This is a genomic window from Citrobacter sp. Cpo221 (genome assembly GCF_030332345.1).
Lineage (GTDB): Bacteria > Pseudomonadota > Gammaproteobacteria > Enterobacterales > Enterobacteriaceae > Citrobacter > Citrobacter portucalensis.
Map to the genome: position 1 here is coordinate 230,101 of NZ_JAOWIA010000058.1, position 57,158 is coordinate 287,258.

Genomic DNA, 57,158 nt, shown 5'->3' on the forward strand with positions numbered 1-57,158 from the left:
CCAGCCAATAGGTCAGATATTCTTAAACCTGTTATTTATGATTATTGTGCCGCTGGTGGGGATCAGCGTTATGTCTTCGATCGCCAGTATGACCGACCTGAAAAGGCTGGGGCGCATTATGGCGATTATCTTTATTGTTTCGATCGCCATGGCCTTTATTCCAGCCGCCGGGATCGTCGCGCTGGCGCTCTGGTATAACCCGGCGCAGGGCGTCACTATCGATCTCTCACAGTCGGTACAGGCGGGCAGCGGTAAGATGGATTTTGTCAGTATGATCACCACCAGCGACTTTATCGGACTGTTTTCTAAGTCCAATATTCTGGCGCTGATCGTAATGGCGATCATCGCCGGTGTCGCAATTGGCCAGTCGGATCAGGCCGGTAAACGCATTGCGTCGCTGCTGGAAGACGCCAATACCGTGATCATGAAGATCGTGTCGATCATTATGAAGGTCGCGCCGATTGGTCTGGGCTGCTACTTCGCCGCCACCATGGCCAGTCAGGACTCTGCACTACTGTTAACCTTTGCCCGCGCCATCGGCCTGTTTATGATTGCCACGCTGGTCTACTTTGTCTTTGGCTCGATTCTCTATTCGTATATTGGCGGCGGTATTCCGGCGGTCAAAGCCTTTTGGCGTAACGCGATTGAGCCGTCTGCTACTGCGCTGGGGACCTGCTCTTCACTGGGGACGCTGCCGGTGACGCTGCGTGCCGGTAAGGCGATGGGGATTAACCCGGAAATCGTTGATGTCTCCATTCCGCTGCTGGTTAACCTCAACAAGGGCGGCGTGGCGATGATTGCCGCGCTAAAAATTGTCTTTATCTATTCCGTGCTGGGCATGGAATTCACCACCGAAACCTTCTTCCTGACGATGCTGATTGCGGTGCTCTCCGCCATTATCGTTGGTGGCGTGCCGGGCGGGGCGTTCCTCGGTGAAATCTTTATCGTCACCACGCTGGGCCTGCCGATGGAAGCAATCCCTATGCTGGTGGTGCTGGGCACCATTACCGATGCGCCGGCCACACTGATTAACGTTATCCATGATTTGAATGCGGCGCAGATTGTTGAACGGTTCGCTGGAAAAAAGCAGACCAACACTGAAATAAACTCTACTGCTGCGGTGGTATAGGTCTCACACGGATTAAGAACAGGAGATGTTATGAAAGACGCAATGAAGCTTGAAACGCACCTGGTTGTTGCTGGTCGTGACAAACGCTACACCCAGGGAGCGGTGAATCCGGTTATCCAACGCGCCTCTTCACTGGTATTTGATACCGTGAAGGACAAGAAATTTGCCACCGCCAATCGCGCTAACGGCGAGCTGTTTTACGGTCGTCGCGGAACCTACACCCACTTTGCCTTTCAGAAGGCAATGAGCGAGCTGGAAGGCGGCGTTGGCTGCGCGCTGTACCCTTGCGGCGCTGCGGCGGTGACTAACGCGATTCTGGCGTTTGTTCAGGGTGGTGATCATATTCTGATGACGGGTGCGGCCTATGAACCAACCCAGGATTTTTGCAATAAGATCCTGAGTAAATTCAACGTGGAAACAACGTATTACGATCCGCTGATTGGTGCAGGTATCGTCGATCTTCTGCGGCCGGAAACGAAGGTGGTATTCCTTGAGTCACCAAGTTCTATCACCATGGAAGTCCAGGACGTGCCGGGGATGGTGAAGGCTATCCGCGCGATGAATCCGGAGATTGTTATTATGATCGACAACACCTGGGCGGCGGGCGTGCTGTTCAAAGCGCTGGATTATGGCGTGGATATTTCCATTCAGGCGGGAACGAAGTACACCATCGGTCATTCGGACGGCATGCTGGGCACGGCGGTGTCGAACGCCCGTTGTTGGGATCGTCTGCGCGAGAACTCCTATCTGATGGGGCAAACGCTGGACGCCGATACGGCCTACAACGGCAGCCGCGGATTGCGCACCCTGGCGGTACGCCTTAAGCAGCATCAGGAGAGCAGCATCCATATTGCCCGCTGGCTGTCGGCAAGGCCGGAAGTGGCACGGGTGAATCATCCGGCATTACCGGAATGTCCGGGCCATGAGTATTTTCAGCGTGATTTTATCGGAAGCTCAGGCCTGTTCTCGTTTGTGCTGAAAAAGAGACTGACCGACGAACAGATGGCGAATTTCCTCGATAACTTCTCGCTGTTCCATATGGCCTATTCGTGGGGCGGATTTGAGTCGCTCATTCTGGCGAACCAGCCGGAAGAGCTGAACAGCATTCGTCCGGCTGGAGAGGTAGATTTCAGCGGCACGCTGGTCAGGGTGCATATTGGCCTTGAGGATATCGACGACCTGATTGTCGATCTGGAAGCGGGATTTGCACGCATTGCGTAAGGTGAGGTGAGCGTAGCCGGATGCGGCGCAAGCGCTTATCCGGCCTACATAGTTGTCGTAGGCCGGATAAGCGGGCAGGTTAGTTTTCAGTGGCTAACGTCGTTGCCTCATGCTGGCGTACCCGTTTGAGTAAACCTGCCAGCGTGAACACGACAGCGAGCCCTGCCGCAACCGCCAGCAGATGAAACGAAATCCTGCCGCCGTTAAACCATAGCCAGCGCCCAATTTCGACAGAAACCGCCATCACCGTCAGGATCACCATATTCAACGATGCGGAAACCGTACCCTTCGGTAAGTTGTTGGAAAACAGTGTAAAGCGGAACAGCGTCGGGAAGATCATCCCAATACCAAACGCATACAGGCTGGTCCCCAGCACCGACCACAGCCAGACGTGCGGCCACAGTAAATTGCCGACAATCAGCACTGCCAGCCCGCTCAGCTGTATAGGTGCGGCCCGCCAGATGAAGCGTGGTTGGGTCGGATCTTTCACGAAACGAACCACCACCATATTGGCGACGATCACTGCGCCGAACACCGGGGCCTGTGCCCAGGCAAACTCCGATGTGGTCATGCCGCCAGCATCGATCAGAATAACCGGTGAGACCGCCACCCAGCTCATCATCGGGATATAGCTTAACGACAGCGTGGCTGCGCCAAACAGGAACACCCGGTTGCGGAAAACGTCGCGGAAATCACGCACTACGCCGCGGGCACTGAACGGCACCGCGCCGCGCTGGACGGTTTCCGGCATGGCTAACATTAACCCAATCAGGGCGATAAGCCCCATGACGGCAATGATGGCAAACAGGATCTTCCAGTGTACAAAGTGCATCAGCGCGGCCCCGGAGAGCGGGCCGATAACCGGTGCAACCAACACAATGGAAGTGATTATCGCCATTAACTTAATGGCCTTCGTTTGCCCAAACGCCTCCTGCACCGTGACATAGCCAACGGTCGCGATAAAGCAGATGCTGGTGCCCTGCACAAATCGGGCTACCAGAAATTGCGTCATTGAGGTGGTGAACAGCGTGGCAGCGCAGGCGAGGGTAAAGATTAACGCCCCCGCAATCAGCACGGGTCGACGGCCAATTCGGTCGGAAAGCGGCCCCAGCAGCCATTGCAGCGCCATGCCGCCCGCCAGATAGAGGCTCACCGCGGCGGGTGCCAGGCTAACATCGGCGTTGAAATCACGTACCACATTGATGATGCCAGGCTGGATCAGGTCCGTCGACAGATAGGCGGCGAAGTCATATAAAATCAACGCGACAGGAAAAAATAGCGTTGTGGCGCGTTGGGAGAAAAACGCGAGAATCCGTTGCATAAAACAGCTCCTTGTCGGGAGAAAACCCTCAACGGGAATAGCGAAATTCAATACCGTCTTTGAGACGTCAGACCGATGACAGAAAAAAGCAGACTGCAAATGTACTGAATTTCATGTAATCAAAAACGCTGTCTGCGCGAAGCGCAAACAGAAGATACGCTCACTGACGCGGGGTCAGAAAACGTAACGATTACAGGTAACAATCAGCACATCGCACCTCAGGAAGAGTAAGTTGAACGGGTAATAACCATCCGCAGTGTAATGCGGATTGGATATTAATTAAACGAGTTTATCCGGTTTATGTGCAGAAAATCGCCCTGGAAATCAGACTACGATGCTCGGCAAAAATCGCAGCGCGATGGCACAACCGAAGATAATCAATACACCCCCAGCGATACGTTCCACCCATAATATCCCTCTGGATAACCGTCGCTGGATCTGCGGTAAACCGATGAACATCACGATCAGCAGATCCCAGCACAGCACTACGCTGGTCATCCAGATCCCGCTCATGGTTTGCTGCAGCAGCGTCACCGACGGGCCGAGCAGGGCGGTCATTAGCGCCAGATAGAACAGCGCATTTTTTGGGTTGAGCAGTGACGAACCCAATCCCAGCAGTAGCTGTTTGCCAAATCCTGGACAGGTAGACTGGGTGTCTGTTCCGGTCAGCGTTTGCGGGCGGCTGCGTACCAGCAGGCTGCCAATCCACAATAAATAAAGCGCGCCCAGCAGCTCAATAACCGTAAACAACAGGGGAAGCTGGCGCAGGATCCCCCAACCGATAATTGCCAGCAGAACATACAGCCCGTTGCCGAAAGCGATCCCCACGCACAACCCGGCGCTGCCGCGCATCCGGTATCGTGCGGCGTAACCGACCAGTGAAAAGAAGTCCGGCCCGGGGCTAAGCAATGCGACGAAATGCGCCAGCGCCAGCGCGGGAAAAGCAGAAGGAAAAAGTACAGAAAGCAGCGACATAGCGACCTCAGAGAATGAATCTGAGAGCACCGTACGCCTGACGCAGCGCTAATTATTGTCTGATATTGATCGTCCCAACGCGTACTGGCGCGGTGTGGCGGCGGTGTAGCGAACAAAGGTGCGATGGAAATGGCTCTGGTCGGCAAACCCGCTCTGGTATCCGACATCGGCAATTTCGTCTCCGGCCCGCAGCCGCTGGCGAGCATAGTCAATCCGTATGATGTTCAGATAACTTCCTGGCGTCAGCCCGGTGTCTTGCTTAAAGGTACGGATCAGCGTCTCTTTACGCATGTGACACTCATGTGCCAGCTCATCGAGTGAGGGCGGCGCGAGCAGGCTGGACTGCAACCGTTCGCGCAGATACTGGCTGGTGGCGCTTGAGTTTTCTGGTGCGACCGACTGCAACGGCAGCGAGTGAAGCAATGCTTGCGCGGCATCCGTTATTTGCGCGGTTTGGCGTTGCGGCATGAGCGTCACAAGGTGCATATAACGCTGGAATAATTGCGCATCGCGGATAACGCGAGCAGGCGTGCAAAGCCGCTGATTGGTGTTCTGTGCAGGGAGGTTAGCAAGACACCACTGGGCATCAAGATAAAGCATGTGATAGCTGCGAAACTGTCCGTTAACAGGATTACAGCTGTGAGGTGCCAGCGGCGGTATCACAATCAGGTCGCCCACCTGCAGATGGTATTCCTCGCCATCGCACTGACAGCACGTTTCCCCCTCGAGAATTGCCCCAATCGAGAGCTGAGAGTGGTGATGCCGCTTATAGGCCTGCTGGCTCTGCCAGGTGCTGCGCAGCTCCAGCCACGGCAACTGCTCATCACGCCAGAACGATTGTGGAATATCTCGGGTATGCGTCACATCGTGTCCTCCCTGAAAGTGATGGTTTGTTATAGCACAGGCCGGGAGGTGAAAAAGTGGGAATGCGCATTGAGATGGCGATTCTGCGTGACGTGTTCCAGACAAATGTAGACGTTACATAAGGGCGTTGTTATCCCGGAAATCGCCTCGCAAAGAGAGAAAGTTGCAGGTGAGGATGTGGTTTTCCGGCGCTACAGTCATGGCATCTTATTTTCAGGTGAAGGATCGCCATGAACAAAGCTTCCGCTTCAACACCGCATGATGCGGTTTTTAAAACATTTTTACGTCACCCTGAGACTGCACGGGATTTCCTACAAATACATCTTCCCGCTTCGCTGCGCGAGCTTTGCGATCTTCGGACGCTTAAACTCGAGTCAGACAGTTTTATCGAAGAGAATTTACGTGCGTACTATTCCGATGTGCTGTGGTCGGTGAAAACGACGGATGGGGATGGATATATTTATGTAGTGATTGAACACCAAAGCACACCGGATGCGCATATGGCATTCAGACTGATGCGCTATGCGGTAGCGGCCATGCAGAAACATTTAGATGCCGGGCATCAGCAGTTGCCGCTGGTGGTGCCGATGCTGTTTTATCACGGCGCTAAAAGCCCGTACCCTTATTCGCTGTGCTGGCTGGATGAGTTTGCCAACCCGAAGCTGGCTCGTCAGCTGTATGCTGCGGCGTTTCCGCTGGTGGATATTACGGTTATTCCGGATGACGAAATTGTGCAGCATCGACGTATGGCGCTGCTGGAGTTAATCCAAAAACATATCCGTCAACGCGATCTTATGGGGTTGGTCGAGCAAATTGTTTCCCTGCTACTTACCGGACTGACTAATGACACTCAGATAAAGACGCTGTTTAATTATATTTTACGAACTGGCGATGCACCTCGATTCAGTGAGTTTATTCGCGGGGTTGCCGAACGTTCACCGCAGCACAAGGAGCAATTGATGACGATCGCGGACAGATTACATGAGGCAGGACTACAAAAAGGCAGGCTGGAAGGGCTTCGAGAGGGGCGACGTGATGAGGCACTGCGTATTGCCCGCACCATGCTGGCAGATGGCATCGATATCAGCACGGTACAAAAAATCACCCGACTTTCCGCTGAAGATATTCAGGGTTTAAGACATTAGATATAGCTTAAACTGCCTAATTGCCTGCCCGGAAGCGCCGGGCAGCTCGATCTACTCTATTGCCGTTTTTACCGCCTCGCCGAGCTTCTGCATTACTTCCCGATGCTTCTCGTTTGGCGGCAACGCGCAGTTGATGCGCACACAGTTGCGATACTTCCCCGATGCGGAGAACAGCGAACCCGGCGCAACCTGGATTTTCAGGCGACAAAGCTGCTTAGCGACACAGACCATATCGACCTGGAGCGGTAGCTCGACCCACAGCATAAAGCCGCCTTTTGGTCGGGTGATGCAGATCCCGCAGGGAAAGTATTCCCGTACCCAGCAGGTGTAGATTTCCATATTGCGCTGATAAATCTGGCGCATACGCCGGATATGCCGATGATAATGACCTTCGCGCACAAAGGAAGCCGCTGCCAGTTGCGTAGCGGGAACGTTAGTTCCAATGACGGCGTACTTCATGTGCAGCAGTTTGTTGTAATAGCGACCGGGCACCACCCAACCCACACGCAGACCGGGGGCGACGGATTTGGTAAACGAACTGCAGAGTATTACCCGACCGTCGCTGTCCCAGGAGTGGATCGTGCGCGGGCGGGGATACTCTGTGGCCAGTTCGCCATACACATCGTCTTCAAAAATCACAATATCGTGCCGTTGGGCGAGGGCGAGCACCGCCCGTTTACGCGCATCCGGCATAATAAATCCGAGCGGATTGTTGCAGTTTGGAACCAGCAGCATACCTTTGATCGGCCACTGATCCAGCGCCAGCTCCAGCGCTTCAATGCTGATCCCGGTATCCGGATCGGTTGGGATCTCAATCACCTTGATCCCTAAGCCGCGCAGTAGCTGCATCGTGCCGTAGTAGGCCGGTGATTCAACGGCGACAATATCTCCGGGCTGGCAGACCGTCAGCAGCGCCAGCGACATTCCGCTCTGACTACCGCTGGTGATCACAATATCATCTGCATTAACCACCGAACCGCCGTCCAGCATCAGCCGCGCAATCTGCTGACGCAGTTCACGGCATCCGGAGATTTCATCGTAGCCCAGTATCGCGCGCAGATTATGCTGCGCCACGCGGCTGAGCTCGCGCCACAACGGCTTCAGGCTCGGTTGATCAATGTCGGGCACGCCGCTGCTAAACGGAATTATCGATTTGTCCGCGTTGCCCTTTAGCATATCCAGCACCTGATCCCACTGGGTGATTTCGACCGGACGCTGTACCGGACGCGACATCGGTGGCACGGGTGGCTGCGCTTTTTGTGGTGCGACAAAATAACCGGAACGTGGCTGGGGCGTGATCAGCTGGCGCTGTTCCAGCGTCTGATACGCCTGCTGGACGGTGCTGATGCTGACCCCATGCTCCTGGCTCAGGCTGCGAACCGAGGGCAGTTTTTCGCCATGGCGATACAGCCCCTGCTCAATGCGTTCGGCCAGCAGATTGGCCAGATGTTGGTAACGCGTCATGCTGTATCCCTCATGGGTACCATACAGATTAAAAAATCAGTACAGATTGGCGTGAAAAAAGCGATGCAGAACTCTTTTTAACCAATCTGTATGTTAAATAAAAGTACTTTGTGAGTCTGTATTGTTTTAGGCCAGATCCGTGAAGATAAAGCCTCTGGCAAGGCGGGGAGGCAAGGTATGGAATTTCACGAGAATAAAGCAAAACAGCCGTTTATTGGGTTTGTACTGATCTGGCGGGCATACAAGGCGTGGCGGCTTCGAGCGCAAACGCGGCGCGTATTGCAACAGATGAGCGATGAGCGGCTGCGGGACGTCGGGCTGCGACGCGATCAGGTGGAGTGATTTTCTTTCATCGACAGAGGCTGGGGGGTTATCGTCCCGGCCTCTTTTATATTCACGATATTTATCAATTCATGCTTCTGGATAGCCTGTTCCTTGATACTTATCCTGATAAGTATTATTTTCTTTTCAGCGATGAGGGGAAAATAAGATGACTGAAGATGAACTGTTTGCCCGCCGACCAATGGGGATGCGCATGGCAATGGTGGTGCGCCAGTGGCGGGCCATTATTGATGCTGCCATCACCGATACAGGCCTGACGCAGTCCAGCTGGACGGTACTGATGCAACTGTATCAACTGGGAGACAACGTCTCAGTCAGTGAACTGGCACAAATGCAGGGCATCGAACTGCCGCCGCTGATGCGCACCCTCTCGCAGCTGGAAAAGCAGGGCTATCTGCTGCGTTCCACATCGCCTTATGACAAACGCATCCGCCTGCTGGCGCTGACCGCGCAAGGCCGCGCAAGGCTGGACGAACTCAACCGGGTGATAGAGACATACCAACATCGCGTCACCTGCACCATCCCTGAGGCGGAACTCGCTTCCTTCAGCGCCACGCTCAATCAAATCGCCTGCAATCTGCGGACAATCCGCGAAGAAGACAATCAACACTAAAAAATATGATGACCCCAGAACAAAAATTTGCCCGTTGGGTAAGGGTGAGTATTGCCGCTTTCCTGGTAATATTCGCCTGGTTTATCGTTGCCGATATCTGGATCCCGCTGACGCCGGACTCCACGGTGATGCGCGTGGTAACGCCCGTTTCCTCACGCGTTTCCGGCTACGTCTCGCAGGTGCATGTACACAATAATAGCCAGGTGAAGAAGGGCGATTTGCTGTACGAACTGGATCCGACGCCATTTATCAATAAGGTCGAGGCTGCGCAAATTGCCCTTGAGCAGGCGAAGCTGAGTAACCAACAGCTGGATGCGCAGATCGTCTCTGCCCGCGCCAACCTGCGCACCGCGCAATTCAACGCCCGCAACGATAAGACCACCTTAGACCGCTATCAGCGCCTGAGCGCCATGCAGAATGTGTCGCAATCCGATCTCGACAAGGTGCGTACCGCCTGGCAAACCAGCGAGCAGTCGGTGGCGGCGCTGAATGCCAGTATTCAGAACCTGCTGATCCAGCGCGGCGAGCGCGATGACAAACGTAACGTAACGCTGCAAAAATACCGTAACACGCTGGAAGAGGCGCAGCTGAACCTCGGCTGGAGCAAAGTATATGCCCAGACCGACGGTACGGTGAGCAATCTCCAGCTTAGCCCCGGACTTTACGCCACCGCCGCCACGCCGCTACTGGCGCTGGTCAGCCATCAGACCGATATCGTGGCTGACTTTCGCGAGAAAAGCCTGCGCCACACTCGGGTAAATACCGATGCCGCCGTGGTGTTCGATGCCATGCCGGGCAAGGTTTTCTCTGCTCGCGTTACCAGCAGCGATGCCGGTATTCTGGCGGGTCAGGAGCAGGTTAACGGCCAGCTGTCGCAGCCGGAACAGTCCACCCGCTGGGTGCGCGATGCCCAGCGTATGCGTATTCACGTCGCGCTAAACGAACCGCTCGACACGCCGTTACCGACCGGGGCGCGCGCCACGGTACAGCTGTATAACAGCGAGGGGATGTTCGCCCGCACCTTTGCCGGGGCGCAGATCCATCTCGTTAGCTGGCTGCATTATGTCTATTAACACGCTGGCCCACGTCTTTACGCCGCACGGGAACATTGTCTACACCGCCAATGATTTTCGCCAGACCCTGCGTATCTCCGTTGCCGGGACAATCGCGCTGAGTATTTCGACCTTCTACAACGTGCAGTACGGCGTGTTCTTTGTGGTTTATCCGCTGATGCTGCTGTCGCTGGTACCGGTATTCAACCGCCATGTGGCAACACAGTTTGTGTTCAGCGCGGCGGTAAATTGCGTTGAAATGGTGCTGATTGTCGGTTATCTCTCGCAGTGGCCGCTGATCATGACGCTGGTGGTGTTCGGCCTGTACGTGATGCGCTTTCGTTTTATGAGCAAAGGCCCACTGTTTCTGCTCGGTTCGATGGGCGTGGTGTGCCAGAGCACGATGCTCAACTTTATGAGTTATCCCACCACCAACTGGCATACGCTGATGTTCTCCAATATGGAAGCCTGCGTCATGGCGGTGGCGCTGAGCGCGCTGCTGCATTATCTGATCCCGGACGTGGAACCTCGCCTACCGCCGCCGCGCATTGAAAAAGATGCCGCCCGGGTTCGCCACGAGTCGCTGCTTTCCGGCACGGTGGCGACGATGATTTTTGTGGTCTTCCAGATCTGCGATTTGAGTGATTCGCTGTCGGCGCTGATGGCAGGCATTTTGATCCTGTTTCCGATGCACTACCGCGGTGCGGTGATTAGCTCGATCTGGCGCGTGGTCGGCGTGGTGCTGGCCTGTCTGTACATTCTGCTGGTGCAGCTGCTTATCTATGATTTCAGCAACCATATGCTGTTGATGATGCCGCTGATTGGCCTCGGGCTGGCGTTCAGCGCCCGCCTGCACGTAATGGAAAAAGTCGGGGCGGGCGTGGGTTTTGCCAGTATCACTACTATCGGCATTATGTTTGGTCAGAACCTGCACCCGGATCAGGACCTGGTATTCAGCGATTTGTACCGCATCACCTCCGTCACCGTCGCGCTGGTGGCAACGTTAACCATGGTATTTCTGGTGCACCGGGTGTTGAACTGCTTTGCCGCGACGCGGTTTGTGATTACCGAATGAGTGGGGGCAAGTGCCGGATGGCGGCGTAAACGCTTGATCCGGCCTACGGGAAAGTGCCATTTGTAGGCCCGGTAAGCGTTGGTGCCACCTGGCATCAGAACAATATTGCCTGTGTCCGAGGCTTGGCCTATCTGGTGAAAACGGGCGTTCAATGTGGCGATGTATTGGGTAAAGTCGCTTAATTTTCCTGATATGCTTTCTCAACCAAAAGCTTAGCTTTATCAAGATCGTATTCATTACGAATGATGAGTTCCACATCACCAGTTCCCCAATGACCAATATTGGTCACATCCCGACTAAATCCCTCTTCAAACTGGACATGTTGCGGGCTTATCTTCAGCCACAGGCGAAGGTGGGGATCGGTTATTGGGTAAACCGCAACGCACAGGAAGTTACGGATACGACGGAAGGCATCGTAGAGTTTTAACTCTTTATATTGGACTTCATCGCCAAGCGACAGCACATAGCTTTTTAGGTGCTCGTGGAGTGAAAGTAGTGCTGGAGAAGCAGAAGATAGCTGTTCGCGCTGTGTGCGAGTATGACGCTTCCCATTGCTGCTGGCTGGGATGTCCTGCACGTTATGCTGAGGGCTATTTTCTACCACGGCATTCACCAGTTCCAGCATCAACAGGTCGCTGGAAAATAGCTTGTAGCGAATCAGACTGATATTACGGTTAATTTGCTGAACAGCATGTTCATCGTATTTATTGAAATCAGCAGCAATACAGATTAATCGCGTGCCTGACCAATCGATGGCTTCGGCCGTAGTTTTACCCATTTTCTCCATCACCTGCCAGCGAAACTCCGCTTTGTGGTCGAGTAGCCAGTCGAGATAAAATAGGCCCTGATTGATCACGTTTTCATTGCTATGTCGTTTATATTCGATAATAACCGGACAGCTATTTTCATCGAGACCTAATGTATCAATCCGGCCACGATGTGTTTTACCCGTACTGTATTCAGTGTCGAGAAACCGAACGCCAAGAAAGGTTTCCATATGTGATTCAATCAGCCTTTGCAGATCTTTTTCGACAGCCGCGGCCTTGCCCGGTAGTTCTTGTACTCTTCCAGCGCAGTGGCGGAACAGTTGTATATCGCTCATGGATCCTTCCTGTTATTTTCCTGCATATGCTATCGCTTACTCGCGAACGGCTTGCACATTATAAACACCTTATGCAGGCAACGCGAAATGACCCGTCGCCATATCAAACATCAGGCGGGCAAAGCCCTTAGCGCACTGCGGGTTTGATAAATACTGCAGCATAAATTCTTGTCGCGCTTCGTCGCTGTCCATCACCGCATCGTCCACCGCTTTGAAAAAACCGCCTAATATTGCCTGCTCAGGGCTGTTATTTTTTATTTGTTTCATCACGGTTTCATTCTCAGTGATTTTATTAAACACGGTCATTGCGCTGCTGAGCATATCTTTATCCGTCAGATGATCGGTGATAAACAGCTCATTCATGCGCGACAAAATATGCGACAGAAATTCCTCTTTCTTGTCTTTGGGTTTTGCCGTACCCACGTCGTTACTGGGATCGAGCGTATATTCCGCAGCATCTTCCTGTAATTTCAGATGCTGTTCGTGGATCTTCGATAAGCGATAGTGGCTCATCTCCACGTTGCTGAGATCGATCTCATCTTCCTCCAGTCGCTGTTCGTGCAGCAAAGGTCTTAAATGGCGGGCGAACAGGCTGAGCTTTTCCAGATCTTTGTCATCGTACTCGACGATCTGCGACATAAACTCGTAGAAGCGCACAAAGCTGCCGAGATCCTTCTTGAAAATCTCCAGCCGATCTTTTTCCTGCTTGCAGGCTTTGAAGCTGTTTTCGGCATTGGTGATTAGCACCACATCACCGGTTTTTTTGGTTCTTTCAAACATCTCTTTGGCGGTCAGATAAGCGTCGACGGCGAGGGCATAACGCTTCTGCCAGCGCTCGACGGCCGGGCGGCAGATATTACTGATGGTGGCGTTGGATTTGTTTTTCGTAAAAAACGCGTCACAGAACTGGTCCACCTCGTTCCACTGGAAAATCTGGCTGGCACGCAGTTTCTCAAACAGATCAAATACCTGCTGGGGATCGCTGACGTCGGTCAGCTCGGCGGTCTGATAATAGGGCTGGAAGGCATCCAGAATATCCTGCGGCTCGTTATAAAAATCGAGCACAAAAGTGCCGGACTCCGCTTTGCCCGGATAGGTACGATTCAGCCGCGAAAGCGTCTGGACGCACTCAACGCCGCCGAGGGCTTTATCGACATACATGGCGCATAGCTTAGGCTGGTCAAAACCGGTCTGGAATTTATTGGCGACCAGCATCACCTGATAATCATCGCTATCGAACGCTTTGCGCATATCCCGGCCTTTCAGCCCCGGATTCATGTTGGTTTCGGTGAATTTCTGGTTCAGTAATGCGTCGCTGTTAGGGTCGCTCTCCTGAAACTCGACTTCGCCGGAAAACGCCACCATGGCGCTGATTTTTGCATAGCGGTTTTCGGTGATGTACTTATCAAATGCCTGTTTGTAACGTACCGCCGCCTTGCGTGAACTGGTGACCACCATCGCTTTTGCCTGCCCGCCGAGCAGGTTCATCACATGCTTACGAAAGTGCTCGACGATCACTTTCACCTTCTGCGAGACGTTGTAATCGTGCAGCGTCACCCACTGGTTCAGCCTGACCTTGGCTCGATTGCTGTCCACTTCGCGGTCTTTATCTTCCAGCTTTTGCAGCAGCTGATACGCCACTTTATAGCTGGTGTAGTTTTTCAGTACATCGAGAATAAAGCCTTCCTCGATGGCCTGACGCATGGTGTATACGTGGAATGCCGCTGGTTTGTTGGTGGCCGATGCCGGTTCGCCTGGGTGCGGGAGGCGACCAAAAAGCTCCAGAGTTTTGGCTTTCGGCGTGGCGGTGAACGCATAATAGTTCAGATTGCCGCTGTTGCGACGCGCGGCAATGGTGGCGTTGAGGCTGTCTTCTGACGACAGTAGCGTGTCGTCATCCCGCTCTTCGCTCATCAGCACTTCTTTTAGCTGCCGCGCCGTGGATCCACTTTGCGACGAGTGGGCTTCATCGGCAATCACCGCGTATTTACGCTGCTTCAGGCTGACGCTGTTTTCAATCGCTTTCAGCACGAACGGGAAGGTCTGGATGGTGACGATAATAATCGGCTGCGAGTGTTCCAGCGCGCTGGCCAGCTTTTCCGACTTGGAGCCATCACCCTCTTTATTATTGATGCGCCCGACCACGCCGTCGGCATGTTCAAACTGGTAGATGGTGTCCTGCAGCTGATCGTCGAGCACCGTGCGATCGGTAACCACAATGACCGAGTGAAACAGCTTCTCGCCGCTGTCATCATACAGGCGAGAAAGCTGGTGCGCAGTCCAGGCAATGGAGTTCGATTTGCCGGAACCGGCGCTGTGCTGGATCAGATATTTGTTGCCGGTTCCCTCGAGCGCCGCGGCCTGTAGCAGTTTGTTGACCACATCCCACTGGTGATAGCGCGGGAAGATCAGACTCTCTTTTTTGTACTTCTGCCCGTTCCAGTCCTCTTTCTCTTCGATTTGCAGATGTACGAAGTTGGCAAGGATTTTCAGCAGGTTATCCGGCTGCAGCACTTCGTTCCACAGATAGTCGGTCGCATAGCGGCCCGCGTCTTCCGGGATGTCATTGCCCGCGCCGCCTACTTTTGTGCCTTTGTTGAACGGCAGGAAGAAGGTGTCGTCGCCCGCGAGTTTGGTCGCCATATAGACGTCGAACTGGCTGATGGCGAAGTGCACCAGCGCCCCGCGCTTAAAGGTCAGCAGCGGCTCGGGCTTGTTGGTGGCTGGGTCTTTCGGCAGCCGAGTTTTATTATACTGGGTAATGGCGTTCTGTACCGCCTGCTTAAACTCGGATTTCAGCTCCAGCGTGGCAATCGGCAGACCGTTGATAAACAGCACCAGATCGATACGCCAGCGTTTCGCTTTCAGATCGTTTTCTTGGGCTATGCTGGCATAAGGGCTGTAGACCAGCTCCGGCACGATCCGACAGAGATTCTGCCGATAGCACGCGAGGGTGTCCGGGTTGAGCGTGTGCTCCGGCTTAAACTGACAGAGAAAAAAGCGGGTGTTGCGGATCTTCAGACCATGACGCAGTACGCCGAGCGTGCCCCAGCTGCGCGACAGCATATCGGTGGCGTTGATGTCGGCTTTTTGCAGTTGAGTGACCAGGTTATCGAGAAAATGACGTTCGGTGTCGTTGGGGTAAACCTTCGCAAACTTTTCCCACTCCTGCGGCTGGGTGGTTTGCACGAATTGCAGCGTGTCCTGTACGTAGAGCGCACGTTCGCGATCGTAGCCGTCGCTTTTGCCGACAATCCAGCCGTTGGCGGACATCTGGTTGATGATGTCGTTTTGCAGGTTGATCTCGCGAGTGATGTCGGGGGTCATACGGCGACCTCCGCTTCGGCTGTGGTTTGCTCGTTGGGGGCGCGCCAGTGGCGCACGTCGATTTTGCCGGTAACGGCGGCGGAGATCAGGGCTGTGCGGCGTTCTTTGAGGAGGGCGATTTGCTGGAGTTGTTTTTCGATTAGGATGTCGATTTTGATGATTTTTTTATCAATGAAAGTGACGATACTCTCTTGTTCTATTTTCGATGGTATTAGCAGTGGTAATCTACGAAAATCTTCAAATTTCATTGATTGTCTCAGGCCTCCGCCCATGCCATAAAACACTTTAAAAATATCATAGGTATGAAGTAGGTAATATGAAAATGATGGTGTTATAGCGTGTTTTACGCTAAGCTTTAAATAAGCCGGTGTTATAATTCCACTCTGGGTCACTAGTCCAACCCGTAAACTATTTTTATCATTTTGTAAGTCAGTTAGCCTTAGTATTATATCTCCATCTTTTACTATCTGATAAGTGTTAAATGAGTCAGGTAATAATCCGAAATTTGTATCAGTTTTTCTTTTTATAATATTGCCATAACTTAATGAAAGTACATTATTTTCTAAACCATCAGTGTTTTTTTCGGTAGAAGCTGAACATATGGCATACGTTGGTTTAACTTCCCATGACGAGGGGATAGAATCCAACCACTCAATACCTGAATCTTTCATCGGCACATCAGGATTTAGCCCTTTGGTCACGGCATGGCTAATCACTGCCTGACGTTTTTCTTTTAGTAGTTCAATGAGTTGTTGTTGTTTCTCGATAAGGTTATCTATCTTTGCAGTTTCGTGATCTAAAAATAATATAATGAACCTTTGTTCTTTTAGTGAAGGGATCGCTACTTTATAGGGTGATATTTGTTGCGTCGATAATTGTCCAATAGCAGAACTTTCAACTTTAAAGTTAATCACTGAATTAATAAAATATGCGAAGTATTTGCATTCTAACTTTTTAATGGGGACTAATACTAATAACCTAATTATTGCATCGTATGCGTGATTTCTATATACAGCAAAGCCAACTTCACCACGACCGCTTACGGTTATAGTGTTATTGGGATAATTGGCTTTTTTTGTATAACCATATATAGCATATTCATTATTTGCGTTAGTATAAATAGGGTAAGGGAATTCTTCAGAATGAAATTCGTTAAAAATATTTTGCTGCAGGTCTCCCCCTGCCTTAATGCTAAAAAGTTTAGATAAAGATGCTAATCTCCAGTAAGTAGGAATGTTATCAATTCCCTTAACCCCAGAATCCCTATACTCCGGATACGTCTTATACTTAGCCATCAGGAGTGTACCTCCCGCAGCAACTGCATAATCTCCGCACTCACTGCATCTAAATCAGCATCAATCTCTTCCAGCGATCGTGGCGGCGTGTACACATAAAAATGACGGTTAAATGGGATCTCATAGCCGACAATGCCGATCTCGCCATCAATTGCATCGCGCTTATCGGCGTTGATCCACGCGTCCGCCACGTGCGGCAACACTTCCGCCTTGAAGTAGCTCTCGATCAAATCGCTGGTGGATACGGCGGGATTGAGCGGTACGTTTTCGTTATCGCGCAGATCGCCGTCCTGCTCAAACTCCACCACCTGACCGCAATAGGCAAACGCGCCGTACAGCGGCTGGGCGTCTTCTTTTAATATCTTCTTCACCACCGGCGCGGCGTCCGGGTTTTTGCGGGTCACGGCGTCAATAAACTGCTTATTCTCTTTGGCATCCAGCTTCACACCGGCGGTTTTTAGCGCGCTTTTTAAGTCAATCTGGAACTGATTAAAGTCATCGCTGACGCCGAAAATACCGCCAGGCTTATCGCCAAACGCCGCCTGAATATGCCGGGCTTTTTCCATCAACTCGCGCTGGGCCAGCCACAGCCTGCTGTCGAGCAGGTCTTTGATTTGTTTCTCTTTCAGCTCGGCAAACTCGGCTTTGATTATGGCGCGGGCTTCGGCTTCTAACGCAGAGAAATTACCGTAACTATCTGTCTGCCACTGGGCGGCAAACGCGTCAAATAGGCATTCCATCGGCGCGTTAAACGGTTTTGGCGCGAAACGTAAAGTGGCGATGGCCTCATCGGTAAGCTGTGCCGACAGGCGCAGCGGGCGCTCAATGGTCAGGCGACGATAGCCAAAATCGGTACTGCTGAAGAGTTTGCTGGCGAAGGTTTTCGGCGCTTCGCTTTTCGCGGTTGCAGGCTGACGGCCACGGCTGGATTTTTGCTCCGGCGCTTTTTCCAGGCCCAATGCTTCCAGCGTGGTGGTCTCTATTGCCGCAAAATCGCCGAAGGTTTGGGTGATGAGCCGGATATCGTCTTCGCCCATCAGATTACGCTTTGAACCCAGCGACTTGCGCATTTTGCCGCACAGGTTGCTGCCATCAATGAGCTGGACTTTGCCTTTGCGTTCCGGTGCTTTCTTGTTGGAGAGGATCCACACGTAGGTGGCGATACCGGTGTTGTAGAACATATCGGTTGGTAGGGCGATGATGCTTTCCAGCAGGTCAGCTTCGAGGATGTAACGGCGGATCTCGCTTTCGCCGCTGCCCGCGCCGCCGGTAAACAGCGGGGAGCCGTTAAGGATGATGCCGATGCGCCCGCCGCCGCTGTGGGCGTCGCGCATTTTACTGATCAAATGTAGCAGGAACAGCAACGATCCATCGGAGACGCGCGGCAGGCCGGGGCCAAAGCGCCCGTCAAAACCTTTCTGTGCGTGCTCGTCGCCGATTTCCCCTTCGATCTTTTTCCAGTCCACGCCGAACGGTGGGTTGGAGAGCATGTAATCGAATTTCTCGGCGGGCAACTGATCGTTTGAAAGTGTATTGCCGAGTTTGATGCGGCTGACATCCTGGCCTTTAATCAGCATGTCGGCTTTACAGATGGCGTATGACTCCGGGTTTAGCTCCTGGCCAAAAGCGCGCATCACCGCATTGGGGTTCAGCTCGTGCAGATATTCCATCCCAGAGGAGAGAAAGCCGCCAGTTCCCGCCGTTGGGTCGTAGATGGTGCGGATAATACCGTCTTTGGTGAGCGCGTCGTCGTCGCCGATGAAAACCAGTGAAGTGGTCAGGCGTACGATATCGCGCGGAGTGAAGTGCTCGCCGGCGGTTTCGTTAGACCCTTCGGCAAAGCGGCGGATTAACTCTTCAAACACCAGACCCATTTCATGGTTGGAAATGGCGTTCGGGCTTAAATCCGCCGTCGCAAACTTCTGCACCACCTTATACAGCAGATTGGCTTCTTCCAGTTGACTGACAAACTCGCTGAACTTGAAGTGATCGAAAATCTCACGGGCATCGGTGGAGAAGGACTGAACATATTTTTCCAGATTGGCCTTGATGCCGTTTTGCCCCATTTTACTGAGATCCATCGGCGAGGTGTTAAAGAACGTCAAACCATCTGCGGCGCGCAGGAGCATCTTCTCTTGCGCCTCTTCCGGTAAATTGAGCGCTTTAATTTTTTCAGCCTGGGCAAGTACGGCCTCTATGCTGTCTTCGAGCACACACTCCAGTCGGCGCAGCAGGGTGAAGGGGAGAATAATGCGGCCATACTGTGATTGTTTAAAATCGCCGCGCAGCAGGTCGGCGACCGACCAAAGAAAAGCGGCCGTCTGGGTGAAATTTCCTGATGTCATAAATACTGTCCTGGCCTCTGTGAAGAGGCTTATTTTTTCTTCGGGTAGATAGTCTCCTTTTTACCAGAAATTTGTAAGTTGATTATTTATAACGAGTTTTTATAATTTATAGTGATCATTTACCGCTAAAGATCATTTTAATGAATGTTTTTTGGAGAGAGGAAAAACAGCATTCTCGCTCTGCAAGAATGCGATAAACGGTTGGGGAGATATGCCGGATGGCGGCTGTGCCTGATCCGGCCTACAAAATTCAATTCCTGATCGTCAAATTGTGAAGCTATTTCCAACAACCGAGGTATAATTGCAAGATAATTGTATATACGTTTTTGTATATACAATTAGGGATGAAATACATGCCAATGGAGTTTGAATGGGATGCAAACAAAGCACAAAGTAACCACCGTAAACATGGTGTTCGCTTTGAGGACGCAGTATTGGTTTTCGACGATCCCCGGCATTTGTCCAGACAGGATCGTTATGAGAACGGTGAGTATCGGTGGCAGACCATCGGTCTCGTTCATGGCATTGTGGTTATTCTGATTGCCCATAGCGTTAGGTTTGAAAGTGGCTTTGAAGTCATTCGTATCATCAGTGCCAGAAAGGCAGACAGTAAAGAGAGGAATCGTTATGAGCATGGTTAAACATAAACGCGGCAGCGTATCCGCGCTGAGTGCTCAGCATGAGGCTGAACTGAAGGCGCTGGCGAATAAACCGGATGATGATATTGATTACAGCGACGTTCCCGTGACCGAAGATGAGCAGTGGTCAGAGGCTCATCGCGGTAAGTTTTTCCGTCCGTTGAAAACGCAGGCATCGGTGCGCATTGATGCCGATGTGATGGAGTGGCTAAAGCGCCCCGGGAAGGGTTACCAGACACGGCTGAATGCTATTTTGCGCGAGGCTATGCTGAGAGAGCAAAACAAGAAATAGCCTTATACTGGGGCAGTGAGTGCCGGATGGCGGCTGCGCCTGATCCGGCCTACGGGAAAGTGCCATTAGTAGGCCCGGTAAGCGTAGCGCCACCGGGCAATTCAGCAGGGGATTACTTCTTCAATCCCGCAAACGCGGCTCGGATCTCGTCTTCCGGCAGATTAATACCGATAAACACCAGTTGGCTGTGCGGTTGCTCGTCACCCCACGGGCGGTCCCAGTCGGCGCTGTACAAGCGCTGCACGCCCTGGAACAGCAGGCGGTTCGGCTCGCCTTCAATCCACAGCATGCCTTTATAGCGCAGCAGCTTCTCGGCGGATTCCAGCAGCAGGTTTTCCATCACTCGCGACACGTCGCTGATGTTTACCGGGTAATCCAGCTCGACGACGATCGAGGAGATATCGTTTTGCTTGTCGGCGATAAAGTGGAAGCGCGGTTTGGCGCTGACCACGTTCTCTTCCAGCATAAAGCCGTTGGTGTCGAACAGCAGGGAGAGGTCGATATCGCCATGCGTGACGGTGTAAATCGGCGCACGGGCGTTGATGCGTGCCAGACGCTCACGCAGTTTTTCGCTTTCACCCGCGACGTCGGTTTTGGTCAGCAGGATCCGGTCGGCGTAGCCGGCCTGCGACTGGGCGATGGTGAACTGGTTCATCTGCTCGTCGGCATGTACCGCGTCAACCAGCGCAATTACGCCGTCCAGCAGGTAGCGTTCGCAAATCACTTCATGGGAGAAAAAGGTCTGAATAATCGGGCCGGGATCGGCCATGCCGGTGCATTCGATCACCAGACGGTCGAAATTGATGGCGCCTTTGTCGAGGTTGTCGAGCAGGTCTAACAGTGCGTCTTCCAGCTCACTGGAGCGGGTACAGCAAATGCAGCCGTTGGTCAGGGTTTTGATCTGCGTGGCGCGATCGCCAATCAGCTGATCGTCCACCGAGACTTCGCCGAATTCGTTTTCGATAACGGCAATCTTGTAACCGTGCTGCTCGTTGAGAATATGGCGCAGCAGGGTGGTTTTACCCGCGCCAAGAAAACCGGTGAGTAGGGTAACTGCAATCGGGGTCATTCACTTCTCCTTCTAACAGCAACTGCTTCCGCCGCTACCGTAGCGGGCTTCCTGGCGCTCGCGGAAGAATTCTTCGTAGGTCATGTACGGCTTATCGGGATGGTTGGTCTTCATGTGCTCGACGTAGTTGTCGTAGTCCGGAATACCAATCAGCATTTTCGCCGCCTGACCGAGATATTTTTTTGCCTGACCTAAAGTACCAAACATGGAACGCCCTGTTAATGAATAAAGCCGGATGGCGGCTTGCGCCTGATCCGGCCTACGTTAACTTTACTTTGTAGGCCGGGAGCGCAGTTCGCCACCCGGCTTCAGGTTAGTGGTGTGAAGAGGTCTTCACGCCGCCTTCCGGCACCGGTACATACGGTGTCTCTTTATCAGAGCGACCGTTGATGGCGCGGGCTTTCTGCCAGGTACGGAACCCGTAGAAAATGATGCTGTACACCACCACCAGGAACAGAATACTCAGACCTGCGTTGGTGTAGTTGTTGACGACGATGTGGTTCATGTTGGCAATCTGCTGAGCGGTCAGTTCGCCGCCGTTAGCAATCTTCTCTTTGTACTGATTCGCCATGAAGAAGAAGCCTTCCATCTGCGGGTTGGTGCTGAACAGTTTCAGACCCAGCGCCCATGTGGTGCAGATAAGCAGCCATACTGCCGGAACAACGGTAACCCAGATGTATTTGGTGCGCTGCATTTTAACCAGTACCACGGTGCCGAGAACCAGTGCCACGGCAGCCAGCATCTGGTTAGAGATACCGAACAGCGGCCACAGGCTCTTAACGCCGCCCAGCGGGTCAACAACGCCTTGATACAGCAGGTAACCCCACAGGCCTACGCAGCCCGCAGTACCGATGATACCCGCAACCAGAGAATCGGTTTTCTTCAGGAACGGCACGAAGTTACCCAGTAAATCCTGCAGCATAAAGCGGCCAGAACGGGTACCGGCATCCAGTGCGGTCAGGATGAACAGCGCTTCAAAAAGAATACCGAAGTGGTACCAGAAGCCCATATCAGCCATCGGCAGCACTTTGTGGAATACGTGAGCGATACCAACGGCCAGCGTCGGTGCGCCACCTGCTCGGTTCAGAACGGACGGTTCACCGATGTCTTTCGCGGTCTGCAGGATCTGCTCAGGCGAAATGACGAAGCCCCAGGAGCTGACGGTCGCTGCCGCATGTGCGGTGACGTCTTTCAACTGCGCCATAATCAGCGGTGCGTTTTCGCCGCTCATTTCATGCAGGTTCGGCATGGTGATGCCAAGGCCCGCAGGCGGGGTGTTCATCGCGAAGTACAGACCTGGTTCGATGATAGACGCGGCAACCAGCGCCATAATTGCGACGAAGGATTCCATCAGCATCGCGCCGTAACCGATAAAGCGCGCATCGGTTTCACAGGCCAGCAGCTTCGGTGTGGTTCCGGAAGCAATCAGCGCGTGGAAGCCAGATACCGCACCACACGCGATGGTGATGAACAGGAACGGGAACAGAGCGCCTTTCCACAGCGGACCGGTACCATCAACGTACTGGGTCATTGCTGGCATTTTCAGTTCCGGGTTGAGGATAACAATCCCCACCGCCAGACCGACGATAACGCCGATTTTCAGGAAGGTAGCCAGATAGTCGCGCGGGGCGAGGATCAGCCATACCGGCAGCAGCGCAGAGATAAATGCGTAGCCGATCAGGGTAAAGGTAATGGTGGTGTCTTTAAAGGTCAGCGCCGGGCCCCAGTACGGGTCGTGCGCAATCACGCCGCCGAAGTAGATAGAAGCAACCAGCAGCACAATACCAATCACCGACACTTCGCCCACGCGTCCCGGTCGCAGGAATCGCATGTAGATCCCCATGAACAACGCGATAGGTACGGTTGAGCAGACGGTGAACACACCCCACGGGCTTTCCGCCAGCGCTTTTACCACGATCAGCGCCAGTACTGCGAGGATGATGATCATGATTAAGAAGCAGCCGAACAGTGCAATGGTTCCCGGGATCGGGCCCATCTCTTCTTTGATCATCTCACCCAGAGATGCGCCGTTACGGCGGGAAGAGATAAACAGCACCATGAAGTCCTGCACCGCACCGGCCAGCACGACGCCTGCCAGCAGCCACAGCGTACCGGGCAGGTAGCCCATCTGCGCAGCCAGTACCGGCCCAACCAGCGGACCAGCACCTGCGATAGCGGCAAAGTGGTGACCAAACAAGACGTTACGGTTGGTTGGAACGTAGTTCAGACCGTCATTGTTGATGACCGCCGGCGTGGCACGCGTTGGGTCAAGTTTCATCACCTTTTGGGCGATGTACAGGCTGTAGTAACGATAGGCCACCAGATAAACAGAAACTGAGGCGACCACGATCCACAGGGCACTAATGTGTTCACCCCGACGTAATGCCACTACCGAGAGGCAGAATGCACCGATGATTCCGAGAATCACCCAGGGTATGTGCTTGAATATCTTTTTCGTATCCATAGTAAAACCTGGTATCTAATTAATAATTGGCCGAAGCCGCGTGGGTTTGATCTTGTGTTTGAGGAGGTAAATTGACTGCTATGTTGGGGGGATCTTGCCAGAGAATTACGCGCGTAAAGTAAGGTAAATAAGTGAGCGGTTGTATGTCAGCTTAAGCGGTCCCAAGTGTCAGTGAGCGGTAAACTGCGGGGAGAACGGGGAAATTTATGTGATTGAGATCACGGCATTATAGCGTTTGCCTGCCTACATGCCGTGTTTTCCCACTGACAAAGCACCTCACTGAGAGACTCAGATTACGATATAACAGTAAGGCGTATGTTCGATGTCTCTGAGCAACACATGTTTCTTACGTGATTTAGTCAGGTAATATTTTTCATCCAGATAGTAGTCAATGAGTTCATCGAGACGCTCTTTATCTATGCGGGGCGTTACCCCCAGCGTCCAGAAGCTACGCAGCTCTAATTCCGAACGTTTGATTTTTGCGCTTTTAACCAAATCAGCAATCATATTTCTGACGCAGCTTGTCGGATCCTGGTTCTGTTTGAGTTCAAGCGCAATGTAGCTATCTTGCGTCCAGCCTTTTTTCCGCAACAAGAAATCTGCACGCACTGACAAACGCTGTGGATTTTTCCGGAGATCGCAAGCAAGAGTTTGTTCACGCCACCATTCATGACCAGTTGAAGCCAGCAGATTGGCAAATTCTATCTGCATCCAGACTTCCCAACCGGAGATGTTGTACTGATCGATGATATTGAGCTTTTGGCGAATATCTTCACGTTCAAAAAAGTGGTGTGCGAGGGTGGATAGGTGATCAAAATCGCGATTTAACATAGAAGCATCCTTTCCTTCAAAAACCGGAATCCTACACCTAAGACGTAATGGAACGACTAATTTTTTGCGTAATTTGTCATAGGGAACGGTATTTAATGTGAAAACGATAATTCTGTGGCAATTGCTGGCACCATAAAGTTTTCTCTTTCCAGGCCGAAAACCAGAGTATCTGTCTAGCGGAAAGAGAAAACATGTTAAAACGAATGAAGATTGTTACCAGCTTACTGCTGGTATTGGCGCTATTTGGCCTTTTACAGCTCGCCTCGGGCGGCTTGTTTTTTAACTCACTTAAGAATGACAAAGAGAACTTTACCGTTCTGCAAACCATTCGCCAGCAACAGTCTGCGCTGAACGCCACCTGGGTTGAGCTGCTGCAAACGCGTAACACCCTGAACCGGGCAGGCATTCGCTACATGATGGATCAGAGCAATATCGGTAGCGGCGCGACCGTTGCCGAGCTGATGCAGGTGGCGAGTACGGCGCTGAAGCTGACGGAAAAAAACTGGGCGATTTACGAGTCGCTCCCGCGCGATCCGCGCCAAAGCGAAGCCGCTTTCCAGGAGATCAACCGCACCTATGACATCTATCATGGTGCGCTGGCGGAGCTGATCCAGTTACTGGGTGACGGGAAGATCAACGCATTCTTTGATCAACCGACGCAGAGCTATCAGGATGGCTTTGAGAAGCAGTACATGAGTTACATGCAGCAGAATGATCGCCTGTATGACATCGCGGTGGAAGATAACAACAGCTCTTACAGCCAGGCGATGTGGGTGCTGATCTGCGTGCTGATTACCGTACTGGCGGCGATTATTGCGGTGTGGTTTGGTATCAAGCTGACCCTTATCTCCCCAATGAACCGTCTGATCGACAGCATTCGTCATATCGCCAGCGGTGACCTGGTGAAACGTATTGAAGTGGAAGGGTCCAACGAGATTGGGCAACTGGCGGAAAGCCTGCGTCACATGCAGGGTGAGCTGATGAATACCGTGGGTGACGTGCGTAACGGTGCCAACGCGATTTACAGCGGTGCCAGCGAGATTGCGATGGGCAACAACGATCTCTCCTCCCGTACCGAGCAGCAGGCGGCTTCCCTGGAAGAAACTGCGGCCAGCATGGAACAACTGACGGCGACCGTTAAGCAGAACGCCGAAAACGCGCGTCAGGCCAGCCATCTGGCGCTGAGTGCTTCTGAAACCGCGCAGAAAGGCGGCAAAGTGGTGGATAACGTGGTGCAAACCATGCGTGACATCGCATCCAGTTCGCAGAAAATCGCCGACATTATCAGCGTCATCGACGGCATTGCCTTCCAGACTAACATTCTGGCGCTCAACGCTGCGGTAGAAGCGGCACGTGCAGGTGAGCAGGGCCGTGGATTTGCGGTAGTTGCGGGTGAAGTACGTAACCTGGCCCAGCGTAGTGCGCAGGCCGCGCGCGAGATTAAGAGCCTGATTGAAGACTCGGTCAGCCGTGTGGATGTCGGTTCAACGCTTGTTGAAAGCGCCGGTGAAACCATGGATGAGATCGTCAATGCGGTAACCCGCGTGACCGATATCATGGGTGAAATCGCCTCTGCTTCTGATGAACAGAGCCGCGGTATTGACCAGGTTGGTCTGGCCGTTGCCGAGATGGATCGCGTGACGCAGCAGAACGCCTCGCTGGTGGAAGAATCCGCCGCCGCCGCTGCGGCGCTGGAAGAGCAGGCCAGCCGCCTGACTCAGGCCGTTGCCGTGTTCCGTATTCAGCATGACCAACAGCGTGCTCGCGATGTTGCGACAGCAAAACCGGTTTCAACGGTCCAGCCGCGCAAAGCCGCGGTAACGGATTCCGGGGATAACTGGGAAACGTTCTAAGCCTGTGATGCCGGATGGCGCTGTCGCTTATCCGGCCTACGGGAAAGTTACGTGGTTGCCGGATGGCGCTGTCGCTTATCCGGCCTACGGGGAAAGATACGTGGTTGCCGGATGGTGCTGCCGCTTATCGGGCTTACCGGAAATGTTACGTAGGCCCGATAAGGCGTAGCCGCCATCGGGCAATTAGCGCAACATCAGGTGCATGGCGCAGCGCGATTCAAATGCCAGTCCATGCGCTGCTTCCTCTTCTCTTTTCTGGCGCAACTTTGCAGGCAGCGTCTCGTCAGCCAGTATTTCAAATCCCAGTCGCGCGTACCATGGCGCATTCCACGTCACATCGCGGAAGGTGGTCAGCGTGAGCGACGTGTAACCTTTCTTGCGCGCCTGTTCGGCAACATACTCAATCAATCTGCGGCCAATTCCTTTTCCCTGCCACTCCAGATGCAGCGACAGTTCAGCAATAAACAGCGATGACCCCAGCGTTTCGGCAACCAAAAAACCGACCGGAAGCGCATCGACCTGCACCAGCCAGCTCATGCCTGCGGCGGCAAAAGCCTGATGCTGAGTAGCCGATAAAATCTGGTCTTCAGCAATCCACGCCAGTTCGGGGATGAGTAAAAAACGTTGCCCCGCAGATCGTTCGATGGCGGGAAGAGCGGCAGTATCTGCCAGGGTAGTGGCGCGCAAGGTGATGTTCATATGAGGAGCATAACATGCCCGATAAGCACGTTGTTATCGGGCATCTGGAGGATTAATCTTTACGCGGATCGCTAATGGGTTGGCGAACCAGGAAGATGTAGGCGAGGGCGCCCACCATGGTGACGCAGCCGCAGATGATCAGCGCCAGGCGGAAAGAGTTGGTGGTATCAACAATAAACCCGGTGACGATCGGCGCAAACGATGCGCAGATAAAGCTGGCAAAGTTCTGGATACTGCCCACGGAAGCGGTCATACGTGAGGCGACAGCGACGTGGATCAGACCCCAGCACGAGGTACCTGCGAAGTGGATACAGAACAGCGCCATACCGATCAGTAACACGGCGGCCATTGACGTTGTGGCCTGCGGCACGACGAAGGTGAAGGCTGCGGAGCAGAACATCCCGGCGATAATACAAATCTTACGGCTCTTAATCGGCGCCATACCGCCTTTCACCAGCCAGTCGGTGACAAAACCGTTAATTAGCATGCCGGCTGCGCCAAACAGGAACGGGATCGCCGCCATTAATCCGGTGCTTTTTAAATCCAGGTTGTAGGAGGTTTGCAGGTAGCCCGGCAGCCAGGCCAGGTATAGCCATGCGGTATAGTTGATGCCGCTAAAGCCCAGCATCATGCCCCACATGGTACGGTTGCGGAACAGGCTGCGCCATTCGGCAAAGCTCAGCGGATCGCGGCGGGCATTGACGCTGCCAGCGTTCAGGTACGCTTGTTCCGTGGCGCTCAGCTCAATTTGCTCGCGGTTGCGATACAGCATGTACCAGCCGATGGCGAGGAAAATACCCAGCACGCCAATGGTGATGAACATCCAGCGCCAGCCCATTACCAGCATCATGGCAGCCAGAATCGGCGGGCTAATGGCAACCCCGATGGTGGAGGCGGCGTTGAATAATCCCATCGGGCGGCCGCGCTCTTTGATGTTAAACCAGTCGTTGATGACCTTTACGCCGCACGGGTTCATTGGCGCTTCGCCGATCCCCATCCCGATACGCACCAACACAAACTGGGTGAAGCTGTGCACCATGCCGGATAGTGCCTGAAACAGAGACCAGAAGAACATCCCCAGTCCCAGCATAATGCGCGGACCTTTGCGATCCAGCAGCGGACCGCAGGGCAGTTGCGCAATACCGTAAGCAAGAGAGAATACCGACAGCAGCACGCCGATTTGCGTGGCACTCAACCCCAGTTCTTCACGAATCGTTAAGTTGGCGACCGACAGTGAGCTGCGGTCGAGGTAATTAATCACCGCAGCAAAAAATAATAAAATCATTGCTGTGGTCTGGATACGTTTAATTCGGCTACTGCGTTGCACCATGCCCTCAGGCGGAACATTAATATCCGCAGATGACGACGTGCCAAACGAAGAACTTGGGTCGAGGGTAATATTATTTTTTTCCACGCCGGACTCCTGAACCTCAATAATTTATTTTTCACACAGCAGGACTGTGCAGTATTGAAAAAATACCAGTGATGAATCAATTTGCTCATCACTGCTCACAAAAGTTTTTAATGCAGTCGACTTAGCGTGAGCATAGGCAAGAGGTATTTTTCAGGCGTTTTTATTTTTATAAAATCGTGCTCCCGGTAATGATTTGCTGTTTTTTATCGGTACTTAATGAGCGACGTTACAACCCTGGTTGATGGAGCGAATCATCGATTGTTTGGCTGAATTCAAATGGTTACAGAGCGCGAGGGTGGCATCCAGGTCGCTGCGACATATTAGCGCGCTGAGGATGGTCATATGCTCATCAATGGCAATGATGTTACGCTGCTTGAGGTCGCTCTCATCCCACTGATAGTGGAAGTGGAAAATCACGGAGATGATTTCAAGTGATTGATTAAAAAATACATTATCGGCAGCAGAGAGTAGCAAAGCATGGAACTCACGATCTAACTGCGAGAACATGCGAAAGCTGCTGCCAATGCTGTCGCGTAGGATCCGATGGCGCTCCAGCAGCGTTTTAGCCTGCAACCAACGCGGGTCATCGTCAGGCAGATTGAGGAAATGCTGCAGAGAATGCGTTTCCAGCATCTCTCTGAGTTCAAACAGCTGTTCCGCATAGGCCTGATCGAACTGCTTCATGCTCCACTGACCGCGTTTTTCGTTTTTAATCAGGTTGTAACGTTCGAATTTTAAAAGATATTCCCGTACTACCACCGGGCTGACGCCTGCAGCTCTGGCAAGCTGCAGTTCGGAGAAGCTCTCGCCTGCACGCAGCTGTCGCTGGTTGATCATGGTGAAAAACGCCTGTTCAAAAATCCGGTTTTGCTCGGTCATGGAGGCGGTGGTGCAGGCAAAACCATCGTCATGGTCGGGTTTTCGCACGATGACGTAGTGGCTGCCGACCTGGGTCAGAACGCCGCACTCGCCTAAGTGGCTCAGCATATGGCGCACGGTGGTGCGGCTGATGTTGTACATCTCCGCCAGTGCGCTTTGTGAGGGGAGTGGGGAAGGGATATGACCACGCGCCATATCATCGATTATCTGGTTAATCACATTGTGGCGTAAGTTCTGCGAACGGCTCATGGCTTCTCCTTTTTATCTATTAAAACCCGATTTAAAACATTTTTATGCGCTGGGATTCACAGATTGTGTTTCTGCTTTCTCCGTCTTTTTTATTTTCGTTGATATCTGAGGCAACAAAAAAACAGGAGAGCAGAATCATGTCTACGATGAATACGTTGATTTGCCAGGAACCTAAAAAATTAGTCTGGAAAGAGCGCGAAATACCTATTCCGGGTGAGGGTGAAGCATTAATTAAAATTAAGTCGGTAGGGATTTGTGGTACCGATATTCACGCCTGGGGTGGCAATCAGCCTTTTTTCAGCTACCCGCGTGTATTAGGTCATGAAATATGTGGGGAAATTGTCGGTCTGGGTAAGAATATACAGAATCTGAAAAATGGTCAGCAGGTGGCGGTTATTCCTTACGTGGCCTGCCAGCAGTGTCCGGCATGCCTGAGCGGGCGCACTAACTGCTGCGAGAAGATTTCAGTGATTGGCGTGCACCAGGATGGCGGTTTCAGTGAATATCTTTCTGTTCCGGTGACCAACCTGCTGGATGCGCAGGGGATTGACCCGCAGGCGGCGGCACTGATTGAGCCTTACGCTATCAGCGCGCATGCGGTACGCCGGGCGGCGGTGGCGCCGGGTGAGCAAGTGCTGGTGGTCGGCGCGGGTCCGATTGGTCTGGGGGCGGCAGCGATTGCCAAAGCCGATGGCGCACAGGTGGTGGTCGCCGATACCAGTCCAGCACGCCGGGAGCACGTGTCTTCCCGGTTGGGACTCCCGGTTATCGACCCATCCGCTGAAGATTTTGATGCGCAGCTACGCGCTCAGTTTGGCGGTTCGTTGGCGCAAAAGGTTATTGATGCCACGGGGAATCAGCATGCGATGAACAACACGGTGAATTTGATTCGTCATGGCGGCAGCATCGTTTTCGTTGGGCTGTTCAAAGGCGATTTGCAGTTCTCTGATCCGGAGTTCCACAAGAAAGAGACCACCATGATGGGCAGTCGCAACGCCACGCCGGAAGATTTCGCCAAAGTGGGCCGTCTGATGTCGGAAGGCAAACTGACCGCTGACATGATGCTCACGCACCGTTACGCGTTTGCCACACTGGCAGAAATCTACGAACGGGATGTGATTAACAACCGTGAGCTGATTAAAGGCGTGATCACGTTCTGAGAGGGGAAATACGATGAAGACATTGAATCGACGTGATTTTCCGGGGGCCAGCTACCCAACGCGCGTGATCCAGTTTGGTGAAGGAAACTTCCTGCGGGCGTTTGTTGACTGGCAACTGGATATCCTCAACGAGCAAACCGATCTGAACGCTGGCGTGACCATCGTTCGCCCGATCAATACCGATTTTCCGCCGTCGCTGAATACCCAGGACGGGCTGTATACCACGCTTATTCGCGGGCTAAACGAGCAGGGTGAGGCAGTGAGTGAGGCACGGCTTATCCGTTCGGTGAATAACGAAATCAACCCGTATCAGGATTTCGCGGCGTATCTGGCGCTGGCGCACAATGCGGACATCCGTTTTGTGTTTTCGAATACCACCGAAGCCGGAATTAGCTATCACGCAGCGGACCGTGTGGATGACGCGCCGCCGGTGAGTTTTCCGGCCAAGCTGACACGCCTGCTGTTGGAGCGCTTTAACCACTTTGCGGGCGCGGTGGATAAGGGCTGGGTAATTATCCCGTGCGAGCTTATCGACTATAACGGTGAGGCGCTCAAAACGCTGGTGCTGCGGTATGCGCAGGAGTGGCAACTTCCTCCGGCATTTGCCGACTGGGTGGAGACGGCAAACACGTTCTGTTCCACGCTGGTCGACCGTATTGTCACCGGCTATCCGCGTGAAGAAGCCGCTGCGCTGGAGGCTACGCTAGGCTATCACGATGCGTTTCTCGATACCGCGGAGCATTTTTACCTGTTTGTGATCCAGGGGCCGCAGTGGCTGGCAGAGGAGCTGAAGCTGGCGCAGTGTCCGCTGAATATCCGGGTGGTGAGCGATATCAAACCGTATAAAGAGCGTAAGGTCGCTATCCTCAATGGTGCGCATACGGCTCTGGTGCCGGTCGCGTGGCTGTGCGGGCTGGAGACCGTTGGTGAGGCGATGCAGGATGCTGATGTCCGCCGCTTTGTCGAGCGGGCGATTAGTGAGGAGATTATTCCGGTGTTGGATCTCCCGGCGGATGAATTGCGTGAATTTGCCGACGCGGTGAGCGGGCGTTTTCAGAATCCCTACATTCGCCACCAGTTGCTTTCCATTGCGCTTAACGGGATGACTAAATTCCGCACCCGAATTTTGCCGCAGCTGCTGGCGGGTCAACAAAATGGGCACTGGCCCGCGCGGTTAACGTTTGCCTTTGCTGCGCTGCTGGCGTTTTATCGCGCAGAGCGCGACGGGGAACGCTATCCAATACAGGATGACGAGCAGTGGATAAGCCTGTATGCCAGCCTGTGGCCGCGAGTTGGCAATGATTTAACGCTGCGTGAACTGGTGGATGCCGTGCTTGGCGATGCGGCGCACTGGGGAGAGGATTTGACGTTGTTACCTGGCCTTGCCGGGCAGGTAACGGCCAATCTGGAGATGATTCTGGTGCAGGGTATGCGCCAGACGGTGAACGGTCTGGAATAAGGTTGCCATGCAGCGCCCGGTGTGGTGTTGGGCGCTGTTTTTTTTTCAGACAATACATTTGGTTCACGATAGGCCTGATAAGCAAAGCGCTATCAGGCCTTTCATGTTACGAACCCTGAGCCACTACTTTGATTTCAACCATCCCGACCCCCAGCTTACGCGGTGAGTGACCGAGAATATTGCCCTCGTTGGTGGCGACCGGATCGGGTGGAACAATTACCAGCGTATCGGCATCAGCCGGGTTATCAAAATGTAAGATGGTGGTGGTGACGTCATGGCCTAACACCAGCGTCTGTTCCTCGTTGCCAACGCGCACGGGAATAGGGCGATTAGCATTGTCGCCGAAGGCTTTCGCGGTAATGACCAGATCGAATTTCTTCGGTAGCGGAGCTTTGTACTCAATCGTTACTTCTTCGCTGAGTTGCGCATTAGACCAGCGTCCCCAGGATTCGGGGCGTGATATGCCGCTAAACTGTTTGACCTCTTCCGGCGCACCCGCCACGTTGAAAACGAAGCTATCTGCTTTGTAGCGAATGTCGTTATCGACAATTTTCAGCGTATCGACATTACCTTTATAGCGCTCCATGTCGATCACCGTGTCTTTAAATACGGTTTTACTTTTCCACTTAGCTTTATCGACGTGCTGTACGATTTGCTGTCCGCCCAGCTGCCCCTGCGATACGCACCAGTCGGTAGAGAGCGCCAGCTCTGGCGCCCACAGTTGTGCCATTTTGTAGCAGCGATCGACCCAGACGAAGTTATCGCGCGGGGCGAAATCCGCCAGCTGGAAGCGCAGTGGAGCCGAGTATTCGCTTTCCGGCAGCGGCTCAACGCGTTTGTCCGAGACGCGCAGCAGCAGCGGCAGACGGAAATGGCTGCCGGAGAAAGAGATCATATTTTTGTCCTGGTCGACGGTGAACTCTTTCATCTCTTTCGGGAAATTCCACAGGCGAATGATATCGGGCTTCCACGCCAGCATTTTTTCTTTGATGTTCAGGAACACTTCCGACACGGATTCGCTCGACAAGCTGCTGCGGCCAAGGCCGATAAAGTTATCACCGCCGAGAATATCCAGTACCGTTGCGCCGTTATCCATCGTGTTACGCTTTACCGCCAGCGTGTCCTGTTGCGGCTGGTCGCCGCGCAGTACGAAGAACAGGTTGTTGCGATCCTGCTTGTTCAGATACTTCCACGCGGTGTTGTTCATCGCCAGATGATCGGAAGATACCACGATAACGGTATCTTTAAACCACGGAGATGCTTTGATTTTATTGATAAATTCGGCAATGTTTTCCTGGCTGCAGCTGACCGCGCTGAACGACTGGTTGGCTTTTCCGTCGATGTCATAACGTTTACGGTTGCAGCTACGTGAGATAAATCCATCCGGATGATGGGTATCCACGGTCAGGGTAAACAGTGAAAAACGCTGGCCCGAACGTGAAAGCTCTTCGAATTTTTTCCACGCTTCGTCCAGCACGGTATCGTCGTAGAAGCCCCAGTCGTTACGATAGGCCGGGTCCGCCACTACGCTTTTTAACTCTTCTGCACCGTACAGATGATCAAAGCCGTGAGATTTCAGAAACACGTCTTTGCCAGCAAAGCGCAGGTTGGCACCCTGCACAAAGTAGTTTTGATAGCCGGAGTTTTTCAGGATATCGCCCAGACAGACATTGTTGGGGAAGAAGCTGGAAACTGATGCCGAGGCGTTGCCTTCAAACGGCGCAAACAGCGGAATACCGCACTGGGAGGCGACCATGCCAGCGATGGTGTAATCCGTACCCGGCAGCTGCATGGTGTTGCTGAAATCCAGACCTTCATTTTTCAACGCACCGAGTTCCGGGGTCAGATCCGGGAACGCGTCGTTATTAAAATAGGTGCGTTCGAGGCTCTCACCGTAGATATACACCAGGTTCAGCTTCGGGTTGGGAATGGTTTTCGATGGCTCTTTATAATACGTCGGGAAATCAGGATCGCCATCGCGCGACTGCGACTTCACCAGTTCGGTTATCTGGTGAAACGCTGGGCTGGCGTCAACGGAGGCCAGCGCCAGCAGCAGGGCCAGCAGACTGTAACCCACATGATGTGGATGATGGCGACGGCGGCGTAGGATCCAGCCGAGAGCGACAAAAACGGTCGTCAGCGCCAGCGCGATCCCAACGCCCGGCAGGATATATTTGCCGATACCTGCACCGGTCAGGCTGTTGGTCAGCGTATAGAGAACCGCGTCATTGATCCCGTCGCCGGTGAAATAGTCACTGGCGTACAGCGTGATATTCAAGACAATAAAAATCCCCAGCACCGTTAACGTGGCGGCAAACCACCAGGTGTTGCGACCCGCTTTCCAGGCATAAATCAGCACTGAAGCGAGAAACAGAGTGATGGAGATTAATTCTGACAACGGTCGATCCTCAGTAAACCGGGCAATTGCCTGGCAGGCTAATCATTTGGTGAGAGAACAATGTAATAGCGTTGTTACATTGCTGCAATTGTAGTGACATTAAATTACGTTGTTATTCAGAATTGGTTTAGTTATGCGCGTTTTTGTGGGGAAATACTGTTTATTTGGAATGTGAATGTATTGTCGAAAATAAATAGATGCCGCGCAGGTTATACGCGGCATGTCGTGCGTCAGGAAATGAAGTTCATGCCCTGTTTTAACACCAGATCGCAGGCCTTGGTTTTTACCTGCTTCGCCAGCGAGCTGTTGCCAATCGTGTTCAGGTCCAGCTGTTGACCATCTTTGGCGTTGAGCAGACCCTGAATCCCGTCCATATAGTTGGTGTCTTGCTTCTGCTCAGGAGCACTGAGCCCCAGTTTATCCAGCACCTGGTTTTTGACGTTTTGCGTGTCGGTGACCGAGGCCAGCTTCTGTTTCGCGCAATATTCCAGGATCCCGGCGGCGTTATTCATGCTGCTGGAGGTCAACGACTGATTGCTGCCATTCAGCAGGCTGGTCAGGGAAGGGAGCGACGAGCTGCTTTGCGAGCCGGAGCTTTGTTTGCTCAGCTCATTGGCCGCGCTGGAGAGCGAATCCTGCCAGGAGGCGGCGAAAACGCTGGTAGAGATGAGCGTGCTGGCGGCAAGCGCACAGCACAGCAGACGTTTGGTAGTTTTCATCATTATATGCAACTCGTGTTATGCCTTTTCAGCGCAGTATAGCGCTGGCGGTCTTAGGAGTGGTCCTAATACGTTAATACTCTTTACCGGTGACCCGACTACGGTAGCTTTCCCAGTTAAAAATGACCCACAGGCTGTTGCCAAGGCGCATACGATCCATCACGCGCTCGCCGAGCAGCTTGTTCATTTCATCCATATTGCTGTTAGTTAACATACCGGTCGGACGTTTTGAGGACGAACGGCGATCGACAATCTGGTTAATGATCACTTTTTCATAGCGGGATTCGGTCTGCATGCCGATCTCGTCGATCACCAGCAGATCCACATTGCTCAGATCGTTGAGCAGCTGTTCTTCGCTGGTTTCACGATTACTGAACGTTTCTTTCATCGCCGACATTATATCGGCCACGGTAATGATCAACACTGACTTACCACGCAGCAGCAGTTCGTTGCAGATGGCGGCGGCTAAATGGTTTTTGCCGGTGCCGGGTTTGCCGGAGAAGATAAAGCTGGCGATGTTGCCGTCAAACTCTTCAACATACTGGCGGGCTTTGCTCAGGGCGTTCATCTGACCTTCGCACTCTACCCGATAGTTTTCGAACGAGCAGTTCTGATGCAGCGGACGGATACCGGAACGGTTGAATGTGCGCTGCATTTTCATAGCCCGGTTTTCGCGGGCCAGCGCTGCGGCACGAATTTCACCTTGCTCTTTTTGCCATGCCAGCAGCTCTTCGCCCGTTTTAAAGGCGGGCTCGACATTAGGTGGCATCATTTTTTGCAGACGTTTCATCAGGTCGCCAACGTTTTTCATCGTTATCCTCTAAAACCCGGTGGAATGTGGCTGTCAGGTTCACTGACGCTGTTCACATCGCGCTTTGGCATTCCGCCATTGCTGGCCCGTCCAATCTGAATGCTGCGCGCCAGTTTTTGCTGCCACTGAATATGGTGAAAGACTTTTCCTTCAGCCTGCCAGTAGGCAACAAATGAGGCCAGTTCTTCAGCAGTAACCGGCTCTCTCAACGCTACGCCCCATAAAGCGGCCTGACGCTGAAAGTCGGCATCAGGCTGCCAGGCAGCGTACATCGCAAATTTCCCCATTGGTACGGCAACGGGAGCGGCTTGCGGCTCTTCATAAAATTGATCATCTAATGTCACATCGCTTCCCGGGCGTGACAGTTTCTCCTCAAGCGCCAACAGCTCAGCCAGTCTCGCAGGCGTCACCGCGTAAAACGCTGGTGCATTGTTAGCGAATACGGCTACGGCGCCACCCGCGGACCTGGCCAGCACGGCGTGGTGATCGTGTAGTAAGGCGTCAATGCTCGTGACGTCTGGCGTCAAAATTTTGCAGGGCATAATGTTTCTCAATACTGAACAACAACCGAGAAGGGGACTGCTTTTATAGTAACACAGAGAAGAAGGAGAGCAGCAGATGAGGGGGGAGATTCCCCTCTCTGCATGGTATTAAAGAAAGTGCACCGTCAAACGCGTGGGCGTTTGCGATACAGCCATAATCCTGGCACGGATAGTCCGATGGAGAGCGCGCCGACAATCGATGAGGCTTTCAGAAAATTGGTCAGCAGGGTGATCATCAGCGCTTCGCTGTAGCCAAAATGGCCGATTTTTACCGCCGAGATCATGGCGGTGTAGGCGGAGATCCCAGGAAACATCGGGATCACTGCCGCAACGGTAAAGACTTTCGGATGCGCCAGATACCAACGCGACCACTGGATCCCAATGCAGCCGACCAGCAGCGATGCCATAAAGGTTGACCATTCGATATTAAACCCTGCGCTCATCATTGCCATTCGCGAACCGTGACCGAGCGCGCCGAGTAACGCACACCAGGGGAGCGCCCGATGAGGGACATTAAATACCATGGCAAAGCCTACTGCCGGGATCGCCGACAGGATCATGTCCTGCATTAACGCCAACATGAAATCGATCACGCCCATCCGCGCAGCCCCCATAAGGTCATCGACACGATCACGCCAATACAGGTCGCCAACGTAAGCAGACTGGCAATAGCCCAGCGAGCAAGCCCGGTATTAATGTGTCCCTTAAACATATCCGCGACGGAGTTGATCAACGGAAAGCCCGGAACCAGCAGCAGCACGCTGGCAGCCATAGCGATAGTCGGAGTATTGCTAAAGGTCGGCAACGTCAGCAGCAAACCTGAAATCGTTGTCGCCACAAACGCGGTGATGCAAAAGTTAATTTGTGGGTGCAAATGCCGGGATGCCAGAATCTGACGGATATACATTGCCACCATGCTGGCGAAAAAAGTGATCACCGCACCATCCCATCCGCCGTTATTGAGCTTACAAAAGCAGGCGCAGGACAAGCCGACCATGAAGGCGACCAGCCATCTTGGATAGCGTAGCGGCTTAATCTGGCTAAAGCGTTTCTCTACCCCTTTAATATCCAGCAGTTTATGTTCCGCCAAAATGACAATGTGCTGCACTTCCGTCACGACGTGCATATTAATGCCGCGATCCTGATTTTTTCGCGTTGATGTCAGGCATTGCCCGTCTTTAATGGTGGTCAGGACGATAGCGTTAGAGGAGATGGCGCTTTCTACGCTATCCATGCCAAGTGCCAGCCCGAGTCGGGTGGATAACTCGTCAACCAGAGCGCTTTCTGCCCCATGCTGAAGTAAAAAAAGTCCGCATTGAATACATAACCGTGTAACCGTTCGCTGTGACGACTGCTCTGTTTGCATGGTTCGCTCTGACTGAAAAGGATCTCTTTGAGTGACGAATATCTTCTTTTTATCATGAAGCATGAGCCCGCTGGCTCTGGCTAAGATCAATCTTTGTGTCGAAAAAAGACACAGGTGATACAGTTATGGCATCTTAACTCCCCCGTTTGATAAGGTTCAGGGGGAGATATGTTTGAAATGTAGCGTTATTTTCCCGGATGGCAAATACGTAAGCCATGCTAACGATCTATTGTAGTTATTATAATTGTACAGATAATGTATTTATACGTAATTGTGCAATAATAGCTTAGAATTTGGCGCTATTTGGATGGTGCCGTCAATACTTTTTGAAATAAATACCAAGGATAACAATTCACCCCGCTTATTGTTCGGAGTATTTTCCTGTGAGTTAAGATTATTAATCTACCCAGGAGAATTTAATTAAGTACGATTGCGGACTGGTGAGTGTGGAGGGGATATGTTGCCAGGACGCTGCAAAAACGCAATTATTATTAGTAAATCACCGATTATACAAACTGGTCTTAAAGGTATAATGCAGGGAAAGTTCTCCGATTACGAACTTACCTACTGTCGTTCTGTTGAAGAACTGACGTTATTACAGCTACGATGTGCTGATTTGGTGATTGCTGATTTAACCGGAGACTGCAATTATCCTCGTTCAGTCTGCGAGCAATATTATTCTTTATTATCTCAATATCGTGATATTCACTGGGTATTTCTCGTATCTCGTATCTTTTATCCTCTGGCGGTTGAACTACTGATGTGTCCTGTCAGTTCGCTGCTCTCTGACGCCGAGCCGATTGAAAGTTTAGTGAATGTCATTCACGCGGGAAATACACGCGCAGAGAGAATAAGCAAGGCGCTGCTCTCTCCGCCCGCTATGCCACAATTGTTAGATCATAGCGCACGATCTATCGTTCTCACTCTCTCTGAAAGGAAAGTATTGCGCCTCCTTGGGAAAGGCTGGGGAATCAATCAGATTGCGACGTTACTGAAGAAAAGCAATAAAACAATCAGCGCCCAAAAGAATAGCGCAATGCGTCGCTTGTCGATAAATAGCAATGCAGAAATGTATGCCTGGATAAATAGTTCTCAAGGATCGCGAGAACTTAATTTACCTTCAGTTTATGGAGAACCCACGGAATGGAAAGCAGAATCATCAAAAGAAACGTTGCGCTGGTAGAAAAGTGCACGATGAGCAGCGTGGGTATTAAGAGTTTATTTAATACCATGCCGGATGACCAATATAAACTTCATCTCTTTTCTAGCCAGCCCGCTTTTAGTCAGGCAATGTTAAAGATGTCGTTTTCGGCAGTTATTTTTTCCCTATCTGCAATCAGAACCGATCGCAGGGCAGGGTTGGCTTATTTAACGGAGCTGGCGATAAATTATCCGCGGATTCGCCGTGTGGTGATTGCCGATGATGACGCTGAAGCGCGTTTAATTGGTTCCCTGTCCCCCTTGCCGTTAGATGGCGTTGTGAGTAAAGCTTCTTCGTTAACGGTGTTGCAGGACGCGTTATTTACGGCGTTAAGCAGTCCTGGCCGGGGAACCGAAGGCACGAAAAACCATTGGTATATTAATCAAAGCCGTATGCTCAGTCCGACAGAACGAGAAATACTGCGCTTTATGTCGAATGGCTATTCGATGCCACAGATTGCTGTTCAGCTTGAACGGAACATCAAAACCATTCGGGCACACAAATTTAATGTGATGTCCAAACTGGGGGTCAGCTCGGATGCCGGGTTACTGGATGCGGCCGATATCCTGCTGTATCTGCGTGCTGGAGAGCCAGCGCCTTTTATGCAGGCGGTTTCGTGACGGGCAACGTTGACGTGTTTCTTGCCGGGTTTGGCCGCCGGTTTAGCGTGTGAAACATTACTGACACACGTCAACCCAGGTGGCAGAAGTCAGTTCAGCCATCCTTTCAGGCGTGATGCGAACCGCGCTGTGGATGGCACCTGCGGCAGGCAGCACTTCAGCGTAGTGTTTCAGAGAAACATCACAGTACACTGATATCGGTGTTTCTAATCCGAAGGGGCAAACGCCGCCAACGGGGTGCCCCGTCGCGTTCACGACCTCATCACTACTTAACATTCGGGCTTTGGCACCGAACGTACTCTTTAGCTTTTTATTATCCAGTCGGGCATCGCCTTTTGCTACGACCAGGATGATATCGTTCTTCACCTTTAGCGAAAGTGTTTTCGCTATTTGGCCAGGTTCAACGTTATGGGCTTTTGCTGCCAGATCAACGGTTGCTGTGCTCTGGTTTAATTCGATGATCTCGATATCTGGTGCATGTTGCGCCAGGAATTGGCGTACTGATTGCAAACTCATTCTTCTCTCCCTATCGCTTACAGATAGCCCTGCACAGCAGAAAACTGCAGGATGTAATTTGTCATAGGGGCAACCACACTGTAAATATTTTATTGTAACAACATAGCAACATGAGCAGTTTTTCGATCGTCTTCACAATCAAAGAAACCGGTTACAGTAACCGGTTGCAGAATGTTGAAATGACGATTAATACTGAAGTTGTCATTTCCTCTGTATCACATAATAAGAGCCATCTATGAAACTTAACTCGAAAAGCGGTAGCGCTGGTGTTCCTCCCGGCACGGTTGCGAAAAGTGGTAATGGGCTTTACGTGGTGGCGGTGTTGATGCCAGCACCGTTGCAGGGTTTTGCACAACGGGAGAACGGCTATGTCTACTAACCATGTTGTGTTTAACGTGATTTTCCGTTTTGTTGAAAATTACGTTAGTCCTGTCGCCGGGCGTATCTCTTCGCAACGACATGTAATGGCCATTCGCGATGGTTTTATTTCGGCGATGCCTTTTATGATTGTAGGCTCTTTTCTGCTGGTTTTTGCCTATCCGCCGTTTTCTCCGGATACCACCTTGGGATTTGCCCGCGCGTGGCTGGATCTGGCAAAACAGTTTGAAGGCCAAATTCTCACCCCGTTTGATATGACGATGGGGATTATGTCGGTCTACATATGTGCGGCTATTGCTTATAACCTGGGTAAGCACTATGTGAAGTCGCATCAGTTAGATCCGTTTATGTGTGCGATGCTATCAATCATGGCTTTTTTGCTGATTGCCGCGCCAAAAACCAAAGGCACAATGCCGGTTGATAGTCTGGGAGGAACGGGGATTTTCACCGCCATCCTGGTGGCCATTTACTGTGTTGAAATGATGCGCTTCCTGAAGGCGCACAACATCGGCATCCGTTTACCCGATCAGGTGCCGCCGATGATCAAAAACTCCTTCGATCTGCTGATCCCGGTGCTGGTGGTGGTACTGACGCTGTACCCGCTGAGCCTGGTGATACAGTCGCAGTTTGACATGCTGATCCCGCAGGCCATTATGGCCATCTTTAAACCACTGGTGTCGGCTGCAGATTCTCTCCCGGCGATACTGCTGGCGGTACTAATTGGCCATCTGCTGTGGTTTGCGGGTATTCACGGCGCGGCAATTGTGTCGGGAATGCTGCAAATGTTCTGGCTAACTAATCTTGGGATGAACCAGTCAGCGCTGGCGCAGGGCGCGCCGTTACCACATATCTTTATGGAAGCGTTCTGGACGTTCTTCATTGTGGTGGGTGGTTCCGGCGCAACGATGGGGTTGGTGATTTGCTATCTGCGTAGTCGTTCGGCTCATCTACGCTCGATTGGGCGTCTGAGCGTAGTCCCCAGCATTTTTAATATTAACGAACCGGTGATTTTTGGTACGCCGATTGTCATGAACCCGGTGTTTTTTATCCCTTTCCTGCTGGCCCCAATGGTGAATGCGGTGCTGGCCTGGGCGGCGATGAAACTGGATTTAATTGGGCGGGTCATTTCAGTGGTTCCCTGGACCGCACCGGCACCGGTTGGCGCGGCATGGGCATTAGGCTGGGATTATCGTGCGGCTATCCTGGTGGTGCTGTTGGCGCTGGTGTCGGCCGTTATCTACTTCCCGTTCTTTAAAGTCTACGAAAAGCAGCTATTGGCGCAGGAAAAAGAAGAGGCGCAGCGTATGGAAGAGGAAAACCAGCAGGTTGCATAAATATCTGGCGAGGGGCTACGGCTCCTCGCTTACTTCAGCGTGCAGTCTCCGCATTGCTGAACGTCAGGCAGGCGATAGCGTTGGCAGCAGGTTCTGCGTACTAACAGCCCCTCGCGCGGAACAACGGTTCGCCACAGAGGGTTATCCTGACCGCAGGAGAGTTGTTTCTCAAAAAAGCAGGTCTGGCGCAGCGTGGTCAGCAGTTCCTCACCTAGCAACGGCCTCATTTCCGTTAAATACCAGTGAATTAAATATCCGGTGTTGCTCCAGATAAGCTTCGCGTTGATCTCGCCCGTCGCTTCCAGCGCCTGCACAACCGGCGTCAGCGCTGAGAGAATCAGCGTTTCCATGCGTTGTTGAGGGGACAGAGCTGTTGCCTGGTGATCCTGATGGACGTCGATCCAGAAGCAGGCCGCACGGCCCGTTTCGTGAAACTCTACGCGCATATGTTCAGGAGAGACGTCGATAGCCTCTTTTTGCGTCAGTAGGGCCACCATTAACGGAGGCATCATCAGGCCGATATACCATTGCGCCCAAAGAGAAATCAGGGGCTTATTTTCGCGGGGTAGCGTGGGTTGGTTGCGATAGATATGGTCTGAATAAACGGCCAGCAACGAGCTAAGCATCGCCGGTTGTGTCCATTCATGCAGCGTCATTGCACCTGGCACAGGCGTTTCGTCAAGACGAATGAAGTCCAGCAGGTGCTCGCGAGTTTTGGCTATCGTTGCGCGTACGGCAGCAGCCAGCGAGGGCATCTCTGAGGGGAGATGGCTACGCCAGATGACATCTTCAACGATCGGTGCGGAACGATAAGCCATGTTGATATAAGGATGTTATTCTTAATGATAATGATTGCTAATCCTATAATTGACATTGAGCGATGGCAAGATCTTTGTCGCCATCCCGAGCGGCAGCGCACAGAAAGCTCAGGTAGAGGGGCAGTTTACCCGCAGCTCATCGCTGACCAGGGTATTGTTACGCCCAAGATTCTTGGCCTCGTAAAGGGCTTTATCCGCTTTGGCGACAGCAGCATCAATATCCTGTTCTACCAGAGGTGCAATGCCGATACTGACGGTTACGTTGGTTGCCACGCTCTCATTAAACATGTGAGGGATTTTAAGGTCGTACACTTTCTGGCGGATACGTTCGGCGGCAGCCTGGGCCTGCTGTGGATCGACCGCGGTCAGCAAAATCATAAATTCTTCACCGCCAAAACGCGCCACCACATCCCGGGAGCGTACGGAGTCTCGGATGGCGGCAGAAACACGGATCAACGCCTGGTCGCCCATCATATGTCCGTAATGATCGTTATAGGATTTGAAATGGTCGATATCCAACAGCAGAACGAAGTGCCTCGAATTACTCAGAGCCAACAGCGTATCGAGCCGGTGTTGCAGCCCCCGGCGATTATACAAACCGGTTAGCGGGTCGAGCATGCTGAGCCCGTTCAGGGTTTCCCTCTCCTCCAGCAGTTTGTACATCAGTTGCTGAGCGAATCCATCGTAGCGCTTTTGTATCACATGCTGGATGGCGATACCGGCCATAGGCAGCGCCATAAAATAGAAAATCCGCAAACCATGTTCGCTGCCGTTAAGCCATAAACAAACGGCGACGGAGGGGAGTGAGTGGAGCGTAAACGCGATGATATTATTGGCAAAAGCGATAGAGCCAATAAACAGTACGCTGAGCAGCGCTATTAACAGGAAATAATAATCATTCTGACCTAGAGCGTTATATTTCAAGAATATATGTAACGCCCATAACAAGCCAAAAACGATTGAAATAAAAGGGAGATTAATTCTTTTATCCGCGTATTTCCCATGCCATACCAGCAGCAGTGTACTCATCACCAGCATCAGCAACGCCGGTACTGATAAGGCTTTGACCGCAAACAGAGGGAAAAAAAGCGTAAACAGCGCGGAGACTGCGTTGAGCAGTAGAAACAGTCGTAAAGAGAGTTGGTATTTTTTTGTGCGCAGAGTTCGCCAGGATTGTACTGTCATAGGTAAATATTGTTAGTTATCTGCAATGTACGAAGGTGTGTTGGTAAATAAAACAAATAACGAACGGGGTATCATTCGCAGAGGTTTTTATTGTTTTTAGTTGAAGAGCTAACCGGTGAGCAATTTATCACCTTGGATTATTCATGTCATCAATCGTTAAGTAAAACTCATATAATTGATAGTGCTTCACGGCTGACAAATGAGAAATTTTATCATATGATATTGGTTATCATTATCAATGTCATAGGTGAAATCATGTTGCAACGTACGCTGGGCAGTGGATGGGGTGTTCTGCTGCCGGGAATGCTGATTGCCGGGATGGCATATAGCGACCTGTCGGTCTACGTATGGAAGGTGATGATTGTATTAGGATTACTGCTGACTTCGCTCATGCTGTACCACAAACGTTTACGGCACTTTGTTTTGTTACCTTCATGCGCGGCACTGATTGGTGGCATTGTTTTGGTAATGATGAACTGGAATCAGGGATGAACAAAACAGAGAAGGAAATCGAGAGGGAAATAAGATAATTGGTGCGAGGGGGGGGACTCGAACCCCCACATCCTAAGGACACTAACACCTGAAGCTAGCGCGTCTACCAATTCCGCCACCTTCGCACAGTCATCTTATTTTTTTGATATCGCCTCGTTGGTGCGAGGGGGGGGACTCGAACCCCCACATCCTAAGGACACTAACACCTGAAGCTAGCGCGTCTACCAATTCCGCCACCTTCGCCCAGTGCGAGCAATATCAACGTGGATTATGGTGCGAGGGGGGGGACTTGAACCCCCACGTCCGAAAGGACACTAACACCTGAAGCTAGCGCGTCTACCAATTCCGCCACCTTCGCATACCATCGACACTCAAAAAGTATCGTTACCACGGGGGCGGATTTTAGAGATTTTATGCAGGGCGTCAACTGTTAATTATCGAACTTAACGTGATTGCCGAAAAAAAAGGCGTTTCTTCGGCTTTGGTGTTTTATGCAGGCCGGATAAGCGATAGCGCCATCCGGCGTTGCTCGGTGTCACGCCGGATGGCGGCGTAAACGCCTTATCTGGCCTGGAGCAGTTAGGCTTTTTTCGCCTGACGCGTCATGATGGTGCGATAGACCTTGAAGCGCCCGGTCTGCGCGATAACTTCGTGGAAGCCAAATACTTCATCCAGTACCTTCGGATAAGGCAGGAAGGCGTTCGCCACAATGCGCAGTTCACCACCGCTGTTCAGATGACGCACTGCGCCACGAATCAGCGTTTGTGCTGCATCAAGGCTGGTCTGCATACCGTCGTGGAACGGCGGGTTGGAGATGATCATATCAAATCGACCCGTCACGTCAGAAAAGACGTTACTGGCGATGACGTCACCTTCAATGCCGTTGGCTGCAAGCGTTGCGCGGCTGGCTTCAACGGCGGCGGCGCTAACATCGCACAGGGTTAAGCGCACTTTCGGCGAGTGGCTGGCTAAGGCGACGGAGAGAACGCCTGCGCCACAGCCGACATCCAGCACTTTGCCTTTGGTGTGCGGCGTCAGCGTGGAGAGCAGCAGTTGGCTGCCAACATCCAGGCCGTCACGGCTGAAGACGCCCGGCAGCGTTTTGATGGTCAGATTTTCTGTCTGGTATTCATCCCAGTATTTTTCTGCATCAAAGACCGGCTGTTTTTCCAGACGACCGTGGTACAGGCCACAGCGACGTGCGCTGTCGACTTTGTTTAACGGTGCGTATTCGGCCAGCATCTGCTCTGCGCTACGTACACCGCTGCGATTCTCACCGACAACAAAAATATCGGTGCCCACCGGTAACAGCGACAGAATGTTCATCAACTGGAACTGGGCTTCCGGCTTATTCTTCGGCCAGTAGTAGATCAGCGTATCGCTATCGGCAACGTCATCGGCCTGCGCGACGAGGCTGAAGCGGACGTTGTCGCCCATCTGGCGGTTAAGCACCTGCCAGTGGTGAAGTTGCTGGGTGTGCGCACGGCTGGCGGCGCTTTCAAAATGGGCAGGCAGGTCATCCTGCAAATCACCGGCAAACAGAATACGGCTTTGTTCGAAATCATCACTGTGGCGCAGCAAGACTTCACTTGCCGGGGTAAAAGCAGACATGGAATGCTCCTTAAATTGTACAGCGGGGGATTATAGTTGTTTGATGGCACGGATTCGACAAATTTGCTATATTTGCGCCCCTGATAGACAGGAGTGTTTCGCTATGACATCCCGACGAGACTGGCAGTTACAGCAACTGGGCATTACGCAGTGGTCGTTGCGTCGTCCTGGCGCACTGCAGGGCGAGATCGCGATTTCCATTCCTGCGCATGTCCGTTTGGTGATGGTTGCTGCACAGTTACCCGCGCTAACCGAACCGTTGATCAGCGATATTTTACGCGCATTAACCGTTAGCCCGGATCAGGTTTTACAACTGACGCCTGACCGTGTCGCCATGCTGCCGCAAGGCAGTCGCTGTAATAGCTGGCGGCTGGGAACCGAAGAGCCGCTGCTGCTGGAGGGCGCTCAGGTCGAGAGTCCTGCGTTTAATGAATTACGGGAAAACCCAGCGGCACGCGCCGCGTTATGGCAACAAATCTGCGCATATGAACACGATTTCTTCCCTCGAGCCGACTGATTTACCCGCAGCATTTCAGATTGAAAAACGCGCCCACGCTTTTCCGTGGAGTGAAAAAACATTTGCCAGCAACCAGGGCGATCGCTACCTCAATTTTCAGTTGAGGGTTGACGACGTGATGGCCGCCTTTGCAATTACGCAGGTCGTACTGGATGAAGCGACGTTGTTCAATATCGCCGTCGATCCTGACTTTCAGCGCCGGGGCCTGGGGCGTGAGCTGCTGGAGCATCTGATCGATGAGCTGGAAAAGCGTGGCATTTTGACCCTGTGGCTTGAAGTGCGCGCCTCGAATGCGGCCGCTATCGCGCTGTACGAAAGCTTAGGCTTTAACGAGGCGACGATCCGTCGCAACTACTATACAACGGCCGATGGTCACGAAGACGCCATCATCATGGCGTTGCCAATCAGCATGTAAGATAAGGTGTAATGATGAAGAAGTGGGACTGGATTTTCTTTGATGCCGACGAAACGCTGTTTACGTTTGACTCGTTTACCGGCTTACAGCGGATGTTTCTCGACTTTAGCATTACCTTTACCGCTGAAGATTTTCAGGACTACCAGGCCGTGAATAAACCGCTGTGGGTGGATTACCAAAACGGCGCGATTACCTCATTACAACTGCAGCATGCCCGTTTTCAGAGCTGGGCCGAACGCCTGAAGGTTGAACCGGGCCAGCTTAATGACGCATTTATCAATGCGATGGCGGAGATCTGCTCACCGTTGCCGGGGGCGGTTTCTCTGCTCAATGCGATTCGTGATAAAACGAAAATCGGCATCATTACTAACGGCTTTACCGCGTTGCAGCAAATCCGCCTTGAGCGGACGGGGCTGCGCGACTATTTCGACCTGCTGGTGATTTCTGAGCAGGTTGGGGTGGCAAAACCCGACCCCCGTATTTTTGACCATGCGCTGGAGCAGGCGGGTAATCCTGACCGTTCTCGCGTGCTGATGGTGGGTGACACCGCAGAGTCCGATATTCTTGGCGGCATTAACGCCGGGCTATCCACCTGCTGGCTAAATACGCACCACCGCGAGCAGCCAGCGGGCATTCAGCCGACCTGGACCGTAGCGTCATTAAGCGAACTGGAGCAGCTCCTGTGTAAACACTGATTGCCTCCCCCCCGTTGATGGGTAAAATAGCCGCAATTTTTCGTATTCAACTTGCCCGGCCCGTTGCCGTGCTTACCTAAGAAGATTTGACTATGACGTTGTCTCCTTATTTGCAAGAGGTGGCCAAACGCCGCACTTTTGCCATTATTTCTCACCCGGATGCCGGTAAAACGACAATTACTGAAAAGGTACTGTTATTCGGACAGGCCATTCAGACCGCCGGTACGGTAAAAGGCCGTGGCTCCAGCCAGCATGCAAAATCTGACTGGATGGAAATGGAAAAGCAGCGTGGTATCTCCATTACCACCTCTGTGATGCAGTTTCCGTATCATGACTGCCTGGTGAACCTGCTGGACACCCCGGGGCACGAAGATTTCTCCGAAGATACCTATCGTACTCTGACGGCGGTGGACTGCTGCCTGATGGTTATCGATGCCGCAAAAGGCGTCGAGGATCGTACCCGTAAGCTGATGGAAGTTACCCGTCTGCGCGATACGCCGATCCTGACCTTTATGAACAAACTCGACCGTGACATCCGCGATCCGATGGAGCTGCTGGATGAAGTCGAGAACGAACTGAAAATCGGCTGTGCGCCAATCACCTGGCCGATTGGCTGTGGTAAGTTGTTCAAAGGTGTCTATCACCTTTATAAAGATGAAACTTACCTGTATCAGACCGGTAAAGGCCACACCATTCAGGAAGTGCGTGTTGTTAAAGGTCTGAACAACCCGGAACTTGATGCTGCCGTGGGTGAAGACCTGGCGCAGCAGCTGCGTGACGAGCTGGAGCTGGTGCAGGGCGCGTCCAACGAGTTCGACCATGAGCTGTTCCTCGCGGGCGAAATCACCCCGGTCTTCTTCGGTACCGCGCTGGGTAACTTCGGCGTTGACCATATGCTGGACGGCCTGGTGGAGTGGGCGCCTGCGCCGATGCCGCGTAAAACCGACACCCGCGTCGTCGAAGCCTCAGAAGAGAAGTTCACCGGTTTCGTGTTTAAAATTCAGGCCAACATGGACCCGAAACACCGTGACCGCGTGGCGTTCATGCGTGTGGTATCCGGCAAGTATGAGAAAGGCATGAAAATGCGCCAGGTGCGCATTGGTAAAGACGTGGTGATCTCCGACGCACTCACCTTTATGGCCGGTGACCGTTCTCATGTGGAAGAAGCGTATCCGGGCGATATTCTCGGTCTGCATAACCACGGCACTATCCAGATCGGCGATACCTTTACCCAGGGCGAAATGATGAAGTTCACCGGTATTCCGAACTTCGCACCGGAGCTGTTCCGTCGTATTCGCCTGAAGGATCCATTGAAGCAGAAACAGCTGCTGAAAGGGCTGGTTCAGCTGTCAGAAGAGGGCGCAGTACAGGTATTCCGTCCGATCGCCAATAACGATCTGATCGTGGGCGCGGTGGGTGTGCTGCAGTTTGACGTGGTGGTTTCACGTCTGAAGAGCGAGTACAACGTTGAAGCGATTTATGAATCTGTCAACGTAGCGACTGCGCGCTGGGTAGAATGTTCTGACGTGAAGAAATTCGAAGAATTTAAGCGTAAGAACGAAATTCAGCTAGCTCTTGATGGCGGCGATAACCTCACCTATATCGCACCAACCATGGTTAACCTGAATCTCACCCAGGAACGTTACCCGGACGTTCAGTTCCGTAAAACACGCGAACACTAATCGACCTTCCAGGGCACGGTATCCGCCGTGTCCTGCAACTTTTCCTGTCTTTTAAATCCCTTGCGGAATGTTCTTAAAACCTCGCGTTTTTCTTTTGTTTGCCTGTTTTTTAATCAATTCTGACTGCGATCACGAAATCGTGAACTATATTTAACAATGTGATGACATAAATATCGGCGTTTAATGCTTTTTAGGCTGCCTGTTGCAGCGTCTATTGCTGATATTTATTCCACTTACAAGATTAGTTGCTGGTTCAGGCCGTGTAACGGCAGAGCATAGCTTTTAGCAAAACATACAGGAATACATCGATGACAATGACAGGACTTAAGATTTCTAAAACGCTGCTGGCCGTGATGCTGACCTCCGCTGTTGCAACGGGTTCTGCTTATGCAGAAAACGCTACGATGGATAAAGCGCAATCCGGCGTCGAAAGTGCGGGGCAGAAAGTCGATAGCTCTATGAACAAAGTCGGTAATTTCATGGATGACAGCACCATCACCGCGAAAGTAAAAGCCGCGCTGGTGGACCACGAAAGCATTAAGAGCACCGATATTTCCGTCAAAACAGATCAAAAGGTGGTGACACTAAGCGGGTTTGTTGAAAGCCAGGCACAGGCCGAAGAAGCGGTGAAAGTGGCGAAAGGCGTTGAGGGCGTGACCTCCGTTAGCGACAAACTGCATGTGCGTGATAGTAAAGAAACCTCCGTTAAAGGCTATGCGGGCGATACGGCAATCACCAGTGAGGTAAAAGCCAAGCTGCTGGCCGATGGTATTGTCCCTTCCCGCAAGGTGAAAGTTGAGACCACCGATGGCGTTGTGCAACTTTCAGGCACCGTCGACTCACAGGCTCAAAGCGATCGTGCTGAGAGCATCGCCAAAGCGATTGATGGCGTGAAAAGCGTCAAAAACGATCTCAAAACTCAGTAATTAGACTTAATTCGTCCTCCTGACGTTTGTCGGGAGGCGTGTTGTGCACCACACTGAAAATATCGCCGATGGGCAGCCTGAGCGCTCATATCAAGCGGTGAAATTAACTATGGTAAAGGAGAAGCATATGTTTCGATGGGGCATCATATTTCTGGTTATCGCGTTAATTGCCGCCGCACTCGGTTTTGGTGGACTGGCGGGTACTGCAGCCGGCGCAGCGAAAATTGTGTTTGTGGTGGGGATCATTTTGTTCCTGGTCAGCCTGTTTACCGGGCGTAAACGACCCTAGTACGTAAACCGTAAAGAAAAATTGCTACTAAGCCAGTCCATTGGACTGGCTTTTACGGTTTTAGCGTCAGGCAATTTGCGTTACTTTGTTGCTCTATTACAAAAACAACAGGAAGGCAGAGGTGGGGCAGAGAATACCCGTCACGCTCGGTAATATTGCGCCGTTATCGTTACGTCCATTTCAACCAGGCAGTGTGGCGCTGGTGTGCGAGGGCGGGGGACAAAGAGGCATCTTCACCGCCGGCGTACTGGATGAGTTCATGCGCGCGCAGTTCAATCCCTTTGATCTCTACTATGGGACGTCGGCTGGCGCGCAAAACCTTTCAGCCTATCTCTGTAACCAGCCCGGTTACGGCCGCAAAGTTATTATGCGTTACACCACCCGACGCGAATTTTTTGACCCGGTGCGTTTTGTGCGTGGGGGAAATCTGATCGATCTCGACTGGCTGGTGGATTCGACTGCAACGCATATGCCGCTGGCGATGGACAACGCCGAGCGCCTGTTTGCCGCAGGGAAAGCATTTTATATGTGCGCCTGTCGGGGCGATGATTACACGCCCGGCTATTTTTCGCCGAACCGGCAAAACTGGCTCGACCTCATTCGAGCCTCCAGCGCGATTCCCGGGTTCTACCGCACAGGGGTTGTATTGGACGGCGTGAACTATCTGGATGGAGGAGTTAGTGATGCCATACCTGTGCAGGAGGCAGCGAAGCAGGGGGCAAAAACGTTGGTAGTGATTCGCACTGTGCCTTCGCAAATGTACTACACCCCGCAGTGGTTCAAACGTATGGAACGCTGGTTGGGTGAAAGTAGCCTGCAACCGTTTCTGAATCTGGTGCAGCATCATGAGACCAGCTATCGTGCTATCCAGAGTTTTATTGAGAAGCCGCCGGGCAAGCTGCGTATTTTTGAGATCTATCCGCCAAAACCACTCCATAGCATGGCGTTGGGCAGCCGTATTCCGGCACTGCGGGAAGATTACAAAACCGGACGCCTGTGCGGTCGTTACTTTCTGGCGACAGTCGGCAAACTGTTGGCGAAAAATGCGCCGCTGCCTCGTCAGACGCCGAAGATTGTGGTGCCGGGGCCGGTGGTAGTTCCTCCTGCGCCGGTGGCCAACGATGCCCATGTGCCAGTGGTGACCAATGCGCCTCAGGCGAACGACACGACGTTTGATAATGAGGATTTGGCGTGAGTTATCGTTTTATCGATACGCATTGTCACTTTGATTTCCCGCCGTTTACCGGCGATGAATCTGCCAGCATTCAGCGCGCGGTGGAGGTTGGTGTACAGAGCATTATCGTTCCGGCCACACAGGCGGCGAATTTTCCCCGCGTACTGGCGTTAGCGGAAAATTATCCTCCATTGTTTGCCGCGCTTGGTCTGCATCCCATTGTTATTGAACAACATAGCGATGACTGCCTGGACCAGTTGCAACAGGAGCTGGATAAGCGCCCACGAAAACTGGTGGCGCTAGGCGAGATTGGATTGGATCTGTATCGGGACGATCCGCAATTCGATAAGCAAGAGTGGGTGCTGGAAGCGCAACTAAAGCTGGCGAAGCGGTACGAATTGCCGGTGATCCTGCATTCGCGGCGCACCCATGACAAGCTGGCGATGCACCTGAAACGTCATGCTTTGCCGCGAACTGGCGTGGTGCATGGTTTTTCTGGGAGCGTGCAGCAGGCAGAGCGCTTTGTGCAACTGGGATACAAAATTGGCGTGGGAGGCACCATTACCTATCCGCGCGCCAGTAAAACCCGCGAGGTAATGGCGCAATTACCGCTGGAATCGCTGTTGCTGGAAACCGACGCGCCGGATATGCCGCTCAATGGCTTTCAGGGACAGCCTAACCGGCCGGAGCAGGTAGTCAGAGTCTTCGACGTCTTATGCGAACTGCGCCCGGAACCTGCGGACGTGATCGCTGACGCGCTGTATCGTAATACCACGGCGTTGTTTAATGTGTGATTGGATGGCGTATCCGGCCGACAAATGTGTGCGCTCCGTAGGCCTGATAAGCGAAGCGCATCAGGCATAACTTCGTCGGATGGCAGCTGTGTTTTTTCCGGCCTACAGATGATGTCGTCGCATCCGGCAATCACAGGTACAGCGCCGGGAAAATCAAATTATCCACCCCGCGTTCGCGCAATCTTTGCGCCAGCTGTTCCACATCCTCCGGCGTGGCGCTCGGCCAGTCCTTCGCTTCGCCATACACCCCGTGCGCATGAAAGGCATTCAGCCGCACAGGTACGTCACCGGTGCGTATGATAAACGCCGCCAGCGCATCAATATGCTGTAGATAATCCACCTGACCAGGAATAACCAGCAGGCGCAGTTCCGCCAGTTTTCTCTGCCCGGACAAAAAGGTAATACTTTGTTTAATCAGCGTGTTATCGCGGCCGGTAAGCTGCCGATGACACGTGCTGTCCCAGGCTTTTAAATCCAGCATTACGCCGTCGCACACCGGCAGCAGCTTCTGCCAGCCGGTTTCGCTCAGCATGCCGTTGCTGTCGACCATGCAGGTCAGGTGTTGCAACTGCGGATCGGTTTTTATCGCGGTAAATAGCGCCACAATAAAGGGGAGTTGAGTAGTCGCTTCACCGCCACTAACGGTTATCCCTTCGATAAACAGTGACGCTTTACGAATATGTTGCAGCACTTCATCAACGCTCATACTCTGCGCCATCGGAGTGGCCTGCTGGGGGCACATATGCAGGCAGGTGTCACACTGCTGACACATATCGGACTGCCACCACACTTTCCCCGCGCTCAGGTTCAGCGCCTCATGCGGGCAATGCAGCACACACTCCCCGCAGTCGTTGCAGCGTCCCATCGTCCACGGATTGTGGCAATTCTTACAGCGCAGATTACATCCTTGCAGAAACAGAGCCAGGCGACTGCCCGGCCCGTCGACGCAGGAGAAAGGAATTAGCTTACTTACTAAAGCGCATCTGCTGTTCATGGCTAATCACGCGAGGTTGTCGTTCCAGAATGCGCGTATTGCGCGCGGCTTCTTCGCCCAGCCAGGTGGTGTTGGTGCGAGACCCTTCGGCGCGATATTTTTCCAGATCCGACAGCCGCACCATATAACCCGTAACGCGAACCAGATCGTTGCCGCTCACGTTGGCGGTAAACTCGCGCATTCCGGCTTTAAACGCCCCGAGGCACAGCTGCACCAGCGCCTGAGGGTTACGCTTGATGGTTTCATCCAGCGTGAGAATGTCACTGATCCCGGCGTGATAAAACGCGTGATGTGGCGCGACGGTTTGCAGATGGGTGATCGGGTCCGGCTCATCGCCATAAGGCAGGCGTGCGCCCGGCGTGGTGCCGATGTCCGAACTGATCCCTGATTGTGCATGCAGCATCGCGCGCTGCTTCCAGCCATATTTCACCGGGGTGTTTTCGACAAACTCCGCCAGGTCGGCGCTAATACGATAGCCGAGTTGATTGGCGAACTTATCTTTCCCATAGCGCGCATTCTGTCCCGACTTATCGCACAGCAGGTTCACCGCCTCCGCCAGGCCGTACATCCCGAACATAGGCACAAAACGTTCGGGATCAATCAACCCTTCCTGCACGAGGAAGCTATTCTCAAAGAAATGTGATTTCTCATAGAGGAATTCACATCGTGAATCAATGATGGCGATTTGCTGCTGGCAGTAGTGCGGTAGGGTGCGCGTAAAGAAGTCATCGACAGAGGTGCTGCGCTCTGCGATGGCTTTCAGATTAAGCCTGACCAGCGTGCTTCCACCCCCGGCGAGCGGCAAAGAGTTGTAACAACTGACGACGCCATACTGACCTTTTGTGAAAATTTTATCATTTTCAGGTCCGTTGGAAATATGTGGCTTACTGCACTCGCAGATATTTTGCGCCACGTTAAGCAGCAGATCGTCAGGTGTAATTTGTGGATCATAAATGAATGTCAGATTAGGCGAAACCTGCTTTAACTCTGCATCTGCGCGTAAAATTGCACGGGTGACTGGTGTATCTGCAGGGCCGATATTGGCATGCATAAACGCGTCTGGCAGGGTTCTGTCGAGATAACGCCAGAAACGTTTTATTCGAATATCGATCTCTTCTTGTGTTAGAATTCTAACATACGGTTGCAACAGGGCATCGAGCTGACCGAGATAGACCGGCATCGACGTCACTGACGGAACATGGTGGTAAAGAATAGTGAGTAAGGATAACGCGTCATCAAGATCCCTGGCGCCTTCCAGCTCCAGCCACGATGAACCATTGGCCAGAAAACGCGCGTAATCGGGTAAAACATAGCGCGGTTTGAACGGGGCATGACCTTCGTACATATCGCAGATTACCCCATCATCCAGCGCCTGACGTGCCTGTGCAGGCAGTTGCGGGTAAGGCAGCGCGTTTTCAGCTTCCAGCGCCAGAAAGTGGCGTTTCTGCTCAGGGCTGAGCACCGGGCTGGTCACGATTTGTTGGCAACGCTGTTGCAGCGCGAGTTCGCTTGAAGTGGGCATCGTTGATTCCTTTTTGTCCCGAAGGTGTAACGCCATTGTAGAAAGCAACGCCGCCACAACCTTTGATCCGGATGCGCCTGATGCCACCGCATCCCTTTAGAAAAGGTGATTTATTTGAAGTATATCTCATTAGAGTAATGCAAATCTGTATGTGGTTTTCATTAACTGTGATGTATATCGAAGTGTAATAGCGAGCGGATGTTAGAATACTAACAAACTCGCAAGGTGAAATTTTATACGGCGATGCCGTTGGAGAATGTTATGACCGATTTAACAGCAAGCAGCCTGCGTGCACTGAAACTGATGGACCTGACCACTCTGAATGACGACGACACCAATGAAAAAGTGATCGCGCTGTGTCATCAGGCGAAGACCCCGGTTGGCAACACTGCCGCAATCTGTATCTATCCGCGTTTCATCCCTATTGCGCGTAAGACCCTGAAAGAGCAGGGCACGCCGGACATCCGCATTGCAACAGTAACCAACTTCCCGCACGGCAACGACGACATCGAAATTGCGCTGGCGGAAACCCGTGCGGCGATCGCCTACGGTGCCGATGAAGTCGACGTGGTGTTCCCGTACCGTGCGCTGATCGCTGGTAACGAACAGATTGGTTTTGATCTGGTTAAAGCCTGCAAAGACGCGTGTGCGGCGGCAAACGTGCTGCTGAAAGTGATCATCGAAACCGGTGAGCTGAAAGAAGAAGCGCTGATTCGCAAAGCATCTGAAATCTCCATCAAAGCCGGTGCTGATTTCATCAAAACTTCTACCGGTAAAGTGCCGGTCAATGCGACGCCGGAAAGCGCACGCATCATGATGGAAGTGATCCGCGACATGGGTGTTTCTAAAACTGTAGGTTTCAAACCGGCTGGTGGCGTACGCACTGCAGAAGATGCACAGCAGTTCCTGGCGATTGCCGATGAACTGTTTGGCGCTGACTGGGCTGATTCTCGTCACTACCGTTTTGGCGCATCCAGCCTGCTGGCGAGTCTGCTGAAAGCGCTGGGTCACGGCGACGGCAAGAGCGCAAGCAGCTACTAAGCCTTATATTGCCGGAGCTGTAGCGACGTAGGCCGGATAAGGCGTAGCCGCCATCCGGCATTAAGACGACTGCCGGGTGGCGCGTTGCTTACCCGGCCTACAACGGCCTTCTACTCTTTTCCCCTGGGGGTTACCGTGTTTCTCGCACAAGAAATTATTCGTAAAAAACGTGATGGTCATGCGCTGAGCGATGAAGAAATTCGTTTCTTTATCAATGGTATTCGCGACAACACCATCTCTGAAGGGCAAATCGCCGCCCTGGCGATGACCATTTTCTTCCACGATATGACAATGCCTGAGCGAGTTTCGCTGACCATGGCAATGCGTGATTCAGGAACCGTGCTGGACTGGAAAAGCCTGCAGCTGAACGGCCCGATTGTGGATAAACACTCTACCGGCGGTGTAGGTGACGTAACGTCACTGATGTTAGGCCCGATGGTCGCAGCGTGCGGCGGCTATATTCCGATGATCTCCGGGCGTGGCCTGGGGCATACCGGCGGTACACTCGATAAACTGGAAGCGATTCCTGGATTTGACATCTTCCCGGACGACGCGCGCTTCCGTGAAATTATTAAAGACGTGGGTGTGGCGATTATTGGGCAAACCAGCTCGCTCGCACCGGCGGATAAACGTTTTTATGCCACCCGCGATATTACCGCGACGGTGGATTCCATCCCGCTGATTACCGGTTCCATTCTGGCGAAAAAACTGGCCGAAGGGCTGGATGCGCTAGTGATGGATGTGAAAGTGGGCAGCGGCGCCTTTATGCCGACCTACGAGCTTTCTGAAGCCCTTGCTGAGGCGATTGTCGGCGTGGCAAACGGTGCGGGTGTACGTACCA

The 57,158-nt window shown here is 52.5% G+C and carries 54 protein-coding genes and 3 tRNA genes (2 of these 57 only partly in view); 27 read left to right on the forward strand and 30 right to left on the reverse strand.

All coding sequences use genetic code 11. The features are described from left to right. Positions 1–1,129, forward strand: the 3' portion of a protein-coding gene (locus OGY72_RS18745) for a dicarboxylate/amino acid:cation symporter (protein WP_197385311.1). It extends 104 nt beyond the left edge of the window; only the last 1,129 of its 1,233 coding nucleotides appear in the window; its start codon lies off the left edge, out of view; the stop codon is at positions 1,127–1,129. 30 nt (positions 1,130–1,159) lie between these two features. Next, complete coding sequence (gene metC / locus OGY72_RS18750) at positions 1,160–2,350, forward strand: cystathionine beta-lyase (RefSeq protein ID WP_286548773.1); 1,191 nt, start codon at positions 1,160–1,162, stop codon at positions 2,348–2,350. 79 nt (positions 2,351–2,429) lie between these two features. On the opposite strand, the gene mdtM is transcribed toward metC, so the two are convergent. From mdtM to OGY72_RS18765, 3 genes are all read right to left on the reverse strand, one after another. After that, entirely contained in the window at positions 2,430–3,671 is a 1,242-nt protein-coding gene (gene mdtM, locus OGY72_RS18755) for a multidrug efflux MFS transporter MdtM (protein ID WP_286548775.1), read from the reverse strand. Positions 3,672–3,995: 324 nt separating this feature from the next. After that, the gene (locus tag OGY72_RS18760; protein ID WP_286548778.1) at positions 3,996–4,646 is read right to left on the reverse strand and encodes a LysE family translocator; all 651 of its coding nucleotides are present in this window, start codon (positions 4,644–4,646) and stop codon (positions 3,996–3,998) included. A gap of 48 nt (positions 4,647–4,694) precedes the next feature. Then, positions 4,695–5,510, reverse strand: coding sequence for an AraC family transcriptional regulator (locus tag OGY72_RS18765; protein WP_286548780.1), 816 nt, complete (start codon positions 5,508–5,510; stop codon positions 4,695–4,697). A 230-nt stretch (positions 5,511–5,740) separates the two neighbouring features. Here OGY72_RS18765 and OGY72_RS18770 point away from each other — a divergent pair, with 230 nt between their 5' ends. Continuing rightward, the gene (locus OGY72_RS18770; protein ID WP_149384490.1) at positions 5,741–6,655 is read left to right on the forward strand and encodes an Rpn family recombination-promoting nuclease/putative transposase; all 915 of its coding nucleotides are present in this window, start codon (positions 5,741–5,743) and stop codon (positions 6,653–6,655) included. A gap of 51 nt (positions 6,656–6,706) precedes the next feature. On the opposite strand, the gene OGY72_RS18775 is transcribed toward OGY72_RS18770, so the two are convergent. Further along, positions 6,707–8,119 (reverse strand): aminotransferase-like domain-containing protein, encoded by a 1,413-nt coding sequence (locus tag OGY72_RS18775; RefSeq protein ID WP_003830051.1) that lies wholly within the window; start codon positions 8,117–8,119, stop codon positions 6,707–6,709. Positions 8,120–8,296: 177 nt separating this feature from the next. On the opposite strand from OGY72_RS18775, the gene OGY72_RS18780 reads away from it, so the two are divergent. The 4 genes from OGY72_RS18780 (at position 8,297) to OGY72_RS18795 (ending at position 11,201) form a co-directional block, all read left to right on the forward strand. Further along, positions 8,297–8,461: a DUF1127 domain-containing protein gene (locus tag OGY72_RS18780; RefSeq protein ID WP_008786105.1), complete on the forward strand. Its 165-nt coding sequence runs from the start codon at positions 8,297–8,299 to the stop codon at positions 8,459–8,461. A gap of 148 nt (positions 8,462–8,609) precedes the next feature. After that, the gene (locus OGY72_RS18785; protein WP_111466167.1) at positions 8,610–9,074 is read left to right on the forward strand and encodes a MarR family winged helix-turn-helix transcriptional regulator; all 465 of its coding nucleotides are present in this window, start codon (positions 8,610–8,612) and stop codon (positions 9,072–9,074) included. Positions 9,075–9,079: 5 nt separating this feature from the next. Then, on the forward strand, positions 9,080–10,147 hold the full coding sequence (locus OGY72_RS18790) for an HlyD family secretion protein (protein ID WP_126319363.1): 1,068 nt from the start codon (positions 9,080–9,082) through the stop codon (positions 10,145–10,147). Then, a complete protein-coding gene (locus OGY72_RS18795) occupies positions 10,137–11,201 on the forward strand; it encodes a DUF2955 domain-containing protein (RefSeq protein WP_286548786.1) in 1,065 nt (354 codons plus the stop codon). Before OGY72_RS18790 ends, OGY72_RS18795 begins: the two co-directional genes overlap by 11 nt. A 178-nt stretch (positions 11,202–11,379) precedes the next feature. Here OGY72_RS18795 and OGY72_RS18800 read toward each other — a convergent pair whose 3' ends face one another. The 4 genes from OGY72_RS18800 to OGY72_RS18815 all read right to left on the reverse strand — a co-directional run bounded on the left by OGY72_RS18800 (position 11,380) and on the right by OGY72_RS18815 (position 19,270). Then, positions 11,380–12,303, reverse strand: a complete 924-nt coding sequence (locus OGY72_RS18800; RefSeq protein WP_181509595.1) for a DUF5655 domain-containing protein — start codon at positions 12,301–12,303, stop codon at positions 11,380–11,382. Between the two features lie 69 nt (positions 12,304–12,372). Next, the gene (locus tag OGY72_RS18805) at positions 12,373–15,630 is read right to left on the reverse strand and encodes a type I restriction endonuclease subunit R (protein WP_286548788.1); all 3,258 of its coding nucleotides are present in this window, start codon (positions 15,628–15,630) and stop codon (positions 12,373–12,375) included. Beyond that, the gene (locus OGY72_RS18810; protein ID WP_286548790.1) at positions 15,627–16,925 is read right to left on the reverse strand and encodes a restriction endonuclease subunit S; all 1,299 of its coding nucleotides are present in this window, start codon (positions 16,923–16,925) and stop codon (positions 15,627–15,629) included. The genes OGY72_RS18805 and OGY72_RS18810 overlap by 4 nt, the downstream gene beginning before the upstream one ends. Next, positions 16,925–19,270 (reverse strand): type I restriction-modification system subunit M, encoded by a 2,346-nt coding sequence (locus tag OGY72_RS18815; RefSeq protein ID WP_286548793.1) that lies wholly within the window; start codon positions 19,268–19,270, stop codon positions 16,925–16,927. The genes OGY72_RS18810 and OGY72_RS18815 overlap by 1 nt, the downstream gene beginning before the upstream one ends. 353 nt (positions 19,271–19,623) lie before the next feature. Between OGY72_RS18815 and OGY72_RS18820 the strand changes: the two genes are divergently transcribed. Together OGY72_RS18820 and OGY72_RS18825 are read left to right on the forward strand one after the other, a co-directional pair. Next, positions 19,624–19,911, forward strand: coding sequence for a BrnT family toxin (locus OGY72_RS18820; protein ID WP_286548795.1), 288 nt, complete (start codon positions 19,624–19,626; stop codon positions 19,909–19,911). Then, positions 19,898–20,200: a BrnA antitoxin family protein gene (locus OGY72_RS18825; protein WP_003830041.1), complete on the forward strand. Its 303-nt coding sequence runs from the start codon at positions 19,898–19,900 to the stop codon at positions 20,198–20,200. Before OGY72_RS18820 ends, OGY72_RS18825 begins: the two co-directional genes overlap by 14 nt. Positions 20,201–20,312: 112 nt before the next feature. On the opposite strand, the gene yjiA is transcribed toward OGY72_RS18825, so the two are convergent. The 4 genes from yjiA to OGY72_RS18845 form a co-directional block, all read right to left on the reverse strand. Continuing rightward, positions 20,313–21,269, reverse strand: a complete 957-nt coding sequence (gene yjiA / locus OGY72_RS18830; protein ID WP_286548799.1) for a GTPase — start codon at positions 21,267–21,269, stop codon at positions 20,313–20,315. Positions 21,270–21,281: 12 nt separating this feature from the next. Beyond that, positions 21,282–21,476, reverse strand: a complete 195-nt coding sequence (locus OGY72_RS18835) for a YbdD/YjiX family protein (RefSeq protein ID WP_003830038.1) — start codon at positions 21,474–21,476, stop codon at positions 21,282–21,284. Positions 21,477–21,582: 106 nt separating this feature from the next. Continuing rightward, a complete protein-coding gene (btsT, locus tag OGY72_RS18840; protein WP_003830033.1) occupies positions 21,583–23,733 on the reverse strand; it encodes a pyruvate/proton symporter BtsT in 2,151 nt (716 codons plus the stop codon). A gap of 288 nt (positions 23,734–24,021) precedes the next feature. After that, complete coding sequence (locus OGY72_RS18845) at positions 24,022–24,564, reverse strand: hypothetical protein (RefSeq protein ID WP_003830032.1); 543 nt, start codon at positions 24,562–24,564, stop codon at positions 24,022–24,024. A gap of 191 nt (positions 24,565–24,755) precedes the next feature. Between OGY72_RS18845 and tsr the strand changes: the two genes are divergently transcribed. After that, positions 24,756–26,417, forward strand: coding sequence for a methyl-accepting chemotaxis protein (gene tsr / locus OGY72_RS18850; RefSeq protein ID WP_198579528.1), 1,662 nt, complete (start codon positions 24,756–24,758; stop codon positions 26,415–26,417). Between the two features lie 183 nt (positions 26,418–26,600). Here tsr and OGY72_RS18855 read toward each other — a convergent pair whose 3' ends face one another. The 3 genes from OGY72_RS18855 to OGY72_RS18865 form a co-directional block, all read right to left on the reverse strand. Then, on the reverse strand, positions 26,601–27,116 hold the full coding sequence (locus OGY72_RS18855; protein ID WP_286548803.1) for a GNAT family N-acetyltransferase: 516 nt from the start codon (positions 27,114–27,116) through the stop codon (positions 26,601–26,603). A gap of 52 nt (positions 27,117–27,168) precedes the next feature. Next, on the reverse strand, positions 27,169–28,530 hold the full coding sequence (locus tag OGY72_RS18860; RefSeq protein WP_003830025.1) for an MFS transporter: 1,362 nt from the start codon (positions 28,528–28,530) through the stop codon (positions 27,169–27,171). A 213-nt stretch (positions 28,531–28,743) separates the two neighbouring features. Further along, complete coding sequence (locus OGY72_RS18865) at positions 28,744–29,658, reverse strand: GntR family transcriptional regulator (protein WP_003830023.1); 915 nt, start codon at positions 29,656–29,658, stop codon at positions 28,744–28,746. Positions 29,659–29,795: 137 nt separating this feature from the next. Between OGY72_RS18865 and OGY72_RS18870 the strand changes: the two genes are divergently transcribed. Both OGY72_RS18870 and OGY72_RS18875 read left to right on the forward strand, forming a co-directional pair. Further along, complete coding sequence (locus OGY72_RS18870) at positions 29,796–30,818, forward strand: zinc-binding alcohol dehydrogenase family protein (protein WP_032942306.1); 1,023 nt, start codon at positions 29,796–29,798, stop codon at positions 30,816–30,818. Positions 30,819–30,831: 13 nt separating this feature from the next. After that, entirely contained in the window at positions 30,832–32,277 is a 1,446-nt protein-coding gene (locus OGY72_RS18875) for a tagaturonate reductase (protein ID WP_286548806.1), read from the forward strand. 106 nt (positions 32,278–32,383) lie between these two features. Here the strand turns inward: OGY72_RS18875 and opgB are convergent, their stop codons facing one another. The 6 genes from opgB to OGY72_RS18905 form a co-directional block, all read right to left on the reverse strand. Beyond that, entirely contained in the window at positions 32,384–34,675 is a 2,292-nt protein-coding gene (gene opgB / locus OGY72_RS18880; protein WP_286548808.1) for a phosphatidylglycerol--membrane-oligosaccharide glycerophosphotransferase, read from the reverse strand. 230 nt (positions 34,676–34,905) lie between these two features. Then, positions 34,906–35,397, reverse strand: coding sequence for a YjjA family protein (locus OGY72_RS18885; protein WP_286548810.1), 492 nt, complete (start codon positions 35,395–35,397; stop codon positions 34,906–34,908). Positions 35,398–35,467: 70 nt separating this feature from the next. Continuing rightward, on the reverse strand, positions 35,468–36,205 hold the full coding sequence (dnaC, locus tag OGY72_RS18890) for a replicative helicase loader DnaC (protein WP_003019133.1): 738 nt from the start codon (positions 36,203–36,205) through the stop codon (positions 35,468–35,470). Positions 36,206–36,207: 2 nt separating this feature from the next. Then, positions 36,208–36,747: a primosomal protein DnaT gene (gene dnaT / locus OGY72_RS18895; protein ID WP_003830011.1), complete on the reverse strand. Its 540-nt coding sequence runs from the start codon at positions 36,745–36,747 to the stop codon at positions 36,208–36,210. Positions 36,748–36,872: 125 nt separating this feature from the next. Then, a complete protein-coding gene (locus OGY72_RS18900) occupies positions 36,873–37,346 on the reverse strand; it encodes a threonine/serine exporter (protein ID WP_003830008.1) in 474 nt (157 codons plus the stop codon). Next, positions 37,337–38,113, reverse strand: a complete 777-nt coding sequence (locus OGY72_RS18905; protein WP_048227138.1) for a threonine/serine exporter family protein — start codon at positions 38,111–38,113, stop codon at positions 37,337–37,339. The genes OGY72_RS18900 and OGY72_RS18905 overlap by 10 nt, the downstream gene beginning before the upstream one ends. Before the next feature lie 457 nt (positions 38,114–38,570). Between OGY72_RS18905 and OGY72_RS18910 the strand changes: the two genes are divergently transcribed. Both OGY72_RS18910 and bglJ read left to right on the forward strand, forming a co-directional pair. After that, positions 38,571–39,296, forward strand: a complete 726-nt coding sequence (locus OGY72_RS18910) for a helix-turn-helix transcriptional regulator (protein ID WP_149384484.1) — start codon at positions 38,571–38,573, stop codon at positions 39,294–39,296. Next, entirely contained in the window at positions 39,257–39,934 is a 678-nt protein-coding gene (bglJ, locus tag OGY72_RS18915) for a DNA-binding transcriptional activator BglJ (RefSeq protein WP_123268651.1), read from the forward strand. The genes OGY72_RS18910 and bglJ overlap by 40 nt, the downstream gene beginning before the upstream one ends. Positions 39,935–39,991: 57 nt before the next feature. Here the strand turns inward: bglJ and OGY72_RS18920 are convergent, their stop codons facing one another. Next, the gene (locus tag OGY72_RS18920; RefSeq protein WP_003830001.1) at positions 39,992–40,450 is read right to left on the reverse strand and encodes a YbaK/EbsC family protein; all 459 of its coding nucleotides are present in this window, start codon (positions 40,448–40,450) and stop codon (positions 39,992–39,994) included. 235 nt (positions 40,451–40,685) lie between these two features. Here OGY72_RS18920 and OGY72_RS18925 point away from each other — a divergent pair, with 235 nt between their 5' ends. Further along, a complete protein-coding gene (locus OGY72_RS18925) occupies positions 40,686–40,829 on the forward strand; it encodes a hypothetical protein (RefSeq protein ID WP_003829999.1) in 144 nt (47 codons plus the stop codon). Further along, the gene (locus OGY72_RS18930; protein WP_286548823.1) at positions 40,819–42,162 is read left to right on the forward strand and encodes a PTS sugar transporter subunit IIC; all 1,344 of its coding nucleotides are present in this window, start codon (positions 40,819–40,821) and stop codon (positions 42,160–42,162) included. The genes OGY72_RS18925 and OGY72_RS18930 overlap by 11 nt, the downstream gene beginning before the upstream one ends. 29 nt (positions 42,163–42,191) lie before the next feature. On the opposite strand, the gene fhuF is transcribed toward OGY72_RS18930, so the two are convergent. Together fhuF and OGY72_RS18940 are read right to left on the reverse strand one after the other, a co-directional pair. Next, on the reverse strand, positions 42,192–42,980 hold the full coding sequence (gene fhuF / locus OGY72_RS18935) for a siderophore-iron reductase FhuF (protein ID WP_286548825.1): 789 nt from the start codon (positions 42,978–42,980) through the stop codon (positions 42,192–42,194). A 108-nt stretch (positions 42,981–43,088) separates the two neighbouring features. Next, complete coding sequence (locus OGY72_RS18940) at positions 43,089–44,165, reverse strand: diguanylate cyclase (protein WP_286548828.1); 1,077 nt, start codon at positions 44,163–44,165, stop codon at positions 43,089–43,091. Positions 44,166–44,420: 255 nt separating this feature from the next. Between OGY72_RS18940 and OGY72_RS18945 the strand changes: the two genes are divergently transcribed. After that, on the forward strand, positions 44,421–44,657 hold the full coding sequence (locus tag OGY72_RS18945) for a DUF1435 domain-containing protein (protein ID WP_003019100.1): 237 nt from the start codon (positions 44,421–44,423) through the stop codon (positions 44,655–44,657). A 39-nt stretch (positions 44,658–44,696) separates the two neighbouring features. Here OGY72_RS18945 and OGY72_RS18950 read toward each other — a convergent pair. The 4 genes from OGY72_RS18950 to rsmC all read right to left on the reverse strand — a co-directional run bounded on the left by OGY72_RS18950 (position 44,697) and on the right by rsmC (position 46,268). After that, positions 44,697–44,782 (reverse strand) — tRNA-Leu (locus OGY72_RS18950). A gap of 32 nt (positions 44,783–44,814) precedes the next feature. After that, a tRNA-Leu gene (locus OGY72_RS18955) sits at positions 44,815–44,900 on the reverse strand. Between the two features lie 28 nt (positions 44,901–44,928). After that, positions 44,929–45,015, reverse strand: a tRNA-Leu gene (locus OGY72_RS18960). A gap of 221 nt (positions 45,016–45,236) precedes the next feature. Beyond that, complete coding sequence (gene rsmC, locus OGY72_RS18965) at positions 45,237–46,268, reverse strand: 16S rRNA (guanine(1207)-N(2))-methyltransferase RsmC (protein ID WP_003829990.1); 1,032 nt, start codon at positions 46,266–46,268, stop codon at positions 45,237–45,239. A 103-nt stretch (positions 46,269–46,371) separates the two neighbouring features. Between rsmC and holD the strand changes: the two genes are divergently transcribed. The 8 genes from holD to OGY72_RS19005 all read left to right on the forward strand — a co-directional run bounded on the left by holD (position 46,372) and on the right by OGY72_RS19005 (position 52,760). After that, positions 46,372–46,785, forward strand: a complete 414-nt coding sequence (gene holD, locus OGY72_RS18970; protein WP_003829988.1) for a DNA polymerase III subunit psi — start codon at positions 46,372–46,374, stop codon at positions 46,783–46,785. Next, the gene (gene rimI / locus OGY72_RS18975) at positions 46,754–47,200 is read left to right on the forward strand and encodes a ribosomal protein S18-alanine N-acetyltransferase (RefSeq protein WP_286548831.1); all 447 of its coding nucleotides are present in this window, start codon (positions 46,754–46,756) and stop codon (positions 47,198–47,200) included. The genes holD and rimI overlap by 32 nt, the downstream gene beginning before the upstream one ends. Before the next feature lie 14 nt (positions 47,201–47,214). Next, the gene (gene yjjG, locus OGY72_RS18980; protein WP_003829984.1) at positions 47,215–47,895 is read left to right on the forward strand and encodes a pyrimidine 5'-nucleotidase; all 681 of its coding nucleotides are present in this window, start codon (positions 47,215–47,217) and stop codon (positions 47,893–47,895) included. A 92-nt stretch (positions 47,896–47,987) separates the two neighbouring features. Further along, complete coding sequence (gene prfC, locus OGY72_RS18985) at positions 47,988–49,577, forward strand: peptide chain release factor 3 (RefSeq protein ID WP_003829982.1); 1,590 nt, start codon at positions 47,988–47,990, stop codon at positions 49,575–49,577. 308 nt (positions 49,578–49,885) lie between these two features. Beyond that, positions 49,886–50,503: a molecular chaperone OsmY gene (gene osmY / locus OGY72_RS18990; RefSeq protein ID WP_286548833.1), complete on the forward strand. Its 618-nt coding sequence runs from the start codon at positions 49,886–49,888 to the stop codon at positions 50,501–50,503. 127 nt (positions 50,504–50,630) lie between these two features. Next, positions 50,631–50,792 carry a DUF1328 domain-containing protein gene (locus OGY72_RS18995; RefSeq protein ID WP_003019081.1) on the forward strand — a complete coding sequence of 54 codons (162 nt, stop codon included), beginning with the start codon at positions 50,631–50,633 and terminating at the stop codon, positions 50,790–50,792. A 121-nt stretch (positions 50,793–50,913) separates the two neighbouring features. After that, positions 50,914–51,987: a patatin-like phospholipase family protein gene (locus tag OGY72_RS19000; RefSeq protein ID WP_003829977.1), complete on the forward strand. Its 1,074-nt coding sequence runs from the start codon at positions 50,914–50,916 to the stop codon at positions 51,985–51,987. Beyond that, a complete protein-coding gene (locus OGY72_RS19005) occupies positions 51,984–52,760 on the forward strand; it encodes a metal-dependent hydrolase (RefSeq protein WP_126319342.1) in 777 nt (258 codons plus the stop codon). Before OGY72_RS19000 ends, OGY72_RS19005 begins: the two co-directional genes overlap by 4 nt. Before the next feature lie 130 nt (positions 52,761–52,890). Here OGY72_RS19005 and OGY72_RS19010 read toward each other — a convergent pair whose 3' ends face one another. Together OGY72_RS19010 and OGY72_RS19015 are read right to left on the reverse strand one after the other, a co-directional pair. Beyond that, positions 52,891–53,754: a YjjW family glycine radical enzyme activase gene (locus OGY72_RS19010; protein WP_286548834.1), complete on the reverse strand. Its 864-nt coding sequence runs from the start codon at positions 53,752–53,754 to the stop codon at positions 52,891–52,893. After that, on the reverse strand, positions 53,726–55,276 hold the full coding sequence (locus OGY72_RS19015) for a YjjI family glycine radical enzyme (protein ID WP_286548835.1): 1,551 nt from the start codon (positions 55,274–55,276) through the stop codon (positions 53,726–53,728). Before OGY72_RS19015 ends, OGY72_RS19010 begins: the two co-directional genes overlap by 29 nt. A gap of 261 nt (positions 55,277–55,537) precedes the next feature. On the opposite strand from OGY72_RS19015, the gene deoC reads away from it, so the two are divergent. Continuing rightward, positions 55,538–56,317 carry a deoxyribose-phosphate aldolase gene (gene deoC, locus OGY72_RS19020; protein WP_003019042.1) on the forward strand — a complete coding sequence of 260 codons (780 nt, stop codon included), beginning with the start codon at positions 55,538–55,540 and terminating at the stop codon, positions 56,315–56,317. Between the two features lie 135 nt (positions 56,318–56,452). After that, on the forward strand, positions 56,453–57,158 hold the 5' portion of the coding sequence (gene deoA / locus OGY72_RS19025) for a thymidine phosphorylase (RefSeq protein ID WP_016151609.1). 617 nt of this gene lie beyond the right edge of the window; only the first 706 of its 1,323 coding nucleotides appear in the window; its start codon is at positions 56,453–56,455; its stop codon lies beyond the right edge, outside the window.

What these genes read in the sequence shown, in the direction of transcription:
- metC (WP_286548773.1), top strand. Translation starts at nt 1,160, where the DNA reads ATGAAAGACGCAATGAAGCTTGAAACGCACCTGGTTGTTGCTGGTCGT.
- mdtM (WP_286548775.1), bottom strand. Translation starts at nt 3,671, where the DNA reads ATGCAACGGATTCTCGCGTTTTTCTCCCAACGCGCCACAACGCTATTT.
- OGY72_RS18760 (WP_286548778.1), bottom strand. Translation starts at nt 4,646, where the DNA reads ATGTCGCTGCTTTCTGTACTTTTTCCTTCTGCTTTTCCCGCGCTGGCG.
- OGY72_RS18770 (WP_149384490.1), top strand. Translation starts at nt 5,741, where the DNA reads ATGAACAAAGCTTCCGCTTCAACACCGCATGATGCGGTTTTTAAAACA.
- OGY72_RS18775 (WP_003830051.1), bottom strand. Translation starts at nt 8,119, where the DNA reads ATGACGCGTTACCAACATCTGGCCAATCTGCTGGCCGAACGCATTGAG.
- OGY72_RS18780 (WP_008786105.1), top strand. Translation starts at nt 8,297, where the DNA reads ATGGAATTTCACGAGAATAAAGCAAAACAGCCGTTTATTGGGTTTGTA.
- OGY72_RS18785 (WP_111466167.1), top strand. Translation starts at nt 8,610, where the DNA reads ATGACTGAAGATGAACTGTTTGCCCGCCGACCAATGGGGATGCGCATG.
- OGY72_RS18790 (WP_126319363.1), top strand. Translation starts at nt 9,080, where the DNA reads ATGATGACCCCAGAACAAAAATTTGCCCGTTGGGTAAGGGTGAGTATT.
- OGY72_RS18795 (WP_286548786.1), top strand. Translation starts at nt 10,137, where the DNA reads ATGTCTATTAACACGCTGGCCCACGTCTTTACGCCGCACGGGAACATT.
- OGY72_RS18800 (WP_181509595.1), bottom strand. Translation starts at nt 12,303, where the DNA reads ATGAGCGATATACAACTGTTCCGCCACTGCGCTGGAAGAGTACAAGAA.
- OGY72_RS18805 (WP_286548788.1), bottom strand. Translation starts at nt 15,630, where the DNA reads ATGACCCCCGACATCACTCGCGAGATCAACCTGCAAAACGACATCATC.
- OGY72_RS18810 (WP_286548790.1), bottom strand. Translation starts at nt 16,925, where the DNA reads ATGGCTAAGTATAAGACGTATCCGGAGTATAGGGATTCTGGGGTTAAG.
- OGY72_RS18815 (WP_286548793.1), bottom strand. Translation starts at nt 19,270, where the DNA reads ATGACATCAGGAAATTTCACCCAGACGGCCGCTTTTCTTTGGTCGGTC.
- OGY72_RS18820 (WP_286548795.1), top strand. Translation starts at nt 19,624, where the DNA reads ATGCCAATGGAGTTTGAATGGGATGCAAACAAAGCACAAAGTAACCAC.
- OGY72_RS18825 (WP_003830041.1), top strand. Translation starts at nt 19,898, where the DNA reads ATGAGCATGGTTAAACATAAACGCGGCAGCGTATCCGCGCTGAGTGCT.
- yjiA (WP_286548799.1), bottom strand. Translation starts at nt 21,269, where the DNA reads ATGACCCCGATTGCAGTTACCCTACTCACCGGTTTTCTTGGCGCGGGT.
- OGY72_RS18835 (WP_003830038.1), bottom strand. Translation starts at nt 21,476, where the DNA reads ATGTTTGGTACTTTAGGTCAGGCAAAAAAATATCTCGGTCAGGCGGCG.
- btsT (WP_003830033.1), bottom strand. Translation starts at nt 23,733, where the DNA reads ATGGATACGAAAAAGATATTCAAGCACATACCCTGGGTGATTCTCGGA.
- OGY72_RS18845 (WP_003830032.1), bottom strand. Translation starts at nt 24,564, where the DNA reads ATGTTAAATCGCGATTTTGATCACCTATCCACCCTCGCACACCACTTT.
- tsr (WP_198579528.1), top strand. Translation starts at nt 24,756, where the DNA reads ATGTTAAAACGAATGAAGATTGTTACCAGCTTACTGCTGGTATTGGCG.
- OGY72_RS18855 (WP_286548803.1), bottom strand. Translation starts at nt 27,116, where the DNA reads ATGAACATCACCTTGCGCGCCACTACCCTGGCAGATACTGCCGCTCTT.
- OGY72_RS18865 (WP_003830023.1), bottom strand. Translation starts at nt 29,658, where the DNA reads ATGAGCCGTTCGCAGAACTTACGCCACAATGTGATTAACCAGATAATC.
- OGY72_RS18870 (WP_032942306.1), top strand. Translation starts at nt 29,796, where the DNA reads ATGTCTACGATGAATACGTTGATTTGCCAGGAACCTAAAAAATTAGTC.
- OGY72_RS18875 (WP_286548806.1), top strand. Translation starts at nt 30,832, where the DNA reads ATGAAGACATTGAATCGACGTGATTTTCCGGGGGCCAGCTACCCAACG.
- OGY72_RS18885 (WP_286548810.1), bottom strand. Translation starts at nt 35,397, where the DNA reads ATGATGAAAACTACCAAACGTCTGCTGTGCTGTGCGCTTGCCGCCAGC.
- dnaC (WP_003019133.1), bottom strand. Translation starts at nt 36,205, where the DNA reads ATGAAAAACGTTGGCGACCTGATGAAACGTCTGCAAAAAATGATGCCA.
- dnaT (WP_003830011.1), bottom strand. Translation starts at nt 36,747, where the DNA reads ATGCCCTGCAAAATTTTGACGCCAGACGTCACGAGCATTGACGCCTTA.
- OGY72_RS18900 (WP_003830008.1), bottom strand. Translation starts at nt 37,346, where the DNA reads ATGGGCGTGATCGATTTCATGTTGGCGTTAATGCAGGACATGATCCTG.
- OGY72_RS18905 (WP_048227138.1), bottom strand. Translation starts at nt 38,113, where the DNA reads ATGCAAACAGAGCAGTCGTCACAGCGAACGGTTACACGGTTATGTATT.
- OGY72_RS18910 (WP_149384484.1), top strand. Translation starts at nt 38,571, where the DNA reads ATGTTGCCAGGACGCTGCAAAAACGCAATTATTATTAGTAAATCACCG.
- bglJ (WP_123268651.1), top strand. Translation starts at nt 39,257, where the DNA reads ATGGAAAGCAGAATCATCAAAAGAAACGTTGCGCTGGTAGAAAAGTGC.
- OGY72_RS18920 (WP_003830001.1), bottom strand. Translation starts at nt 40,450, where the DNA reads ATGAGTTTGCAATCAGTACGCCAATTCCTGGCGCAACATGCACCAGAT.
- OGY72_RS18925 (WP_003829999.1), top strand. Translation starts at nt 40,686, where the DNA reads ATGAAACTTAACTCGAAAAGCGGTAGCGCTGGTGTTCCTCCCGGCACG.
- OGY72_RS18930 (WP_286548823.1), top strand. Translation starts at nt 40,819, where the DNA reads ATGTCTACTAACCATGTTGTGTTTAACGTGATTTTCCGTTTTGTTGAA.
- fhuF (WP_286548825.1), bottom strand. Translation starts at nt 42,980, where the DNA reads ATGGCTTATCGTTCCGCACCGATCGTTGAAGATGTCATCTGGCGTAGC.
- OGY72_RS18940 (WP_286548828.1), bottom strand. Translation starts at nt 44,165, where the DNA reads ATGACAGTACAATCCTGGCGAACTCTGCGCACAAAAAAATACCAACTC.
- OGY72_RS18945 (WP_003019100.1), top strand. Translation starts at nt 44,421, where the DNA reads ATGTTGCAACGTACGCTGGGCAGTGGATGGGGTGTTCTGCTGCCGGGA.
- rsmC (WP_003829990.1), bottom strand. Translation starts at nt 46,268, where the DNA reads ATGTCTGCTTTTACCCCGGCAAGTGAAGTCTTGCTGCGCCACAGTGAT.
- holD (WP_003829988.1), top strand. Translation starts at nt 46,372, where the DNA reads ATGACATCCCGACGAGACTGGCAGTTACAGCAACTGGGCATTACGCAG.
- rimI (WP_286548831.1), top strand. Translation starts at nt 46,754, where the DNA reads ATGAACACGATTTCTTCCCTCGAGCCGACTGATTTACCCGCAGCATTT.
- yjjG (WP_003829984.1), top strand. Translation starts at nt 47,215, where the DNA reads ATGAAGAAGTGGGACTGGATTTTCTTTGATGCCGACGAAACGCTGTTT.
- prfC (WP_003829982.1), top strand. Translation starts at nt 47,988, where the DNA reads ATGACGTTGTCTCCTTATTTGCAAGAGGTGGCCAAACGCCGCACTTTT.
- osmY (WP_286548833.1), top strand. Translation starts at nt 49,886, where the DNA reads ATGACAATGACAGGACTTAAGATTTCTAAAACGCTGCTGGCCGTGATG.
- OGY72_RS18995 (WP_003019081.1), top strand. Translation starts at nt 50,631, where the DNA reads ATGTTTCGATGGGGCATCATATTTCTGGTTATCGCGTTAATTGCCGCC.
- OGY72_RS19010 (WP_286548834.1), bottom strand. Translation starts at nt 53,754, where the DNA reads ATGAACAGCAGATGCGCTTTAGTAAGTAAGCTAATTCCTTTCTCCTGC.
- OGY72_RS19015 (WP_286548835.1), bottom strand. Translation starts at nt 55,276, where the DNA reads ATGCCCACTTCAAGCGAACTCGCGCTGCAACAGCGTTGCCAACAAATC.
- deoC (WP_003019042.1), top strand. Translation starts at nt 55,538, where the DNA reads ATGACCGATTTAACAGCAAGCAGCCTGCGTGCACTGAAACTGATGGAC.